General features: G+C 71.4%; 51 protein-coding genes and 1 pseudogene (1 of these 52 running past the window's edge). 29 read left to right on the forward strand and 23 right to left on the reverse strand.

Annotated features, from left to right (window positions below; genetic code table 11):
• Together B7P34_RS10500 and B7P34_RS10505 are read left to right on the forward strand one after the other, a co-directional pair.
• Nucleotides 1-501, forward strand: a pseudogene (locus B7P34_RS10500) (hypothetical protein); the annotation flags it as partial.
• Nucleotides 502-648: 147 nt separating this feature from the next.
• A complete protein-coding gene (locus B7P34_RS10505; RefSeq protein ID WP_106675578.1) occupies nucleotides 649-1,212 on the forward strand; it encodes a bacterial proteasome activator family protein in 564 nt (187 codons plus the stop codon).
• A gap of 102 nt (nucleotides 1,213-1,314) precedes the next feature.
• Here the strand turns inward: B7P34_RS10505 and B7P34_RS10510 are convergent, their stop codons facing one another.
• Nucleotides 1,315-3,057 carry a protein kinase domain-containing protein gene (locus B7P34_RS10510; protein WP_106675579.1) on the reverse strand — a complete coding sequence of 581 codons (1,743 nt, stop codon included), beginning with the start codon at nucleotides 3,055-3,057 and terminating at the stop codon, nucleotides 1,315-1,317.
• 317 nt (nucleotides 3,058-3,374) lie between these two features.
• Between B7P34_RS10510 and B7P34_RS10515 the strand changes: the two genes are divergently transcribed.
• A complete protein-coding gene (locus B7P34_RS10515) occupies nucleotides 3,375-5,048 on the forward strand; it encodes a protein kinase domain-containing protein (protein WP_106675580.1) in 1,674 nt (557 codons plus the stop codon).
• Nucleotides 5,049-5,147: 99 nt separating this feature from the next.
• On the opposite strand, the gene B7P34_RS10520 is transcribed toward B7P34_RS10515, so the two are convergent.
• From B7P34_RS10520 to B7P34_RS10530, 3 genes are all read right to left on the reverse strand, one after another.
• Entirely contained in the window at nucleotides 5,148-6,272 is a 1,125-nt protein-coding gene (locus B7P34_RS10520; RefSeq protein WP_223267715.1) for a phosphotransferase, read from the reverse strand.
• Nucleotides 6,273-6,287: 15 nt separating this feature from the next.
• A complete protein-coding gene (locus B7P34_RS10525; protein WP_106675581.1) occupies nucleotides 6,288-6,722 on the reverse strand; it encodes a pyridoxamine 5'-phosphate oxidase family protein in 435 nt (144 codons plus the stop codon).
• 102 nt (nucleotides 6,723-6,824) lie between these two features.
• Entirely contained in the window at nucleotides 6,825-7,484 is a 660-nt protein-coding gene (locus B7P34_RS10530; protein ID WP_106675582.1) for a response regulator, read from the reverse strand.
• A gap of 465 nt (nucleotides 7,485-7,949) precedes the next feature.
• On the opposite strand from B7P34_RS10530, the gene pdhA reads away from it, so the two are divergent.
• The 6 genes from pdhA to B7P34_RS10560 all read left to right on the forward strand — a co-directional run bounded on the left by pdhA (nucleotide 7,950) and on the right by B7P34_RS10560 (nucleotide 14,733).
• Nucleotides 7,950-8,999, forward strand: a complete 1,050-nt coding sequence (gene pdhA, locus B7P34_RS10535) for a pyruvate dehydrogenase (acetyl-transferring) E1 component subunit alpha (protein WP_223267727.1) — start codon at nucleotides 7,950-7,952, stop codon at nucleotides 8,997-8,999.
• A complete protein-coding gene (locus B7P34_RS10540; RefSeq protein WP_106675584.1) occupies nucleotides 8,999-9,979 on the forward strand; it encodes an alpha-ketoacid dehydrogenase subunit beta in 981 nt (326 codons plus the stop codon). Before pdhA ends, B7P34_RS10540 begins: the two co-directional genes overlap by 1 nt.
• Before the next feature lie 23 nt (nucleotides 9,980-10,002).
• Entirely contained in the window at nucleotides 10,003-11,439 is a 1,437-nt protein-coding gene (locus B7P34_RS10545) for a dihydrolipoamide acetyltransferase family protein (RefSeq protein ID WP_106675638.1), read from the forward strand.
• 234 nt (nucleotides 11,440-11,673) lie between these two features.
• Nucleotides 11,674-12,507: a helix-turn-helix transcriptional regulator gene (locus B7P34_RS10550; protein WP_189382666.1), complete on the forward strand. Its 834-nt coding sequence runs from the start codon at nucleotides 11,674-11,676 to the stop codon at nucleotides 12,505-12,507.
• 139 nt (nucleotides 12,508-12,646) lie between these two features.
• Complete coding sequence (locus B7P34_RS10555) at nucleotides 12,647-13,318, forward strand: GntR family transcriptional regulator (protein WP_106675586.1); 672 nt, start codon at nucleotides 12,647-12,649, stop codon at nucleotides 13,316-13,318.
• A gap of 77 nt (nucleotides 13,319-13,395) precedes the next feature.
• Complete coding sequence (locus B7P34_RS10560) at nucleotides 13,396-14,733, forward strand: MFS transporter (RefSeq protein WP_106675587.1); 1,338 nt, start codon at nucleotides 13,396-13,398, stop codon at nucleotides 14,731-14,733.
• Nucleotides 14,734-14,785: 52 nt separating this feature from the next.
• Here the strand turns inward: B7P34_RS10560 and B7P34_RS10565 are convergent, their stop codons facing one another.
• A complete protein-coding gene (locus tag B7P34_RS10565) occupies nucleotides 14,786-15,616 on the reverse strand; it encodes a maleylpyruvate isomerase family mycothiol-dependent enzyme (RefSeq protein ID WP_106675588.1) in 831 nt (276 codons plus the stop codon).
• A gap of 184 nt (nucleotides 15,617-15,800) precedes the next feature.
• Between B7P34_RS10565 and B7P34_RS10570 the strand changes: the two genes are divergently transcribed.
• Both B7P34_RS10570 and B7P34_RS10575 read left to right on the forward strand, forming a co-directional pair.
• A complete protein-coding gene (locus B7P34_RS10570) occupies nucleotides 15,801-16,589 on the forward strand; it encodes a carbon-nitrogen family hydrolase (RefSeq protein ID WP_106675589.1) in 789 nt (262 codons plus the stop codon).
• Between the two features lie 72 nt (nucleotides 16,590-16,661).
• Nucleotides 16,662-18,494 (forward strand): NHL domain-containing thioredoxin family protein, encoded by a 1,833-nt coding sequence (locus B7P34_RS10575; RefSeq protein ID WP_106675590.1) that lies wholly within the window; start codon nucleotides 16,662-16,664, stop codon nucleotides 18,492-18,494.
• 201 nt (nucleotides 18,495-18,695) lie between these two features.
• Here B7P34_RS10575 and B7P34_RS10580 read toward each other — a convergent pair whose 3' ends face one another.
• The 4 genes from B7P34_RS10580 to B7P34_RS10595 all read right to left on the reverse strand — a co-directional run bounded on the left by B7P34_RS10580 (nucleotide 18,696) and on the right by B7P34_RS10595 (nucleotide 22,874).
• A complete protein-coding gene (locus tag B7P34_RS10580; RefSeq protein ID WP_106675591.1) occupies nucleotides 18,696-18,920 on the reverse strand; it encodes a hypothetical protein in 225 nt (74 codons plus the stop codon).
• Nucleotides 18,921-19,006: 86 nt separating this feature from the next.
• The gene (locus tag B7P34_RS10585) at nucleotides 19,007-19,603 is read right to left on the reverse strand and encodes a DUF4232 domain-containing protein (protein WP_223267728.1); all 597 of its coding nucleotides are present in this window, start codon (nucleotides 19,601-19,603) and stop codon (nucleotides 19,007-19,009) included.
• Nucleotides 19,604-19,617: 14 nt separating this feature from the next.
• Nucleotides 19,618-20,910, reverse strand: a complete 1,293-nt coding sequence (locus tag B7P34_RS10590) for a M18 family aminopeptidase (RefSeq protein ID WP_106675593.1) — start codon at nucleotides 20,908-20,910, stop codon at nucleotides 19,618-19,620.
• Between the two features lie 137 nt (nucleotides 20,911-21,047).
• Nucleotides 21,048-22,874, reverse strand: coding sequence for an acyl-CoA dehydrogenase (locus tag B7P34_RS10595; protein ID WP_106675594.1), 1,827 nt, complete (start codon nucleotides 22,872-22,874; stop codon nucleotides 21,048-21,050).
• A gap of 130 nt (nucleotides 22,875-23,004) precedes the next feature.
• On the opposite strand from B7P34_RS10595, the gene B7P34_RS10600 reads away from it, so the two are divergent.
• Nucleotides 23,005-23,478: an SseB family protein gene (locus tag B7P34_RS10600; RefSeq protein WP_106675595.1), complete on the forward strand. Its 474-nt coding sequence runs from the start codon at nucleotides 23,005-23,007 to the stop codon at nucleotides 23,476-23,478.
• 23 nt (nucleotides 23,479-23,501) lie between these two features.
• Here B7P34_RS10600 and B7P34_RS10605 read toward each other — a convergent pair whose 3' ends face one another.
• Nucleotides 23,502-24,440 carry a trypsin-like serine peptidase gene (locus B7P34_RS10605; protein WP_106675596.1) on the reverse strand — a complete coding sequence of 313 codons (939 nt, stop codon included), beginning with the start codon at nucleotides 24,438-24,440 and terminating at the stop codon, nucleotides 23,502-23,504.
• A gap of 112 nt (nucleotides 24,441-24,552) precedes the next feature.
• On the opposite strand from B7P34_RS10605, the gene B7P34_RS10610 reads away from it, so the two are divergent.
• A complete protein-coding gene (locus tag B7P34_RS10610) occupies nucleotides 24,553-25,497 on the forward strand; it encodes a pirin family protein (RefSeq protein WP_106675597.1) in 945 nt (314 codons plus the stop codon).
• 217 nt (nucleotides 25,498-25,714) lie between these two features.
• Here the strand turns inward: B7P34_RS10610 and B7P34_RS10615 are convergent, their stop codons facing one another.
• Nucleotides 25,715-27,874 carry an ATP-binding SpoIIE family protein phosphatase gene (locus B7P34_RS10615; protein ID WP_106675598.1) on the reverse strand — a complete coding sequence of 720 codons (2,160 nt, stop codon included), beginning with the start codon at nucleotides 27,872-27,874 and terminating at the stop codon, nucleotides 25,715-25,717.
• A gap of 177 nt (nucleotides 27,875-28,051) precedes the next feature.
• Here B7P34_RS10615 and aspS point away from each other — a divergent pair, with 177 nt between their 5' ends.
• Nucleotides 28,052-29,827, forward strand: coding sequence for an aspartate--tRNA ligase (gene aspS, locus B7P34_RS10620; RefSeq protein ID WP_106675599.1), 1,776 nt, complete (start codon nucleotides 28,052-28,054; stop codon nucleotides 29,825-29,827).
• A 97-nt stretch (nucleotides 29,828-29,924) separates the two neighbouring features.
• Here the strand turns inward: aspS and B7P34_RS10625 are convergent, their stop codons facing one another.
• The 5 genes from B7P34_RS10625 to B7P34_RS10645 form a co-directional block, all read right to left on the reverse strand.
• Nucleotides 29,925-30,452 carry a MarR family winged helix-turn-helix transcriptional regulator gene (locus B7P34_RS10625; RefSeq protein ID WP_223267716.1) on the reverse strand — a complete coding sequence of 176 codons (528 nt, stop codon included), beginning with the start codon at nucleotides 30,450-30,452 and terminating at the stop codon, nucleotides 29,925-29,927.
• Nucleotides 30,453-30,511: 59 nt separating this feature from the next.
• Nucleotides 30,512-31,048: a DinB family protein gene (locus B7P34_RS10630; RefSeq protein WP_106675600.1), complete on the reverse strand. Its 537-nt coding sequence runs from the start codon at nucleotides 31,046-31,048 to the stop codon at nucleotides 30,512-30,514.
• Nucleotides 31,049-31,058: 10 nt separating this feature from the next.
• Entirely contained in the window at nucleotides 31,059-31,436 is a 378-nt protein-coding gene (locus B7P34_RS10635; RefSeq protein ID WP_106675601.1) for a response regulator, read from the reverse strand.
• A gap of 150 nt (nucleotides 31,437-31,586) precedes the next feature.
• Nucleotides 31,587-33,308, reverse strand: coding sequence for a methionine--tRNA ligase (gene metG, locus B7P34_RS10640; protein ID WP_106675602.1), 1,722 nt, complete (start codon nucleotides 33,306-33,308; stop codon nucleotides 31,587-31,589).
• 168 nt (nucleotides 33,309-33,476) lie between these two features.
• Nucleotides 33,477-33,737, reverse strand: a complete 261-nt coding sequence (locus tag B7P34_RS10645; protein ID WP_106675603.1) for a hypothetical protein — start codon at nucleotides 33,735-33,737, stop codon at nucleotides 33,477-33,479.
• Between the two features lie 350 nt (nucleotides 33,738-34,087).
• Here B7P34_RS10645 and B7P34_RS10655 point away from each other — a divergent pair, with 350 nt between their 5' ends.
• The 6 genes from B7P34_RS10655 (at nucleotide 34,088) to B7P34_RS10680 (ending at nucleotide 40,026) form a co-directional block, all read left to right on the forward strand.
• Nucleotides 34,088-34,897, forward strand: a complete 810-nt coding sequence (locus tag B7P34_RS10655; protein WP_106675605.1) for a helix-turn-helix domain-containing protein — start codon at nucleotides 34,088-34,090, stop codon at nucleotides 34,895-34,897.
• Entirely contained in the window at nucleotides 34,894-35,076 is a 183-nt protein-coding gene (locus B7P34_RS10660) for a DUF397 domain-containing protein (protein WP_223267717.1), read from the forward strand. Before B7P34_RS10655 ends, B7P34_RS10660 begins: the two co-directional genes overlap by 4 nt.
• 1,659 nt (nucleotides 35,077-36,735) lie before the next feature.
• Complete coding sequence (locus tag B7P34_RS10665) at nucleotides 36,736-37,620, forward strand: MarR family transcriptional regulator (protein WP_106675606.1); 885 nt, start codon at nucleotides 36,736-36,738, stop codon at nucleotides 37,618-37,620.
• Between the two features lie 100 nt (nucleotides 37,621-37,720).
• On the forward strand, nucleotides 37,721-38,464 hold the full coding sequence (locus B7P34_RS10670; RefSeq protein WP_106675607.1) for an ArsR/SmtB family transcription factor: 744 nt from the start codon (nucleotides 37,721-37,723) through the stop codon (nucleotides 38,462-38,464).
• Nucleotides 38,465-38,599: 135 nt separating this feature from the next.
• Entirely contained in the window at nucleotides 38,600-39,019 is a 420-nt protein-coding gene (locus tag B7P34_RS10675) for a peptidase inhibitor family I36 protein (protein ID WP_106675608.1), read from the forward strand.
• 74 nt (nucleotides 39,020-39,093) lie between these two features.
• Nucleotides 39,094-40,026 carry a hypothetical protein gene (locus B7P34_RS10680; protein ID WP_146166789.1) on the forward strand — a complete coding sequence of 311 codons (933 nt, stop codon included), beginning with the start codon at nucleotides 39,094-39,096 and terminating at the stop codon, nucleotides 40,024-40,026.
• 208 nt (nucleotides 40,027-40,234) lie between these two features.
• On the opposite strand, the gene B7P34_RS10685 is transcribed toward B7P34_RS10680, so the two are convergent.
• Nucleotides 40,235-40,417, reverse strand: coding sequence for a hypothetical protein (locus B7P34_RS10685; protein WP_106675610.1), 183 nt, complete (start codon nucleotides 40,415-40,417; stop codon nucleotides 40,235-40,237).
• Nucleotides 40,418-40,652: 235 nt separating this feature from the next.
• On the opposite strand from B7P34_RS10685, the gene B7P34_RS10690 reads away from it, so the two are divergent.
• A complete protein-coding gene (locus B7P34_RS10690) occupies nucleotides 40,653-41,306 on the forward strand; it encodes a response regulator transcription factor (protein ID WP_106675611.1) in 654 nt (217 codons plus the stop codon).
• Entirely contained in the window at nucleotides 41,303-42,316 is a 1,014-nt protein-coding gene (locus B7P34_RS10695) for a sensor histidine kinase (RefSeq protein ID WP_106675612.1), read from the forward strand. Before B7P34_RS10690 ends, B7P34_RS10695 begins: the two co-directional genes overlap by 4 nt.
• A gap of 76 nt (nucleotides 42,317-42,392) precedes the next feature.
• Here B7P34_RS10695 and B7P34_RS38420 read toward each other — a convergent pair whose 3' ends face one another.
• Nucleotides 42,393-43,289: a vWA domain-containing protein gene (locus B7P34_RS38420; RefSeq protein ID WP_286157467.1), complete on the reverse strand. Its 897-nt coding sequence runs from the start codon at nucleotides 43,287-43,289 to the stop codon at nucleotides 42,393-42,395.
• Nucleotides 43,290-44,123: 834 nt separating this feature from the next.
• Entirely contained in the window at nucleotides 44,124-44,864 is a 741-nt protein-coding gene (locus tag B7P34_RS10705) for a GNAT family N-acetyltransferase (RefSeq protein ID WP_106675614.1), read from the reverse strand.
• A 215-nt stretch (nucleotides 44,865-45,079) separates the two neighbouring features.
• Here B7P34_RS10705 and B7P34_RS10710 point away from each other — a divergent pair, with 215 nt between their 5' ends.
• Nucleotides 45,080-46,261: an alpha/beta hydrolase gene (locus B7P34_RS10710; protein WP_106675615.1), complete on the forward strand. Its 1,182-nt coding sequence runs from the start codon at nucleotides 45,080-45,082 to the stop codon at nucleotides 46,259-46,261.
• 50 nt (nucleotides 46,262-46,311) lie between these two features.
• On the opposite strand, the gene B7P34_RS10715 is transcribed toward B7P34_RS10710, so the two are convergent.
• Nucleotides 46,312-47,520 carry an alpha/beta hydrolase gene (locus B7P34_RS10715; RefSeq protein ID WP_106675641.1) on the reverse strand — a complete coding sequence of 403 codons (1,209 nt, stop codon included), beginning with the start codon at nucleotides 47,518-47,520 and terminating at the stop codon, nucleotides 46,312-46,314.
• A 176-nt stretch (nucleotides 47,521-47,696) separates the two neighbouring features.
• On the opposite strand from B7P34_RS10715, the gene B7P34_RS39335 reads away from it, so the two are divergent.
• On the forward strand, nucleotides 47,697-48,359 hold the full coding sequence (locus B7P34_RS39335) for a ScbR family autoregulator-binding transcription factor (protein ID WP_106675616.1): 663 nt from the start codon (nucleotides 47,697-47,699) through the stop codon (nucleotides 48,357-48,359).
• A gap of 298 nt (nucleotides 48,360-48,657) precedes the next feature.
• Here B7P34_RS39335 and B7P34_RS39340 read toward each other — a convergent pair whose 3' ends face one another.
• Nucleotides 48,658-49,254, reverse strand: a complete 597-nt coding sequence (locus tag B7P34_RS39340) for a TetR/AcrR family transcriptional regulator (protein ID WP_106675617.1) — start codon at nucleotides 49,252-49,254, stop codon at nucleotides 48,658-48,660.
• Between the two features lie 451 nt (nucleotides 49,255-49,705).
• Between B7P34_RS39340 and B7P34_RS10730 the strand changes: the two genes are divergently transcribed.
• From B7P34_RS10730 to B7P34_RS10740, 3 genes are all read left to right on the forward strand, one after another.
• Nucleotides 49,706-50,359, forward strand: coding sequence for a DsbA family oxidoreductase (locus tag B7P34_RS10730; protein WP_106675618.1), 654 nt, complete (start codon nucleotides 49,706-49,708; stop codon nucleotides 50,357-50,359).
• A gap of 247 nt (nucleotides 50,360-50,606) precedes the next feature.
• Nucleotides 50,607-51,059 carry a rodlin gene (locus B7P34_RS10735; protein WP_223267719.1) on the forward strand — a complete coding sequence of 151 codons (453 nt, stop codon included), beginning with the start codon at nucleotides 50,607-50,609 and terminating at the stop codon, nucleotides 51,057-51,059.
• Nucleotides 51,060-51,262: 203 nt separating this feature from the next.
• Nucleotides 51,263-51,796, forward strand: coding sequence for a rodlin (locus tag B7P34_RS10740; protein WP_223267720.1), 534 nt, complete (start codon nucleotides 51,263-51,265; stop codon nucleotides 51,794-51,796).
• Nucleotides 51,797-51,889: 93 nt separating this feature from the next.
• Here the strand turns inward: B7P34_RS10740 and B7P34_RS10745 are convergent, their stop codons facing one another.
• On the reverse strand, nucleotides 51,890-53,089 hold the full coding sequence (locus tag B7P34_RS10745) for a 3-hydroxybenzoate 6-monooxygenase (RefSeq protein WP_106675619.1): 1,200 nt from the start codon (nucleotides 53,087-53,089) through the stop codon (nucleotides 51,890-51,892).
• Between the two features lie 99 nt (nucleotides 53,090-53,188).
• A complete protein-coding gene (locus B7P34_RS10750) occupies nucleotides 53,189-53,893 on the reverse strand; it encodes an SDR family NAD(P)-dependent oxidoreductase (protein WP_106675620.1) in 705 nt (234 codons plus the stop codon).
• Between the two features lie 259 nt (nucleotides 53,894-54,152).
• Here B7P34_RS10750 and B7P34_RS10755 point away from each other — a divergent pair, with 259 nt between their 5' ends.
• Together B7P34_RS10755 and B7P34_RS10760 are read left to right on the forward strand one after the other, a co-directional pair.
• A complete protein-coding gene (locus tag B7P34_RS10755) occupies nucleotides 54,153-54,641 on the forward strand; it encodes an AtaL-like protein (protein ID WP_189382668.1) in 489 nt (162 codons plus the stop codon).
• Nucleotides 54,625-55,982 carry the 5' portion of an FAD-binding oxidoreductase gene (locus B7P34_RS10760; protein WP_106675643.1) on the forward strand. 328 nt of this gene lie beyond the right edge of the window, so only the first 1,358 of its 1,686 coding nucleotides appear in the window; it begins with the start codon at nucleotides 54,625-54,627; the stop codon falls past the right edge of the window. The genes B7P34_RS10755 and B7P34_RS10760 overlap by 17 nt, the downstream gene beginning before the upstream one ends.

A 55,982-nucleotide genomic window follows, 5' to 3' on the forward strand; every position in this document is an offset into this window, starting at 1 on the left:
CCGACGCCCGGCCCCACTCGCCGCCCCTCGGCCCCGCCGGCCCCCGGCGAGGGCAGGCTCGCCGGGACGTCCGCCGGCGAGGGGCGCCTCCACCCGGGCCGCGATCCCGGCCGGACGACCCGGCCGGGCCCGCCCTCGATATCCGGTTCACTCTCCTCCGACGACCCTTCCGGACCGCCCTCCGCGGACCCCTCGGACGACACCGGTACGGAGGCGGGTGAGGACGCTGACGACACGGTCGAGGACGTACCGGGGGAGGACGCCCCCGACACCGCGCCGCCGGCCGCCGTGGACGAGGCGGGCGGTGTCCCCGAACAGCCGCAGGGGCCCGCAGGGCCGGTGACCCCCGACCCCGTGTCGACCCGCTCCTCCGCCCCCCACGCCGCCAGGACCGCCGCCTACGGTGACCGCGTGCTGCGCGTCCTGCCCCTGGGCACCGGTCTCGCCCTCACCGGCCTCGGGCTCGGGTTCTTCGCCCTGCGGCTGCGCAGGGCGAAGTGAGCAATGAAGTGAGCAATACGGCGCAGGTGGTGAAAAACGGGGCGCGCGGAGCGGGAAAGGGGCGCGCGGCAGGGCGCGTGGCACGGTGGATCAGGCGTGTACGGGGGCATCAACAGGGGGAAATCACATGTGCGAGAGAATGGCGGCATGGATATGCCGAGGAATGAACGGTCGCAGGAGGAGAGCCCCAAAGTCCTGGTCGTAGGCCCGGACGGCATGGCTCTCGGCAGCGCCAGCCCCGGCGGCGGGGAGGGCGACGACGAGTCGCGCGAGGTCCCGGTGACGGAAATGGTCGAACAGCCTGCGAAGGTCATGCGCATCGGCAGCATGATCAAGCAACTGCTGGAGGAAGTGCGGGCCGCACCTCTCGACGAGGCGAGCAGGGTCCGGCTCAAGGAGATCCACCACAGCTCCGTCAAGGAGCTGGAGGACGGCCTGGCCCCCGAGCTGGTCGAGGAGCTGGAGCGCCTGTCGCTTCCCTTCATGGACGACAGCGTGCCCAGCGAGGCGGAACTGCGCATCGCGCAGGCCCAGTTGGTCGGCTGGCTGGAGGGCCTGTTCCACGGCATCCAGACGACGCTGTTCGCCCAGCAGATGGCCGCCCGGGCCCAGCTGGAGCAGATGCGCAGGGCGCTGCCCGCCGGTGTCCTGGCGGACGACGAGGGCGACGGCCACCAGCACGGCGGCGCGCGCTCCGGCCCGTATCTCTGAGGCCTCTGAGCGAGCGTCAGCCCGCTTGTGCGTGTGCCCGGTACGTCCTGAGGGGACGTACCGGGCACACGCACAACGACAGCCTTACGAGGCCGGGCGGCCTTACGAAGCCGGGTCGCCCGTCGACACCGTCAGCACGAACTGGTCAGACGGCGACTTCGGGTCGAACGGGTCACCCGCGGCCGGCACCTGGTTGAGCACCGTGCCCTTGCCCCACGTGTTCTCCGACGACACGTCGATCCGGTACTTCCAGCCGGCCGCCTGGAGGCACGACTTCACGGAGTCGATGTACATGTAGCGGAAGTCGGGGGCCGACTTCTTCGACTTGTCGCTGTAGTACTCGTAGGCCTTGGTGCACTTCGCCGGGTCGATGGTCTTCGACTTGTCGCCCTCTTTGTGCTTGCTCTGCGTGCCGCCGGTGCTGCCGCCCGCCGTCGCACCGCCGCTCGTGGACGTGGTGCCGCCGCCGGTCGAGCCGCCGCCCGGGTTCGGGGCGACCGGCGCCTGGCTCTGGCCGCCGGTGGTGCCGCCGCTGCCGGCCTCGTCGTCCTTCTTGCCGCCGCCCAGCGTGATGGCGGCGATCACGCCGATGACCGCGAGGACCGCGACGACCGCCGAGCCGACGATGACGGCCTTGTTGCTCTTGCCGCCGCCGCCCGAGGGCGAGCCGACCGCGGTGGACGGGCCGGTCGAGTACGGCGGGGGCGTGCTGGGGCCGCCCGGGCCGGCCTGGAAGGGCTGCACCGGCGTCGGATAGCCCCCAGCGGCCTGCTGAGCGCCCGAGGAGGGTCCGTAGCCGCCGTTGTAGGGCCCGGGGGCCGCCGGGGGCTGGTAGGGCGTCTGGACGCCTCCAGGGCCCGGCGCGGGGGCCTGCTGGTCGACGGGCGGGAAGACCGCGGAGCTGACGCCCGCGCCGCTGCGCGCCGGCGGACCGCCCGCGATGATGATCGGGGAGGGCGCGGCCTGCGCCGTGCCCGCGACCCGCGCGCACTCGTCGCGCATGGCCTCGGCGCTCGGGAAGCGCTCGTTCGGGTTCTTCTTCAGGGCCCGGGCGACGAGCGCGTCGACCGCCGGCGGGATCGAGCGGTTGATCGAGGAGGGAGCGACCGGCTCCTCCTGGACGTGCGCGTAGGCGATGGCCAGCGGCGAGTCCGCGTCGAACGGCAGCCGCCCGGTCAGCAGCTCGAAGAGCATGATGCCGACCGAGTACAGGTCGGAGCGGGCGTCCACGCCCCGTCCGAGGGCCTGCTCGGGGGAGAGGTACTGCGGCGTGCCGACGACCATGCCGGTCTGCGTCATCGACGTGACGCCGGACTGCATGGCGCGGGCGATGCCGAAGTCCATCACCTTGACCACGCCGCGCTTGGTCATCATCACGTTGCCGGGCTTGATGTCACGGTGGACCAGGCCCATCTCGTGGCTGACCTCGAGCGCCGCCAGCACGTCGGCGGTGATCTTCAGCGCCTTGTCGGCCGGCATCGCGCCGAACTGCGCCACGTCCGCGTCGAGGACGGAGCGCAGCGGCCGGCCCTCGACGTACTCCATGACGATGTACGGCATGGTCGACCCGTCCAGGTCGTCCTCGCCGGTGTCGAACACCGAGACGATGTTGGTGTGTGTGAGCTTGGCGACGGCCTGGGCCTCGCGGCGGAACCGCTCGCGGAAGGACGCTTCCCGGCCGAGCTCCGTGTGAAGTGTCTTGATTGCGACCTGACGGTCCAGGACGGAGTCGTAGGCCAGGTGGACGGAGGCCATCCCGCCCTCGCCCAGCAGGTCCCGGAGCTGGTAGCGGCCGCCACCGACAGAGCGGCCCGCGTAGCGGCCCTGTGCGCCGTCCTGGCTCATCGTTCTACTTCCCCCTTGGGCGCACTGCCTGGCTACGAGGTGCCACCGCGCCGGCAGTGGCATACGTTTCGACTCTGTCGATATATCTCGGCCAAGTCTGCCCCAGGCCGCGGGCACGTCAAGCCGCGTGCCCGTTCCGTGACGGGATGCGCGACAAGACGTCACGAGATTTGCCTTGCCCAGGGCCGTGCGGGTTTGATAGCGCGTCCATCCCGGACCGGCGCGCGCCGCGGAACCTGTAGCGTGCCTTAGCGGAAGACCGTTTTCCCACCGCAGCGCCTTCCGCGCGACGCGGCCAGACACGACGGCGAGGACTGATGGCACAGACGCAGAGCGCCCAGGGTCCGTCCGACCCTGACGCCAACGAGGGCGGAATGCCCGATGTGCCGGAAATGTGGGGTAATGGCGGACTGGTGGGTGACGGCCGCTACCGGCTGACGCACAGGCTGGGCCGCGGCGGCATGGCCGAGGTCTTCGCCGCCGAGGACGTGCGCCTCGGCCGTACGGTCGCGGTGAAGCTGCTCCGTGCCGACCTCGCCGAGGACCCCGTCTCCAAGGCCCGCTTCACCCGCGAGGCACAGTCGGTCGCCGGCCTCAACCACCACGCGGTCGTCGCCGTTTACGACTCCGGCGAGGACACCGTCGGCCGCAACGTCGTTCCGTACATCGTCATGGAACTGGTTGAAGGCCGCACCATTCGCGACCTGTTGCTCAACGCCGAGGCCCCGCCGCCCGAGCAGGCGCTCATCATCGTCTCGGGCGTGCTGGAAGCGCTGGCCTACAGCCACCAGCACGGCATCGTCCACCGTGACATCAAGCCCGCCAACGTGATCATCACCAACAGCGGCGCGGTGAAGGTCATGGACTTCGGCATCGCCCGCGCCCTGCACGGCGCGGCCTCCACCATGACCCAGACCGGCATGGTCATGGGCACCCCGCAGTACCTCTCCCCGGAGCAGGCCCTCGGCAAGACCGTCGACGCCCGCTCGGACCTCTACGCCACCGGCTGTCTCCTCTACGAACTGCTCGCGCTGCGTCCGCCGTTCACCGGCGAGACCCCGCTCTCGGTCGTCTACCAGCACGTCCAGGACATGCCGGTGGCGCCGTCGCAGGTCCTCGGCAGCGTGCCGCCGGAGCTCGACGGGCTCGTCATGCGCTCCCTCGCGAAGGACCCGGACGACCGGTTCCAGAGCGCCGAGGAGATGCGCGGGCTGGTGCAGTACGCGCTGCAGATGCTGCACGACGCGGGCGCCCACACCGGCTCCTGGGACACCGGCCCCATCGACCACCTCGCCGGTGGCGCCACGCAGGTGATGGGCGCCGTCGGCGGCCAGCACACCACGGCCATGCCGCACGCGCCGCACGGCAACACCTCGCAGCAGCCGATCCTGCCGCCGCGCCACGGCGACGACGGCGGGTTCGACGGCTACGGCGGCAACGGCGGCCGCGGCCAGGGCGGCGGCAAGGGCAAGATGCTGCTCATCGCCGCCGTGGTGGCGATCGTGCTGGTGGCGGGCGCCGTCTACGCGGTGAAGGCGTTCCAGACGAGCGGCGGCCAGGGAGGGAAGCCGGCGAAGGACAAGACGTCCGTCGGCCCGTCCTCCCCCGGCCCCTCCGGCTCCGAGAGCCCCGACGCCCAGAAGTCCCCCTCCACGGGCCGCAACGGCACCACGGGCGACACGGGCCGTCAGCGCGGCTCGGACAGCGAGGACGACACCACGGACACGGGCGAGGACACCGGCCGCCGTCAGCCGTCGCACAAGCAGTCCCTGCCGCCGACCGGCGACCCGTCGACCAAGCCCGACCCGTCGACGAAGCCCGACCCGTCGACGAAGCCGTCCACCGGCGGAACCGGCGGCGACGACAAGCCCGGTACCACCGCCGGTCAGTCGGGCAGCACCGGCACCACCGCGGGCACCACGACCGGTCAGACCGGTGCTACCGGCACCACCACCGGTCAGAGCGGTCCCGGCCCGGTCACGGGCGGCTGATCCGGCTCACGGGCCGGAAGCAACCGGCAGCACGCACGTACTTGAGGGCACCCGATTCCGCATCGGGTGCCCTCAAGCCATTCGGGGAGCGTTCCGGGATCAGTCCGTGAATGCGTCCCGCACCGCCTCATAAGACCGCGTCCACCACACCGTCAGCGCGGCCGACGCCGGGAAGCCGGGGTCCGCGCGGTGGTCGCCCCGCTGGTAGCGCCAGCGCAGCATCCAGAAGTCGTTCAGCCGTTCCCACCACACGCGGTGGACGGCAGCGCCCAGTTCGGCGGGCCCGGCACCGCTCGCACGCCGGTACGCGCGCGCGTAGGGGCGTATCTTCGCGAGGTCGAGCGTGCCGTCGGGCCGGAGGAAGAAGATGACGGCGGCGCGGACGGCCTCCTCGGCGCGGGGCCGCACGCCGAGCCGGTCCCAGTCGACGATCGCGGCGGGTTCGCCGCCGCGGTAGAGCAGGTTGAGCGGGTGGAAGTCGCCGTGCACCCAGCCGGGCGCGGTGCCGTCGGCGGGCCGGCGGTGGGCGTGGCGCTCCAGCAGGGCGCGGCGTTCGATCAGCCGGTGCTCGGCGAGTTCGTCGAAGGAGTCGCGCGGGCGGCTGCCCCGGCCCCGGCGGACGAGCCCGAGGAGCTCCTCGATGAGGGCGTACGTGTCCTGCGGGTCGGCCGAGGCGTCTTCGGGCCTCCCGGGGCCTCCCGGGCCCGCAGGCGCCCGTCCAGGGCCTTCTGCGGGCGCGAGGGGCGCGAGCGGCCCGTCGGGGGTCTCCTCCCGGCAGACCTTCGCCAGGCACGTGTGGACGTGGCCGAGCAGCGCGCCGAGCTTGCGGGACTGGGCGAGGGTCAGCTCTCCGCCGTCGCGGTGGCGGCCTTCGACCCAGGGGTGCAGGGCGTAGCAGCGGCCGCCCAGGACGGTGACGGTGGTGCCGTCGGTGCGGGCCACGGGCGGGGCGACGGGCAGGCCGAGGGCGGCCAGGCGCAGGGTGACGCTGTGCTGGCGGGCGATGGCGGCCTGGTCGCCGTCGAGGTGGTGCTTGAGGAAGAAGTGGCCGCGGGTGGTGGTGAGGCGGTAGCCGCGGTTGAGCAGGCCCTGGGTCAGGGGGATGCACGAGACGGGCTCGCCCGCTCGGTCGTAGCGGCGCAGCAGCGTGTGCAGGGTGCCGGTGTCGGGGCCGATGTCGGGTCCGGTGTCGGGCGGGGCATCGGTGACAAGTGAGCGTGGCACGTCCCAAATGTTAAATCACGCTGAGTGCGCGGCCTGTCGCGCGGGGACCCCTTCGAGGTGATGCACGGTGGTGAACTGCGGTTCGATGCACAGGTATTCGGGACGGAAGGGGGTCGCGTCCGCCGTGCGGGGCGGCCGTCCGAAGCGTTCCAGGTCCTCCCCGGAGGGGAGGAAGAGGCGTGCGGTGCCGACGAATTGGACGGTCCACACGTCCTCGTCGCCCTCGCGGCGGTCGCCGAGGTTGTCCGCGCCGTACGCGACGACGTTGCCGTCGCAGGCCTGTGCGTATCCGAAGTCGCCGTGGAGGCGGAGTAGGACGCTCCCGCCGGAGACGATGTGGCGGGCGACGGTGACGAAGGGGAGCGCGCGCATGCTGACCGAGAGGCGGCCGTAAGGAGTGCGGCCGAGCAGTTCGAGGGCTCGGTGTCGGTCGGGATGCGCGGAGAGCATGGCACCACTGTGCACGCCCGCCCCGCCCGCCCATAGGGGCACCCGCCCCTATGGCGCAGGACATTGGTCCTGAATCACCGGTTTACCGTAAATCCGGCAGATTCACCGCTTCTCCGCCTGCAGCCGCGCCACGTACGCCGCCGCCTGGGAGCGCCGCTCCATGCCCAGCTTGGAGAGCAGGCTGGAGACGTAGTTCTTGATCGTCTTCTCGGCCAGGTGCAGCCGCTCGCCGATCACGCGGTTGGTCAGCCCTTCGCCGATCAGGTCCAGGATCCGGCGCTCCTGGTCGGTCAGGCTCGCCAGCCGGTCGTCGCCCTTGGGCGCCCTGCCGTCGCGCAGCCGCTCCAGCACCCGCGCCGTCGCCACGGGGTCGAGCAGGGATTTCCCGGCCGCCACGTCCCGTACGGCGGCGAGCAACTCATTGCCACGAATTGCCTTCAGTACGTAGCCGGAGGCGCCCGCCATGATCGCGTCGAAGAGCGCCTCGTCATCGGCGAAGGAGGTGAGCATCAGGCATTTGATCTGCTCGTCCTGCGAACGGATTTCCCGGCAGACTTCCACGCCGCTGCCATCCGGAAGGCGAACGTCCAGAACAGCCACGTCAGGGCGCGTGGCGGGAATGCGCACCAAGGCGTCCGCGGCCGTCCCGGCCTCCCCGACGACCTCGATGTCGGCCTCCCCGGCCAGCATCTCGTGCACCCCGCGCCGGACGACCTCGTGGTCGTCGAGCAGAAATACCGTGATTTTTCCTTGTTCGGGCACAGTGCCAGTCTCACACACCGAGTCTTCCCCTGCTCTTGTCCTCCGGGATAACGTGCCGTCGTTCCGGCAGCCCGCACGGGCTGTGCTCACAAGGTCGTGACCAGGAGCGTCGCCCCGCTTTCTCGATTTACTTGGAAATCCAAGCAAAATTGCAGGTCAGGCGGGGTTTCGCAGGAATGCGGCCTTCTGGGTAACGTGCTTATTGCAGGCCTTTCGCCGGGGCGCCTGTCACGCCCGGTTCCGGCCTCGGCACACCCACCCCGTGTGCCGTCGGGGATCGAGCGAGCATTCTCCTGCCTCACGGCGGGGGAACCCCCTCTGGCCGCCGGCGACCCCGGGGGCCGGACTGACGGAGGAGCACACGTGACTGTGGACAGCACTGCCGCGCGCAAGCCGCGCCGCGGCGGCAGCAAGCGCGCCGGCGCCAAGACCGCCAAGGCGGCGGGCGAGCCCGAGCTCGTACAGCTGCTGACGCCGGAGGGCGAGCGGGTCGAGCACCCCGACTACTCCATCGACCTGTCCGCCGAGGAACTGCGCGGCCTGTACCGGGACATGGTGCTGACCCGCCGCTTCGACGCGGAGGCCACCACCCTGCAGCGCCAGGGCGAACTCGGCCTGTGGGCCTCCCTGCTGGGCCAGGAGGCCGCCCAGATCGGCTCCGGCCGGGCCACCCGCCCGGACGACTACGTCTTCCCGACCTACCGCGAGCACGGCGTGGCCTGGTGCCGCGGGGTCGACCCCACCAACCTGCTGGGCATGTTCCGGGGTGTGAACCACGGCGGCTGGGACCCCAACGAGAACAACTTCCACCTCTACACCATCGTCATCGGCTCGCAGGCGCTGCACGCGACCGGCTACGCCATGGGGATCACCAAGGACGGCGCCGACTCCGCCGTCATCGCCTACTTCGGCGACGGCGCCTCCAGCCAGGGCGACGTGGCCGAGGCCTTCACCTTCGCGGCCGTCTACAACGCCCCGGTCGTGTTCTTCTGCCAGAACAACCAGTGGGCCATCTCCGAGCCCACCGAGAAGCAGACCCGCGTCCCGCTCTACCAGCGCGCGCAGGGCTACGGCTTCCCCGGCGTCCGCGTCGACGGCAACGACGTCCTCGCCTGCCTCGCGGTCACCAAGGCCGCCCTCGACCGGGCCCGCACCGGCGAGGGCCCGATGCTGATCGAGGCCTTCACGTACCGCATGGGCGCCCACACCACCTCCGACGACCCGACGCGCTACCGCCGCGACGAGGAGCGCGAGCTGTGGGAGGCCAAGGACCCGATCAAGCGGCTGCGCGCCCTCCTGGAGCGCGAGGGCCTCGCCGACGAGGCGTTCTTCGCGGGCTTGGAGACCGAGGCCGACGAGCTCGCCAAGCACGTGCGCGACCGCGTCCGCACCATGCCGGACCCCGAGGACATGGCGATCTTCGACAACATCTACGCCGACGGCCACGCCCTCGTCGACGAGGAGCGCGCCCAGTTCGCCGCCTACCAGGCTTCGTTCGCCGAGGAGAGCCACTGATGACCGCCCAGAAGCTCTCCATCGCCAAGGCGATCAACGCCTCGCTGCGCACCGCGCTGGAGAACGACCCCAAGGTCCTCGTCATGGGCGAGGACGTCGGCAAGCTCGGCGGCGTCTTCCGCGTCACCGACGGCCTCCAGAAGGACTTCGGCGAGGAGCGGGTCATCGACACCCCGCTCGCCGAGTCCGGCATCGTCGGCACCGCGATCGGCCTGGCCCTGCGCGGCTACCGCCCCGTCGTCGAGATCCAGTTCGACGGCTTCGTCTTCCCCGCGTACGACCAGATCGTCACCCAGCTCGCCAAGATGCACGCCCGCGCGCTCGGCAAGATCAAGCTGCCGGTCGTCATCCGCATCCCCTACGGCGGTGCCATCGGCGCCGTCGAGCACCACAGCGAGTCGCCCGAGACGCTGTTCGCGCACGTCGCGGGCCTGAAGGTGGTCTCCCCGTCGAACGCCTCGGACGCCTACTGGATGCTCCAGCAGGCGATCCAGAGCGACGACCCGGTCATCTACTTCGAGCCCAAGCGCCGCTACCACGACAAGTCCGAGCTCGACACGGAGGCCATCCCCGGCCCCCTGCACGCCGCGCGCGTCGCCCGCCCGGGCACGGACCTCACCCTCGCCGCCTACGGGCCGATGGTGAAGACCTGTCTGGAGGCCGCCGCGGCGGCCGAGGAGGAGGGCAAGTCCCTGGAGGTCCTCGACCTCCGCTCGATGTCGCCCATCGACTTCGACGGCATCCAGGCGTCCGTCGAGCGCACCCGCCGGCTGGTCGTCGTCCACGAGGCCCCGGTCTTCCTGGGCACCGGTGCGGAGATCGCCGCCCGGATCACCGAGCGCTGCTTCTACCACCTGGAGGCCCCGGTCCTGCGGGTCGGCGGATATCACGCGCCCTACCCGCCGTCCCGGCTGGAGGACGAGTACCTTCCGGGACTGGACCGGGTGCTCGACGCCGTCGACCGCGCGCTGGCGTACTGAGGGGTTTGAGGAGAGTCGTGACCATGACTGCAAGGACCGCGAACGACCAGCGCTTCCGCGAGTTCAAGATGCCCGACGTGGGCGAGGGGCTCACCGAGGCCGAGATCCTCAAGTGGTACGTGGCCGCCGGCGACACCGTCACCGACGGGCAGGTCGTGTGCGAGGTCGAGACGGCCAAGGCGGCGGTGGAGCTGCCGATCCCGTTCGACGGGGTCGTGCACGAGCTGCGGTTCCCCGAGGGGACGACGGTCGACGTCGGCCAGGTGATCATCTCGGTGGACACCCAGCCCGGTGCGGGCCCGGCCGCGCCGGAGCAGGCCGCGGCCCCGGCCGCGCCCGCCGAGGAGCCGGAGGAGCCGCAGGGGCGGCAGGCCGTGCTCGTCGGGTACGGGGCGGCGCCTTCGTCCACGAAGCGCCGCGCGCGCAAGCAGCAGCCCGTACCGGCTCAGCCGGTCGCCGCCGCCATACAGGCGGAGCTCAACGGGAGCGCGCCCGCTGCCCCGGCCGAGCAGGCCGCGCCGGCAGCGCCGGCCGCTCAGGCCCAGGCGGCCTCCGTTGGTGCTCGTCCGCTCGCCAAACCTCCCGTCCGCAAGCTCGCCAAGGACCTCGGGGTCGATCTCGCCTCCGTCGTCCCGTCCGGTGCCGACGGCATCGTGACGCGCGAGGACGTCCACGCCGCCGCCTCGGCCGCGACTGCCCCGGTCGCGGAGGAGCCGGTGGCCGTCGCGGGCGCTCCCGCGGCCGGTGCGGACCTCGCCGCGCGCGAGACCCGGATCCCGGTCAAGGGGGTCCGCAAAGCCACCGCCCAGGCGATGGTCGCGAGCGCCTTCACCGCGCCGCACGTCACGGAGTTCGTCACCGTCGACGTGACCCGCACCATGAAGCTCGTCCAGAAGCTCAAGGACGACCCCGACATGGCCGGCCTGCGCGTCAACCCGCTCCTGCTCGTCGCGAAGGCGTTCCTCGTCGCGATCAAGCGGAACCCGGACGTCAACGCGTCGTGGGACGAGGAGAACCAGGAGATCGTCCGCAAGGGCTACGTGAACCTGGGCATCGCGGCGGCCACGCCGCGCGGGCTGATCGTGCCGAACATCAAGGACGCCGGGGTCAAGACGCTTCCCGAGCTGTCCACGGCGCTGTCCGAGCTGGTGGCGACCGCCCGCGAGGGGAAGACCAGCCCGGCGGACATGTCCGGCGGCACGGTGACCATCACCAACGTGGGCGTCTTCGGCGTCGACACCGGCACGCCCATCCTCAACCCGGGCGAGTCCGCGATCCTGGCCGTGGGCGCGATCAAGCTGCAGCCGTGGGTCCACAAGGGCAAGGTCAAGCCGCGGCACGTGACGACGCTGGCGCTGTCCTTCGACCACCGCCTGGTCGACGGCGAGCTGGGTTCGAAGGTGCTCGCCGACACGGCGGCGGTGCTGGAGAATCCCCAGCGGCTGATCACCTGGGGATGATCCCGGCCCGGGGCCCCTGGATTGATTGGTTGAATTAGGTACGACATAAACGACGAAAGGCCCGGACGCTCCTCTCCTCACCCCCCTCCAGCGAGGAGAGAGCGCGGCGTCCGGGCCCCCGTCGTGATGCGGAGCGGCCTGGGGAATCCCAGCCGGGTCAGCTGCTGGAATAGCCCGTGCGGGGCAATTTACTTAGGATTGACCGACACTTGCACTGTCGGAATTGGAGGACGCGTGGACGCCGCCGACCACGTGGACGGTGAATCCATCAGCCGCCTTCTCCGCGCCTGGCGGGCCCGCGTCGACGCGCGCACCGTCCGCGAGCTGCGCGGCGTCTTCCCCCGCCCCGGGCGCCGCCTCTCCCAGGCCCACGTGGCCCGGATGACCGGGGTCAGCGAGGGCTGGTACCGCGCGCTGGAAGCCGGCCGCCGGCAGGACTTCTCCGAGCAATTCCTCCTCCGCGTCGCCCGCGCGCTGCGGCTCAGCGACGCAGAGACGCTCACGCTCTTTCTCGCGGTGAGCGGCCGCCGCCCGCCCGGTGAACTCTCCCGGGAAGCCGGTGCCGGACGGGGCGATCTCCCGCACGGCGTCAAAACCCTGCTGGAACAGCAGACGTCCTATCCCGCCTATCTCTCCGACGTGGCCTGGAATATCGTCGCGGCGAATTCCCTCATGGGCGAGTGGTTTCCCTGGGTGCGGCGGCCCGGCGCCAATCTGATGCGCTGGGCGCTGCTCGACCCCGAGGCCCGCGAGCAGATGCTCGACTGGGAGGACGCCTGCGCCCGCACGTACCTCGCCATGCTGCGCGTCGCCGCCAACAGCGACCCCGCCAACACCGAACTGCGCACGCTCGTACGCGACATCCTCGACGCGGACGCCGACTGCCGGCGCATCTGGGCCGAGGAGCACGACGTGGTCGAGCACCGCGACGGGGACGTGTTCCGGCTGCAACTGCCGTTCCACGGTGGGCGGGAGGTGCGGGTGACGAGTCATGTGCTGCTGCCCATACAGCGTCCTGACCTGCGATTCGTCTTCATCACGCCCGCGGACGGCTGGACGGCGCCCTAAGCCCTGCCGGGCGGGCGGCTGGACAGTGCCCTAGGCCCTGCCGGGCGGGCGGTTGGACAGGACCGTAAGCCGGGACGCCCCTTGTCCGGATCGCGGACCCCCTCTTTCTGCGTATATATCTTGTATCTATGCTGCGTGCATGCCAATCGCCCCGGCCGTGCCGTTCCAGCGGACCAAGCAGCCTCCCGCCGCCGAGCGCGTCTACACGCACATCAAGGAAGCCGTCCTGCAGCGCCGCTACGAAGGCGGCACGCTGCTCACCGAGGGGGATCTGGCAGAGGCCGTCGGGGTGTCCCGCACCCCCGTGCGCGAAGCCCTGCTCCGGCTGGAGGCCGAAGGGCTGATCAAGCTCTACCCGAAGAAGGGCGCCCTCGTCCTGCCCGTCTCCGCACAGGAGATCGCCGACGTCGTCGAGACCCGGCTGCTCGTCGAGAAGTACGCGGCGGCCAAGGCCGTACCCGCCTCCCCGCTGCTCATCGGCCGCCTGGAAGAGCTGCTCGACGACATGGCACGCCAGGCCGCCGCCGGTGACCTGGCCGCGGTCTCCGTCAGCGACCGCGCCTTCCACGCGGAGATCGTGCGCAGCGCCGGCAACGAGATCCTCTCCCGGCTCTACGACCAGCTGCGCGACCGCCAGCTGCGGATGGGAGTGGCCGTGATGCACGCCCACCCCGACCGCATCGCCAAGAACCACAGCGAGCACACCGAGATCCTCGAAGCGCTGCGCGCCGGCGACGCCGAGGCCGCCGTCGCCGTCATCGACCAGCACGTGAGCTGGGTGCGCAACCTCGCCCAGGGCGAGATCCGATGAACGAGCGGGGCGGGATCCGATGACCGCCCGGAGCGGGATCCGATGAACGAGCGGGATCAACGAGTGGGGGAGCACCGATGAGTCAGGGGGCCGCAGCGCTGCCCGGCGACCCACCCGGCGGACGGCGCGCGGTCGCCGTCTGGGGTCTGGGCGTCGGGGTCTACTTCGTCGCCATCATCTTCCGTACGAGCCTCGGCGTCGCGGGCATCGACGCCGCCGAGCGCTTCCACATCAACGCGTCCGCGCTGTCGACGTTCTCCATACTCCAGCTGCTCGTCTACGCGGGCATGCAGATACCCGTCGGCCTGATGGTCGACCGGCTGGGCACGAAGAAGGTGCTGGCGCTCGGCGCCGTCCTGTTCACCGCCGGGCAGCTCGCCTTCGCCCTCTCCCACGCGTACGGCACGGCCCTCGCCAGCCGCGCCCTGCTCGGCTGCGGCGACGCGATGACGTTCATCAGCGTCCTCCGGCTCGGCGCGCGCTGGTTCCCCGCCCGCCGCGGACCGATGATCGCGCAGGTGGCGGCGCTCTTCGGGATGGCGGGCAACCTCGTCTCCACCGTGGTCCTCGCCCGGCTGCTGCACGACGCCGGCTGGACCGCCACGTTCGGCGGCAGCGCGGCGGCGGGCGTCCTCGTCCTCCTCCTGACGCTGCTGTTCCTGAAGGACCACCCGGAGGGCCACGAGCCGCCGCCGGCCGCGCACGGAGACGGAGCCGGTGGCGGCAAGGGCTTCGCCGGGCGCCAGATCGTCCTGGCGTGGCGCGAACCCGGCACCCGGCTCGGCATGTGGGTGCACTTCACGACCCAGTTCCCCGCCATGGTCTTCCTGCTGCTGTGGGGCATGCCGTTCCTGGTCGAGGCGCAGGGCCTCGCGCGGGGGACCGCGGGCGTCCTGCTGACCGTCGTCGTGCTCTCCAACATGGCCGTCGGGCTCGTCTACGGGCAGATCATCGCCCGCCACCACGCGGCCCGGCTGCCCCTCGCGCTCGGCACGGTCGGCGCGACCGCGCTGCTGTGGGCCGCCGTGGCCGGCTGGCCCGGCGCCCACGCGCCCATGTGGCTGCTCGTGACCGAATGCGTCGTGCTCGGCGCGTGCGGCCCCGCGTCCATGATCGGCTTCGACTTCGCCCGCCCCGCGAACCCGCCCGGGCGCCAGGGCACCGCCTCCGGCATCGTCAACATGGGCGGCTTCGTCGCCTCCATCACCACGCTGCTGGCCGTGGGCGTCCTGCTCGACGCCACCGGGGACGACTACCGGCTCGCCTTCTGCTCCGTCTTCGTCCTGGAAGCGCTCGGCCTGTCCCAGATCCTGCGGCTGCGGACGCGCGCGCAGCGGCGGGAGCAGGAGCGGGTGGTGGCCTCGCGGGTGGAGACGGTGCACGTGCCGGCGGTTTCGCCGGGGTCCACGGCGTAGGCGCCGGCCCTGCGGGCTGCTCCGGTGGCGAACGCCGGTGCTACGGCCGGTGCTACGGCGTGATCGCGAACTCCCTCAGGATCGCCTCCGCCAGCCCCGGCTCCCCCTCCACCTTGATCCGCCCCAGCGCCGCCTCCGGCTGCACCCGCCCGCACGCCAGCCGCGCGTACGTCTCCCAGTCCATCGCGAGCGTCACCGTCGGGCCCAGCGACACGCTGCTGTCGATCGTCCCCCGCCCCTGCTGGTCGACGCGCACGGTCCGCAGGAACTCCAGCGGGCCGTGCACGTCGAAGACGACCGCCGATCCCGGCGGCGCGCCCGCGTCCCTGGCCACGACTTTCGGCAGGGCGCCCAGCAGGAAGTCCCGGCAGATGACCGCGGCGGGCGAGTCCAGGTTGCCGGGCATGCCGAGCGCGCGGCGCAGGTCCTGCTCGTGCGTCCACACGTCGAAGGCCCGTACCACCAGGGCGCGTTCGAGCGGCTGCTCGTTGCCGGAGCCGAGCGGCCAGCGGATCGGCGTCTGCGGGCCGCGCGTCTCGTTGCGGAGCTGGCGGGCGCGGCGGATGACGATGAGCTCCAGCTCCGACGTCATCTCCAGTGCGGTGTGACAGCGCCGCACGTCCACCTGCACCTCGTTGTAGCGGGAGAACTCGTCGGTGACGTGGAAGAGGTCGCGCGGCAGCGTGTGGATCGGCCGCGGCTCACCCATCATTTCGGTCTCCACGCCGATGACGTGCGAGACGACGTCGCGCACCGACCACCCGGGGCACTCGGTGGCCCGGTTCCAGTCGCTCTCGGCGAGCGGTTTCACCAAGTCGTTGATCGCTTCGATGGAGTGGGTCCAGGCGTCGATGGCCGGCTGAAGATTCGGGTGGACGGTCACGTGATCCCTCGGGCGGTGCGGCGGGTGCGTGGGCGTTCCTGACACGGGCTACGGGCTACGAGTTACGGGCTACTGGCTACGGGTGCGGCAGTGCGTCGGCGTTCCTGATGCGGGTGCGTTAGTTAAGTTACGCTGCGCGCGGGCGACCCGGCAGAGGTTTCGTGTGCTGAGAGTGGTGGGTACTGTGCGTGCTTCCCTGATTCAGATAAACGTCGATCCGGCCGAGCCGGTCGCCGAACGGCGCGACCGCGCGGCGGCGCTGGTGCGGGAACAGGCGGGCAGCGATCTCGTCGTCCTGCCCGAGCTGTGGCACGTGGGCGCCTTCTCCTTCGAGTCGTTCGCGGCCGGCGCGGAACCGCTGGACGGTCCCACGGCGCGGGCGATGTCCGCCGCCGCGCGCGACGCGGCCGTCCACCTGCACGCCGGATCGATCGTCGAGCGCGACGCCGACGGGGCCCTGTACAACACCTCCCTGGTCTTCTCCCCGGGCGGCGAACTCGTGCGCACGTACCGGAAGATCCACCGCTTCGGCTTCGACAAGGGCGAGGCCGTGACCATGGCCGCGGGCACGGAGCCGGTCACCGTTTCCCTGCCCGGCGCCGTGGCGGGCCTCGCCACCTGCTACGACCTGAGGTTCCCCGAGCTCTTCCGCGCCCTCGTCGACCGCGGCGCCCGCATGTTCGTCGTACCGGCCGGATGGCCCGAGCGGCGCCGCGCCCACTGGTCCCTGCTCGCCCGCGCGCGGGCCGTCGAGAACCAGGCGTACGTGCTGGCCTGCGGCACGGCCGGCACGCACGCGGGGGTGGAGCAGGCCGGGCACAGCGTGGTGGTCGATCCCTGGGGAGAGGTGGTCGCCGAGGCCGGGGGCGGGGAGGAGGTCCTCGCCGTCGACCTCGACCTCGCGCGCGTCGACCGGATCCGCGAGGACTTTCCCGCGCTCAAGGACCGGGTCCTCGGCGTCCGCGGAGATTAACGCCGTGTGTCGCCGTGTGTCATTCCCCGGACGGGGGAATGCCCGCTGTGGCGGATGTTGTTTGATGGCTGTATGGCCCCACGAGTACGCGTCCGCGCCCCCGAACTGATCGGCAAGGGCGGCTGGCTGAACACCGGAAATGTCGACCTTTCCCTCGCTGACCTGCGAGGACGCATCGTCATCCTCGACTTCTGGACGTTCTGCTGTGTGAACTGCCTGCACGTCCTCGACGAGCTGCGCGAGCTGGAGGAGAAGCACCGCGACACCGTGGTGATCATCGGTGTGCACTCGCCGAAGTTCGTCCACGAAGCCGAGCACCAGGCCGTCGTCGACGCCGTCGAGCGGTACGGGGTCGAGCACCCCGTCCTCGACGACCCCGAGCTCGCCACGTGGAAGCAGTACGCCGTGCGGGCCTGGCCCACGCTCGTGGTGATCGACCCCGAGGGGTACGTCGTCGCCCAGCACTCCGGCGAGGGCCACGCCCACGCCCTGGAGGCGCTCGTCGCCGAGCTGGAGGCCGAGCACGGCGCGAAGGGGACGCTGCGGCGGGGGGACGGGCCGTACGTGGCGCCCGAGCCCGTGGCCACGGACCTCCGGTTCCCGGGGAAGGCGGTCGTGCTGCCCGGTGGCGGGTTCCTCGTCTCCGACTCCACGCGGCACCAGCTGGTGGAGATGGCGGCCGACGGTGAGACGGTCGTGCGGCGGATCGGCAGCGGCGAGCGGGGCTTCGGCTCCGGGGCGTCCGACGGCGGCGCCCCGTCCGGCGGCGTCCCCTCGTTCAACGAGCCCCAGGGGCTCGCCCTGCTGCCCGGCGGCAAGGTCGTCGTCGCCGACACCGTCAACCACGCACTGCGTTCCTACGACCCGGAGACCGGTGCCGTGACCACCATCGCCGGCACCGGGCGGCAGTGGATGCAGGGGCAGCCCACGTCCGGGCCCGCCCTTGAGGTCTCACTCTCCTCCCCCTGGGACGTCGCCTGGTTCGACGGGAAGCTGTGGATCGCCATGGCCGGCGTGCACCAGCTGTGGACGTACGACCCCGGGAGCGGGACGGTCGAGGCCGCCGCCGGCACGACGAACGAGGGCATCGTCGACGGGCCGCTGCGCGAGGCCTGGTTCGCCCAGCCGTCCGGGCTCGCGGCGTCGGCCGACGGCGAGCGGCTGTGGGTCGCCGACTCCGAGGGGTCCGCCGTGCGGTGGGTCGACCGTGACGGGTTCGTGCACACCGCCGTCGGCAAAGGCCTGTTCGACTTCGGGCACCGCGACGGGGACGCGTCGCAGGCCCTGCTGCAGCACCCGCTCGGCGTCACCGCCCTCCCCGACGGGTCCGTCGCCATCGCCGACACGTACAACCACGCGCTGCGGCGCTACGACCCGGCGAGCGGCGAGGTGACCACCCTGGCCACGGACCTGCGGGAGCCGTCCGACGCGGTGCTCGCCGGGGACGACGTCGTCGTGGTCGAGTCCGCCCGGCACCGGCTCACGCGGCTGCGGCTGCCCGAGTCCGCGGTACGGGTGGAGGCCGTCGCCCATCAGACGCAGCGGGCCGCGACGGACGTGGCGCCCGGGCGGCTGCGGGTCGACGTCGTCTTCTCCGCGCCGGCGGGGCAGAAGCTCGACACGCGGTACGGGCCGTCGACGCGGCTGATCGTCAGCTCCACACCGCCGGGGCTCCTGGCGGAGGGCGCGGGGACGGGTACGGACCTCGGGCGCGATCTGGTGCTGGCGGAGGGCGTGACCGAGGGCATCCTGCACGTCTCGGCGATGGCGGCGTCGTGTGACGACGATCCGGCCAACGAGTACCCGGCCTGTCACATGCATCAGAACGACTGGGGTGTGCCGGTGCGGGTCGTCCCTGGCGGGGCCGAGCGGCTGCCGTTGGTTCTTGCGGGGCTGGACGGCTGACGGCTGCGGCTGACGCGTCGTTGCGGGGCCGGGCCGGCGGCTCCGGGGCAGGGGTCCGGGACCGTATATTTACGGGCCCGTGCCCCGCGCCGCTGCGGCGCCCTCGTCGTCGACGGGCCCGCAAATACACGTCAGCGTCCCGGACCCCTGCCCCTGCGCCCCCGGCCCTCCTGCCCTTCGGCGGCCGCGGCCCGTGAGGGCTCAGCGGATGAAGCGGTGGTCCTCCTCCACCACCGGCGCTGCCGGCGGCGGGGCCTGCACCCTGCGGCGTTTGTAGATGCTGACGTACGCGGCGGTGCCGATGAAGCCGACCGCCATCAGGATCAGTCCCACCAGCGGGACGTTCATGCCGTCGACGTGCCAGTCGACCGCGAAGGTGAGGATCGCCCCGATCCCGATCAGACCGATGCACCATCCCATGCCCATGGTGAAGCCTCCGTATCCGATTGGCTGTTCCGGTGCCGGCACGCATCGCGTACCCCGGACCGGAACGGCCAATCGGAGGGAAGGCGTCAGCCCTTGAGCGCGGCGGCCTCGTCCGGCAGCCAGTACGTGGCCTTCGCCTGGTCGTCCACGTGGAGCGTGCCGGTGGGGAGGGCCGGCGTCGACGGGTCGCCCTGCAAGGGGTCGCCGTTCGGGCTCTGGAAGGTCAGGGACAGCTTGTGCGCGTCGCGGCCCGGGCCGCCCGAACCGTCGGGCGCGGTCGGTGTGACGGCCGCATAGGCGGACTTGCCCGGCGCCACCTTGACCGGCGCCTTCGGCTTGGTCTCCTCGCCCGCGGCCGCCGTCGCCTGGTCCTGGTCGAAGCGGACGTACGGGAAGCCGTAGGCCGTGCACGGCTTCTTGCCGGTGTTCGTCGCCACGAGCAGGACCTTGCCGGACCGCGAACCGGCCTCGACCTTCATGTCCGACGGCGCGCAGGCGTCGCCCTTGTCCTGAGGCTTGTCGTCCGCCTCCTCCTCACCCGGTTCCCCCTCGTCGGCCGAGGGGGCCACGGCCGACGGCTCGTCCTTCGCGCCGGCCTTGTCGTCGTTCTTGCTTCCGCACGCGGTCAGCGTGAGGGCCGCCGTGACGGCCAGGGCCGCCGCGGCCCAGATGCGGTGCTTCACCGTGCTCAACGCGCTCAGCCTTCCAGGAACGCCGTCAGCGCCGCCGCCAGCAGGTACGGGTCGTCCGCCCCGCACAGCTCGCGCGCCGAGTGCATCGACAGGCAGGCCACGCCGATGTCCACCGTGGCGATGCCGTGCCGCGCCGCCGTGATCGGGCCGATCGTCGTGCCGCAGGGCATGGCGTTGTTGGACACGAAGTGCTGCCACGGCACGCCCGCCCGCTCGCACGCCGCGGCGAACACCGCCCGGCCGCTGCCGTCCGTGGCGTAGCGCTGGTTGACGTTGACCTTGAGGATCGGGCCGCCGTTGGGGACGGGGTGGTGGCCCGGCTCGTGGCGCTCCGTGTAGTTGGGGTGGACCGCGTGGCCCGTGTCGGAGGAGAGGCAGATCGTGCCGGCGAAGGCGCGGGCCTTGTCCTCGTACGTGCCGCCGCGGGCGAAGACGGATCGTTCCAGCACGTTGCCCAGGAGGGGGCCCTCCGCGCCCGTGTCGGACTGGCTGCCGTTCTCCTCGTGGTCGAACGCGGCCAGGACCGGGATGTACGGGAGGCCCTCGGAAGCGGTGGCGGCGATCAGCGCCGCCGTGCCGGCGTGCACGGAGAGGAGGTTGTCCATGCGCGGGCCGGCCAGAAGCTCCTGGTCGCGGCCCAGGTAGGCGGGCGCCTCCACGCTGTGGACCATCAGGTCCCAGCCGGCGATGTCGTCCGCGGCGATGCCGGTCTCTTCGGCCACGAAGCGGATCAGGTCGCCCTCGTTCGGCTTGCCCAGGCCCCAGATCGGGGTCATGTGCTTCTGCTTGTCGAGCTTGAGGCCGTCCTGGTTGACGCCTCTGTCGAGGTGGATCGCGAGCTGGGGGACGCGCAGCAGCGGGCGGTCGACGTTGACGAGGCGGTGGCTGCCGTCCCGGAGGGTGACCCGGCCGGAGAGGCCGAGGTCGCGGTCCAGCCAGGTGTTGAGGAGCGTGCCGCCGTAGAGTTCCACGGCGACCTGGCGCCAGCCCGCGGAGCCGGTGTCCGGCAGCGGCTTGACGCGCAGGTTGGGCGAGTCGGTGTGCGCACCGACGATCCGGAAGGGGCTGGCGGGCGTCGCGCCCTCCGGCACGTACCAGGCGATGATCGCGCCGCCGCGCGTCACGTACTTGCCGCCGGTCGTGGCGTCCCACGCGTCGGTCTCCGCGACCTGGCGGAATCCCGCCTTCTCCAGCCGCTCGGCGGTGTTGGCCACCGCGTGGTAGGGGGAGGGACTGGCGGCGAGGAACGTCATCAGGTCGTCGGTGTGGCCGCGGTCGAAGCGGTGCGCAGAGCTCATGGCCTCAGGATAAGGATCAGGGCAAGAGCCGGGCGGGGGTTTGCGCCCGGGCTCTTGCCCCTTTGTTCACGTGGGCCTCAACAGCCCTGTTCTGTCCGGCGAACCGGTCGGAGACCGATCAGAACGCGGCCTGGTCTTTAGAACGCGGCCTCGTCCAGCTCCATGAGGGAGTTGTCGACGGCCTCGGCGAGCGCGCGCTCGACGGAGACGCGCGGCAGGATGTCGGAGGTGAAGAACTTCGCCGCCGCGATCTTGCCGGTGTAGAACGCCTTGTCCTTGGCGGAGGCGCCGTCCAGCTTCTCGGCGGCCACGGCCGCGCCCTTGAGGAGCAGGTACGAGATGACGACGTCGCCGGAGGCGAGCAGCAGGCGGGTGGTGTTCAGGCCGACCTTGTAGATGTTCTTGACGTCCTCGCCCGTCGCGGTGAGGTCGGTGATCATCTTGCCGACGATCGCCTCCAGGTCGACCGCGGCCTTGGCGAGCGCGCCGCGGGCGCCGGCCAGCTCCTCGCCGCCGGCCTCGGAGGCCAGGAACTTCTTGATCTCCTCGGAGAGGGTGTTCAGGGCCTGGCCCTGGTCACGGACGATCTTCCGGAAGAAGAAGTCCTGGCCCTGGATGGCCGTGGTGCCCTCGTAGAGCGTGTCGATCTTCGAGTCCCGGATGTACTGCTCGATCGGGTACTCCTGCAGGTAGCCGGAGCCGCCGAAGGTCTGCAGGGACTGGGCGAGCTGCTCGTAGGACTTCTCGGAGCCGTAGCCCTTGACGATCGGCAGGAGCAGGTCGTTGAGGCCGTGCAGCGCCTTGGCGTCCTCGCCCGCGGCCTCCTTGACCATGATCTCGTCCTGGACCGAGGCGGTGTAGAGGACGAGGGCGCGCATGCCCTCCGCGTACGCCTTCTGCGTCATCAGCGAGCGGCGCACGTCGGGGTGGTGGGTGATGGTGACCTTGGGCGCGGTCTTGTCCATGAAGTTGGCCAGGTCCGGGCCCTGCACGCGCTCCTTGGCGTACTCCAGCGCGTTGAGGTAGCCGGTGGAGAGGGTGGCGATGGCCTTCGTGCCGACCATCATCCGGGCGAACTCGATGATCATGAACATCTGGCGGATGCCGTCGTGCTTCTCGCCGATGAGCCAGCCCTTGGCGGGGTGCTTGTCGCCGAAGGTCATCTCGCACGTGTTGGAGGCCTTGAGGCCCATCTTGTGCTCGACGTTGGTCGCGTAGACGCCGTTGCGCTCGCCCAGCTCGCCGGTCTCGAAGTCGAACTCGTACTTCGGCACGAGGAAGAGGGAGAGGCCCTTGGTGCCGGGGCCGGCGCCCTCGGGGCGGGCGAGGACGTAGTGGAGGATGTTCTCCGCCATGTCGTGCTCACCCGAGGTGATGAAGCGCTTCACGCCCTCGATGTGCCAGGAGCCGTCCTCCTGCTGGACGGCCTTGGTGCGGCCGGCGCCCACGTCCGAGCCGGCGTCCGGCTCGGTCAGCACCATGGTGGAGCCCCACTGCTTCTCCACCGCGATCTTCGCGATGTGCTTCTGCTGCTCGGTGCCCTCCTCGAAGAGGATGCCGGCGAACGCCGGGCCCGAGGAGTACATCCAGATGGCCGGGTTGGAGCCCAGGATCGACTCGGCGTAGGCCCAGATCAGGGAGCGGGGCGCGGTGGTGCCGCCGATCTCCTCCGGGATGCCGAGGCGCCACCACTCGGCGTCCATGTAGGCCTGGTAGCTCTTCTTGAAGGTGTCCGGAACCGGGGCGGTGTTGGTGTCCGGGTCGAAGACCGGCGGGTTGCGGTCCGCGTCGGCGAAGGAGTCGGCCAGCTCGTTCTCCGAGAGGCGCGTGATCTCCGACAGGATGTCCTTGGCGGTCTCGACGTCCATCTCCGCGAACGGGCCGGTGCCGTACAGCTTGTCGCGGCCGAGGACCTCGAAGAGGTTGAACTCGATGTCGCGGAGATTCGACTTGTAGTGGCCCATGACAACGGCTCCGTAGGACTGGGAGGATGAACCCTCAAATACGTACCGGGCAGTAATCTGCATGATGCTACCCACCGGTAATAAGACGCAACCCCTGTTCGACCGACTGTGACCCTTTACGCTTTGCGGCATGTACGGCTACGACCAGAACGCGGGCACGCAGGGTTACGCGCCGCCGCCACCGCCGCCTCAGCAGCACGGCGGTCCCGGTGTCTACGGCGAACAGCCGCTCTATCCGGAGCCGTCTCCTCCGTCGCTTGCGGACGCGGTGCGGGCCTTCACCACGGGCTCGATGTCCGCGGAGGACTTCCAGACGGTCTTCTCCACGTCGAAGGTCTACTGCCCCCGCGGCGACAACCCCGGCTTCCTCGCGCTGCACAACACGCAGCAGCCGGTGATCCCCATGTTCACGTCGCTGAAGGAGCTGCGGCGGTACGCGGGCAAGGAGTCCAAGTACTTCGTCATCACGGGCGCGGAGGTGATCGACCTCCTGCCGACGGGCTACGGCTTCGTGCTCGACATCGAGGGCGACCACCGCATGGTCTTCGACGCCAAGGCCGTCGAGCAGATGGTCGACTTCACGATGCGCAGGCTCTACGGCTGACCCCGGCCGGCGCGTGCGGGCTCTCAGCCCGCCGTCGTCGCCCTCCGGTAGAGGGCTTCGACCCCGTCGCCGAAGTACGAGCTGTACGACGTCTCCTCGTCGCCGCCCTCGTCATGGCCGCCCACGACCCCGTTGACCGTGCCCAGCCCGGTCGCGGGGTCGACGTCGGTGAGGAAGGGCCCGCCGCTCGTGCCGTTGGGCAGGTCCGCGCAGTCGAACCGCAGCTGGGTGGGGCTGAAGGACTTCGTGGCGTTCTGGCAGGAGACCGGGCGCTCCTCGGTCACCGGGTAGCCCGTCACCCGCGCCTGCTGCCCGACCGGCGGCCGGAAGCGGATCCGCTCCGCGCCGGTGACCTGCTCGATCGCCCGCGTGTCCGCGCCCGGCCGGCGCACCCGCAGGAACGCCACGTCGTGGTCCGGGTCGCGGTCTGCCGCCCACTCCGGGTCGAGGTCCACGGACGCCGGCACCCACACCCCGTACGGCGCGACGCCGTCGCGGTAGCCCGGCACGAAGGCGATGTCCGTGCGGAAGCCGTCCTGGTAGACGCAGTGCGCCGCGGTGACGATCAGATCGCCCTTCGGGCTGTGCACGACGCTCGCGCTGCAGCCGTGCCCCGGTGCGCCCTGGCCCGTGTAGAACAGCGGCCCGACGGCCGGGGACGGTGCGGATTCGGTGGCGCGCAGGGGGTCCGAGGTGGGGAGCGGGTCGGTTCCGCCGCTGCTCGCGGGCTTGATGGGTGCCGTGCCGTTCTCGCTGCGGACGGCCGAGCGCATCGCCTCCGCCGTCTCGTCCCCCTGCGCCTTCGGCTGTGCGTAGTGCCCCGAGGCGTCGCCGTCGGCCACGGGGGAGTCCGTGGCCAGGCCCTGGTTCGCCACGATCAGCCCGGCGGCGGCCAGCCCCAGGACCGCCGCGACGAGGGCGGTGAGGGCGGCCGGGCGGGGCCCGCTGGCGTTCTGGCGCATTGATCCAGTGTCCATGATCCGGGGCGCGGTTCCGGTGGTGGGGAATGCGGGGTCCTTGCGGGTTGTTCATCCTTCAACTAAATTGAAACGTGAACGAACCGAGGAGGTCGTCATGCCAGCAGTGACCGTCGAGAACCCGTTGACCCTGCCGCGCGTCACCGCCGCGGCGGGCGCCCCGCAGCGGCCGGTGCTGTACGTCGGCACGGCTCCGTCGGGGTTCGAGGGCGAGGGATTCCCCGTGCGCAGGGCCTTCGCGGGGATCAATTACAAGTACCTGGACCCGTTCATCATGATGGACCAGATGGGCGAGGTGGACTACGCGGCCGGCGAGCCGAAGGGGACCCCCTGGCACCCGCACCGCGGGTTCGAGACGGTGACCTACATCATCGACGGCACGTTCGTGCACCGCGACTCGCACGGTGGCGGCGGCGTCATCACGGACGGCGACACGCAGTGGATGACGGCCGGCTCCGGCCTGCTGCACATCGAGACCCCGCCGGAGGAGCTCGTCATGAGCGGCGGCCTCTTCCACGGCCTGCAGCTATGGGTGAACCTGCCGGCCGAGGACAAGATGATCGCGCCGAAGTACCAGGACATCCGCGGCGGCAGCGTGAAGCTGCTGGCGTCGGAGGACGGCGGCGCGCTGCTGCGGCTCATCGCGGGCGACGTGGCCGGGCACACCGGGCCCGGCGCGACGCACACCCCGATCACGATGATCCACGCTTCCGTGAGCCCGGGGGCGGAGGTCACGCTGCCGTGGCGGTCCGACTTCAACGCGCTCGCGTACGGGCTCGCCGGCCACGGCGCGGCCGGTGCGGAGGGGCGTCCGTTCGGAGAGGGGCGGACCGTCGTCTTCGGCGACGGAGACTCCCTGACGATCCGGGCCGCGGAGAAGCAGGACTCGCGCAGCGAGCGGTTCGAGGTCGTGCTGCTGGGCGGGCGGCCGATCCGCGAGCCCATGCAGCACTACGGCCCGTTCGTCATGAACACCCACGCCGAACTGGCCCAGGCCTTCGACGACTACCAGGCGGGACGGCTGGGGGTCATCCCGGCGTAGCGGAGCCCCTGCGGGGGGCGGGCCGGGGTTCATGGGTGCCTGTACCCATGAACCCGCCGCGGCTGGGGGCACCTCCCAGCGGTAGCTGGGGGAGCTCAGCCCCCGCGGCGGATTGCGGCGGTGCCGTACGGCCTCAGGCCGCCTCGGCGCCGCCGGTCACGTTGCCGGTGGTTGCTCGCCGTCGCGGCGGAAGTGGGTTGCCGGGCCCCGAGTGGGCCTAGCCGACCGCAGGTCCCCCGTCCTTCTCGTAGAGCTCGAACCAGATGTTCTTGCCCTCGCCGCGCGGGTCCACCCCCCACGCCGCGGCGAGGAGCTCCATCAGGACGAGGCCCCGGCCCGAGGACGCCATCTCGCCGGGGTGCCGGCGGTGCGGCAGTTCGTCGCTGCTGTCCGAGACGTCGACGCGGACGCACCGCTCCCCCGGCTCGCCGCTGATCCGGGCGATGAGCACCGCGTCCCCGTCCGTGTGGACGAGGACGTTGGTGACCATCTCGGAGACCATCAGGACGGCGGAGTCGGTCTGGTCGGGATCGGGCCAGTCGTGCATCAGGTCGCGGATCTGCTGCCGCGCCTCGGCGATCCGTTCCGGTTCGGCCTGGGCGATGCTCAGGACCGTCCGCCGCACCGGGTGCGGCACGGCCGCCGGGCCCGCGCCCACGGCGCCGCCCTCGCGGGCGAGCAGCAGGACAGCGATGTCGTCCTCGCGCCGGTCCAGGAGCGGCCCGGTCGTGTAGTACGAGGAGGGCCCGTGGACGGCCTTGACGAGGGCGTCCGCGAGCGCCTCCAGGTCGCTGCCGTCGGGCCCGCCGCCGCCTCCGCCGAGGTCGAGCGGCTGTCCCTCGATCACTTCGCGCAGCCGGTTCCAGCCGCTGTCCAGGTCGTGCCCGCCCGTCTCGATCAGCCCGTCCGTGCAGACGAGCATCGTCTCGCCGGGTTCGAGGACGAGCCGCGTGGTGGGGTAGTCGGTGTCGGGGTCGATGCCGAGCGGCAGCCCGCCGGCCGTGTTGCGGACGAGCATGGTGCCGTCGCTCAGCCGGATCGCCGGGTTCGGGTGGCCGGCCCGGGCGATGACGAGCCGCCCGCTCTCCGGGTCGACCTCGATGTACAGGCACGTCGCGAAGCGCGGTTCGCCCTCCTCGCCCTCGGTCTCGGAGGCGTTGATGCCGGCGAGGAAGTGGGAGGCGCGGGAGAGGACGGCGTCGGGGTGGTGGCCTTCCGAGGCGTACGCGCGCAGGGCGATCCGCAGCTGGCCCATGAGCCCGGCGGCCCGCACGTCGTGGCCCTGCACGTCGCCGATGACGAGGGCGATCCGGCCGAGGGGGAGCGGGATCATGTCGTACCAGTCGCCGCCGACCTCCAGCCCGCCGCCGGTCGGCACGTACCGCGCGGCGACGGCCATGCCGGGGATGTCCTGCTGCAGCGTCGGCATCATGGAGCGCTGCAGGCCGACGGTGAGCTCCCGCTCGGACTCGTGCACGCTCGCCCGGCCCAGGGCCTGCGCCAGCATGCGGGCCACCGTCGTGAGCACGGCCCGCTCGTCGGGTGTGAAGGACACCGGCACGCTGAACCCGGCCATCCACGCCCCGATGACCTGCCCGGCGTTGATCAGCGGCAGGAACGCCCACGACTGCCGTCCGAAGCGCGCGATGTCCTTCCAGGCGGTGGGGAAGCGGCGCTGGTAGTCCTCGGGAGTCGGCAGGTAGATGCCCCGGCCGGTGCGGATGACCTCGGCCGCCGGGTAGGCGGCGTCCATGGGCAGGTCGAGGAACGTGTCCGCGCTGCCGGGGGTGTACCCGTGGTGCCCGATCACCCGCACCCGGCCGCCCTCGGAGCTGAAGACCGCGAGCCCTGACGGTTCGAAGCCGGGCATCGACAGCCCGGCCGCCACCCGCAGCACCTCGGCCGTGGAGCGGGCTTCCGCGAGCGCCCGCCCCGCATCCAGCAGAAACGCTTCTCTATTGCGCCGCCAGTCGCCCGTGACCATCGGCGTGCGGCTCGCGGACGTGCCCGGCTGCGGCTCCGGCACCTCCTGCACCGTGCCGACCATCACGAAGTCCACCCGGCCCTTGGCCGCCGCCCGCAGCTGCGGCCGCATCCGGGCCCGCACCGTCCGCAGCACCCGGCCCTTGTCGTCGACCACCCGCAGCCGCGCCTCGGTGAGCGTGCCCTCGGCCACGGCCAGGCTGATCACGCCCTGGACCTCCACCCAGTCCACGGCGTGGAAGCGCGCCCTCGTCCCGGATTCGGTCAGCTCCGTACGGGTGGCGGGGAGGCCCAGCAGCCGGGAGGCTTCGGCGTCGAAGGTGGCGATGCGCGTGGCGTTGTCCCAGTGCCACAGGCCGGTCGCGGTGGCGGCCAGTACGTCCTCGGTGCGCATTGCCCTACTTTATGCAGGTCTGCGCAAGGGAGACCACCGAAGGTACGGTGGGCGGATCTTCACAAGCGCGCAGTACGCTTGCTCCCGTGTTGTATGCACGCTAGCCCCGTGCCGCAAGCACGAGCCCCGTGCTGCAGGCACGCTAGCCCACGCCCTCGATCACGACTTGGATGAACGATGCATCGGTACCGGTCCCACACCTGCGGCGAGCTCCGTGCGGCTGACGTCGACACCGACGTGCGACTGAGCGGCTGGCTGCACAATCGGCGTGACCTGGGCGGCATCCTCTTCATCGACCTCCGCGACCACCACGGCCTGGTGCAGCTCGTGGCCCGTCCCGGCACCCCCGCCAACGAGGCCCTGAGCCACCTCACCAAGGAGACCGTCGTCCGCATCGACGGCAAGGTCGTCAGCCGCGGCGCCGACAACATCAACCCCGAGCTCCCCACCGGTGAGATCGAGGTCGAGGTCTCCGCCGTCGAGGTCCTGGGCGCCGCCGAGCCGCTGCCCTTCACCATCAACACCGAGGACGGGGTGAACGAGGAGCGCCGCCTGGAGTACCGCTTCCTCGACCTGCGCCGCGAGCGCATGCACAGCAACATCATGCTGCGCTCCGCCGTCATCGCCTCCATCCGCGAGAAGATGACCAACCTCGGCTTCAACGAGCTGGCCACCCCGATCCTGTCCGCCACCTCCCCCGAGGGCGCGCGCGACTTCCTGGTGCCGTCCCGTCTGCACGCCGGCAAGTTCTACGCCCTGCCGCAGGCCCCGCAGCAGTTCAAGCAGCTGCTGATGATCGCCGGCTTCGACCGCTACTTCCAGATTGCGCCCTGCTTCCGCGACGAGGACGCCCGCGCCGACCGCTCGCCGGGCGAGTTCTACCAGCTCGACATGGAGATGTCCTTCGTCGAGCAGGAGGACGTCTTCCAGGTCATCGAGAAGGTCATGACCGACCTCTTCGAGGAGTTCGGCAACGGCCGCCACGTCACCTCCCCCTTCCCGCGGATCCCCTTCCGCGAGGCCATGCTCAAGTACGGCTCCGACAAGCCGGACCTGCGCGCCAAGCTGGAGCTCGTCGACGTCTCCGACGTCTTCGAGGGCTCGGAGTTCAAGGCCTTCGCCGGCAAGCACGTCCGCGCGCTGGCCGTCCCGGCCACCGGTGACCAGCCCCGCAAGTTCTTCGACGGCCTCGGCGAGTACGCGGTCGAGCAGGGCGCGAAGGGCCTTGCCTGGGTCCGTGTGGGCGAAGGACTCCCCGACAAGGCTGCGCTGACCGGCCCGATCGCCAAGTTCCTCACCGAGGAGAACGTCAAGGCCCTCGCCGAGCGCCTCGGCCTGGAGCCCGGCCACGCGATCTTCTTCGGCGCGGGCGAGTTCGACGAGGTCTCCAAGATCATGGGCGCCGTGCGCGTCGAGGCCGCCAAGCGCGCCGGCCAGTTCGAGGAGAACGTCTTCCGGTTCTGCTGGATCGTCGACTTCCCGATGTTCGAGAAGAACGAGGACACCGGCCAGATCGAGTTCTCGCACAACCCGTTCTCCATGCCGCAGGGCGGCCTGGAGGCGCTGAACACGATGGACCCGCTGGACATCCTGGCCTGGCAGTACGACATCGTCTGCAACGGCACCGAGCTGTCCTCCGGCGCCATCCGCAACCACGAGCCCGAGGTCATGTACCGCGCCTTCGAGATCGCGGGCTACTCCAACGAGGACGTGGAGCGCGAGTTCGGCGGCATGCTGCGCGCCTTCAAGTTCGGCGCCCCGCCGCACGGCGGCATCGCCCCGGGCGTCGACCGCATCGTGATGCTCCTGGCCGACGAGCCGAACATCCGCGAGACCATCGCGTTCCCGCTCAACGGCAACGCGCAGGACCTGCTGATGGGCGCCCCGAGCGAGGTCGACGAGTCCCGCCTGAAGGAGCTCCACCTGTCGATCCGCAAGCCGGTCGTCAAGTAGTACGCGCCCTTACGTGCTGAGCACGTGCTGAGCCCCCGCGCCGTTCTCGGCGCGGGGGCTCTTGCGTGTACGCGTCCTGCCCGGGGGCGCACCGTCTTCAACGCGGCGTGGCCGTGCCGCCCACGTTGCTGATCATCCGCTGGAGGACGGTGAGCGCGGCCGCGTACTCCTCGTCCGTGATGCCCTCGTGGATCTCCGCGCGCAGCCGCGAGACGACGGTCTTGATCCGGGCCTTGGCGTCCCGCCCGGTGCCGGTGAGGGTCAGGCGGCCGGCGTCGCCGGCGACGAGCCAGCCGCGGCGGAGGAGGCTGTCGACGGCGTGGCCCATCGCCCCGGGCGTCACGCCGTTGAGGTAGGGCTCCAGCCGCTCACAGACCTCGGCGCGGGTGAGGCCGTTCTCCGCGCCGTCGACGTGGTTGAGCGTCCACCACTGCTGCTGGGTGACGTCCTCGTGGGCCATCGCGCCGCGGATGTGGTCGAGCAGTGCCTCGGTGGCGGCCCAGGTCCAGTAGGCGACGGGCTGGGCCGCCAGAGCGGGAACGTCGAGCGGGGCGTCGGTGGCGGTGCCGGTGCCGGTGGTGGCGGTGCCGGGGGCGGTGTCGAGGGTTTCGCGTTCCGTCGTCATGACGAAAACGCTAAGAGCTCAACCTGACTTGAGGTCAAGATCAGGTCCGGCGAAGGGCTTCAATAGCCCGTCGCGCCGTCCGTCCGCTCCCGCAGCAGGTCCGCGTGCCCGTTGTGCCGCGCGTACTCCTCGATCATGTGCAGGAAGATCCACCGCAGGGACACGTCCCGCCCCTTCACGCTCCCCACCGCGTCCAGCGACAGGGGCGCGCACGTGGCGCGGGCCCGTGCGATCTCCTCCTGCCACACGGCCACGGCCTCCGCGAGACTCGCGTCCGGCGCCACGGCCAGGCCCGCGTCGGCATCGCCCAGATCCTCCGCGGATCTCGCCTCGCCGCCCGCGCCCGGCCCGTACAGCGGCGGCGCGGTCTCGCTCCGGAGCACTCTGCGGAACCACTGCCGCTCCACCTCGCCCATGTGCTGCACGAGGCCCAGCAGGCTCAGCGTGGACGGGGGTGCCGCCGCGTCCCGCGCTTGTTCGTCGGTCAGGCCGGCGACCTTGCGCGCGAGGGTGGCGCGCTGGAAGTCCAGCCAACTCTCCAGTGTGGTGCGCTCATCGGCCGTCAGGGGTGGGATGGCACGCTCTGTCGTCACCATGCCGGAAGTGTCACACGAGCGCGGTCAGCATGGGCAGCTTTGGGCAGCATCCGGCGGCGTTGTGCACGGCGCGCGACAGCTGCCGGCGCGTGATCGCGGGGCGCCACAGCACGGACCGCACGCCGTACTCCGCCACGGCCATGAGCTCGCCGTCCCCGAGCTCGTCCGCGACCAGCACCACCGCCGTCCCGCCCTCGCGCGTCAGCCGCCGCATCGTGGCCGCCGCGGCCGGGTCGTCGGCCCCCATGAGGACGAAACCGACGTCCCCCTCTTCGTCGCGCCGGACCACCCGCACCTCAGGCAGCATCGCCCGCACCTCGCGGGCGAACCGGGCCCCTGCCAGCTCGTCGGTGGCGTGCACGCTGATGGTGATCGGCTTCTTGAACACTGCTCTTCCTCGTCTCCTGCTACCCCCGTACAAGTGCGGCCCTCAGCTTGCTCGGCCGGCCTCAACGGACGATTACCGATCCATCAACGCGTACGGGCGAGGGCCCGGAACCGTACGGTTCCGGGCCCTCGGGGCTGGTGCGCGGGGAGGCTAGGCCGCCGGCTCCTCGCCGCCGCCGAAGCGCTCGCGGTAGGCCGCCAGGTCGTCCTCGGTGATCTTCGCGAAGAGCACCGGCGGGACCTCGAACGACGTACCGGCCGGGACGAAGGACAGCGAGCGGGCCTCGTCGGCCGTGACCCACGTCTTCGTGTCGTCCGCCAGCGCGAACGCCGCGCGCATGGCCGCCGACGACGCCGGGATGAACGGCTCCGACACGACGGAGTAGAGGTGGATGAGGTTCATGGCCGTACGGAGCGTCAGCGCGGCCGCCTCCGGGTCGGTCTTGATCTCCAGCCAGGGGGCCTTGGTCTCCAGGTACGCGTTGCCCGCGCTCCACAGCGCCCGCAGGGCCTGCGCGGCCTTGCGGAACTGCATGGCCTCCATGTGCTCCTCGTACTCCTGGAGCAGCTGGGCGATCTCGCGGCCCAGGGCGGCCTCGGCCTCGCCCGCCTCGGCGCCGGCCGGGACGGTGTCGCCGAACCGCTTCTTCGAGAACGACAGCACGCGGTTCACGAAGTTGCCCAGGACGTCGGCGAGGTCCTTGTTCACGGTGGCCGAGAACAGCTCCCACGTGAACGACGTGTCGTCCGACTCGGGGGCGTTCGCCATCATGAAGTAGCGCCAGTAGTCGGCGGGCAGCAGCTCCAGGGCGTCGTGCGTGAACACGCCGCGCTTCTGCGAAGTGGAGAACTTGCCGCCGTAGTAGTTGAGCCAGTTGAAGGCCTTGACGTAGTCGACCTTCTTCCACGGCTCGCGGACGCCGAGCTGCGTGGCCGGGAACATCACCGTGTGGAACGGGACGTTGTCCTTGCCCATGAACTGGGTGTAGCGGACGTCCGTCGCCTCGTACCACCAGGACTTCCAGTCCCGGTTCTCCGGGTCCTGGGCCGCCCACTCCTTCGTCGCGCCGATGTACTCGATCGGGGCGTCGAACCAGACGTAGAAGACCTTGCCCTCCGCCGCCAGCTCCGGCCACGTGTCCGCCGGGACCGGCACGCCCCAGTCCAGGTCACGGGTGATCGCCCGGTCGTTCAGCCCCTCGGTCAGCCACTTGCGGGCGATCGAGGACGCCAGGACCGGCCAGTCCTTGCCGTGCTCGTCGATCCACGCCTCGACCTCGCCCTGCAGCTTCGACTGGAGCAGGAACAGGTGCTTGGTCTCGCGGACCTCCAGCTCGCTGCTGCCGCTGATCGCCGAGCGGGCGTCGATCAGGTCCGTCGGGTCCAGGACACGGGTGCAGTTCTCGCACTGGTCGCCGCGGGCCTTGTCGTAGCCGCAGTGCGGGCACGTGCCGACGATGTAGCGGTCGGGCAGGAAGCGGCCGTCCGCCAGGGAGTAGACCTGGCGGATCGAGCGCTCCTCGATGAACCCGTTCTTCTGGAGCTGCCGCGCGAAGTGCTGGGTGATCTCCCGGTTCTCCGGGGAAGAGCTGCGGCCGAAGTAGTCGAAGGACAGACCGAAGCCGTCGTAGATCGCCTTCTGCGCGTCGTGCTGCTTCGTGCAGAACTCGTCCACGGGCAGCCCGAGCTCCTTGGCACCCAGCTCGGCCGGGGTCCCGTGCTCGTCGGTGGCGCAGATGTAGAGCGTCTCGCGGCCGGTCTGGCGGAGGTACCTCGCGTACACGTCCGCCGGGAGCATGGACCCCACCATGTTGCCCAGGTGCTTGATCCCGTTGATATACGGAAGGGCGCTGGTGATGAGGTGTCGAGCCATTGCGGCTGCTCCCTGGTCGCGGGTGTATATGGAGACCTTTAGCGTATCCGAGCGACCAGGGATGACCGCGCGCCGTTTCTTCAGGCCGTCCGGGCCCGCTCCTCAGGCCGTCCAGGCCCGCTCCTCAGGCCGTCCAGGCCCGCTCCTCAGGCCGTCCAGGCCCGACCCTCAGGCCATCCAGGCCCGCCAGGGCCGGGTGATCACCTCCCGGTAGGTGTGGTGGGAGGGGTGCCGCCCGGCGTGCCGGAAGGTCCACGTCTGGGCGGCGGCGAGGTCCTCCTGGGGGTCGGACTTCTCCTCGCACACGGCGCACTGCATCGCGTACGTGACGGGCTCGGCGTCCGGCTCCCGGTCGGGGGCGAGGGTCCAGGTGCCGTAGCGGTAGACGGCGCGGGGCGTTCGGGGCGTCCGGGGCGGTGGCGCGGTCACAGCACCCCCCACCTGCTGAGTGCGTTGAGCCGCGCCACGCGGGCGCGGAGCGCTTCCGCTTCAGATGCGGGGCGGGTGTGTTCGGGAGGGCAGTCCCACTCCACGCCGCCTTGAGGTGGGCGCAGGTGCACGCGGCCGGCGTGGGGGTCCTGGTCCACGACCTGGCCGAGGCGGTTGGTACGGGTGTCTACTGCGTAGCTGAGAGGGATGGGCGGGGGATTTTCTCTGCTCACGCCATATTCATGCCCCGGGATGGCTAGCCTGAGCGGTCACGAGATGGATACGGCCAGTGATGTGCGGAATCTTTGGCCAGAGGGTATGCCATCGGTAACAGGGGAGGGCGTACGGGCATGGGTGAGGTCTTTCTGCCGGGCAACCATCGGTACTTCGGCAAGCAGTTCATGATGTGGAGGCAGGAAGCGGAGATGTCGAGGGAGGAGGTTGCTGAGGCGGTGGGATATTCCGCGGAAATGGTGCGGTCTGTGGAACAGGGGAGGCGGGCGTGTCCGCCGCGGATGGCGGAGATTGCGGATGAGCTTTTCGGGGCGAGGGGAAAGCTGAAAGACGGGCTTTCGTATCTCACGCGGGAAAAGTATCCGGCGAGGTCTCGGGATTTCATGCAGCGTGAGGCCGAGGCTGTCGCGCACAGCTCGTACGAGTCGACGCTCATCCCGGGGCTGCTGCAGACCGAGGCCTACGCGCGTGCCCTCCTGGGCGGGACGTGGCCCCCCGCGGACGATGAGGTAGTTGAGCGCAGGCTTGAAGTGCGGATGGCTCGCCAAGAGCGGCTGCATCGAAAGCCGATGCTGTCGTTCAACTTCATCATTTATGAGGCGGCTTTGCGTTGCCCGATGGGTGGCCCTGAAGCTCACAAGGGGCAGCTTCTGCACCTTATTGATGCCGCGAAGTTGCCGAATGTCATCTTGCAGGTGCTGCCCTTTGAGAATGCTGTTTCCAGTGCGCTTGGTGGCGCCATGGTTCTTTTGGAGATGCCGGAATACAAGCGCGTCGCCTACGTAATGGGTCAGTCCATGAGTGAGTTGGCCGACGACCCCGCAGAGGTCAATCGGCTGGAACAGAGGTTTAGGCGCCTCAGTGCCCAGGCGCTCAGTCCCAACGACACCGTGCGCTCTATCGAACGGATGGTGGAAACGCTATGACCAGCACGTTGATGTGGTCCAAGTCCAGCTACAGCGATGAAGAGGGAGACGCGTGCGTTGAGATAGCCATCGAGCATCCCGCCGTGCACATACGCGACTCCAAAAGAAGGTCCGGCTGCCACCTCGCCGTGGGCGCCCCCGCCTGGGCCGGGTTCCTTACCTACATCGCCGCGGCATAAAAGGCCCCGCTGGGCGGAGATCCGTGGTTCGGGTGCGGGTCAGAACAGGCTGGCAGCAGGGGGAGGGGTGGGGGGCGCGGCTCCGTCGGGTGTCCGTCGCTGAGTGGGCGGTTGGCCGCCGTACTCCTGCCGTCACGGATGCGGGCGCGTGAGGAGACCTCCCCATCGGCCTGGGCTGATGGGGAGCTGGCTGCTGCCGCGATGTGGTGGGGGCCGTCGTGGGCGCTTCGCTCGGCTCGCCGCCGTCGTGGCTGGGCGGGCGAGTGCGGGTGGTGGTGGGCTGGTGCCTTCTCGGCGCGGGAATCCACCGGCCGGGGCGGGGCTGGGCGGCGTAGAAGTGCGCGGAAGGTGTTGGGCGCATGCCTCGGCAGTCCCATGTGGCGGCGCCCGCCTCACGGGCCCCACCACCCGGCTGTGGACGCCGGAAGTCACCCGGCCCGGCGGCAGTGCCCGGCGGCCGAGTGCCATGGGGGAAGCGGCCCGGGAATCCACCGGCCAGACCGGACCTACGCGGCGTAGAAGTGCGCGCAAAGTGTCGGCCGCATGCCTCGACCGCCCCACGCGGCAGGCACCGCCTCACGAGCCCCAGCGTCCGGCTGCGGGGGCGGAAGTTGCCAGGCTCGGCGGTAGTGCGCGGCGGTCGAGTGCTCTGGGGGTGTCCGCGCGGGAATCCACCGGCCGGGGCGGGGCTGGGTGGCGTAGAAGTGCGCGGAAGGTGTGGGCCGTATGCCTCGGCCGTCCCATGCGGCGGCCCCCGCCTCACTGGCCCCAGCGCCTGGCTGCAGGCGCCGGAAGTCGCCCGGTCCGGCGGTCACACGGCGTACAAGTGCGCCAAGGACGCCAACCGCATGCCTCAACCGCCCCACCGGGCGGCCTCCGCCTCATGGGCCCCGCCACCCGGCTGCGGGGGCCGGAAGTCGCCCGGTCCGGCGGCCGCACGGCGTACAAGCGCGCCGAGGACGGCAGCCGTACGCCTCAACTGCCCCACCTGGTGGCCCCCATCGCAGAAACCACCCTCCACGGGGCAGTCGGCCGCCCGGCCACAACGCTAGGCGCGCCTAGCGAAGCGCCCACGACGGGAGAAACCACATCGCGGCAGCAGCCAGCTCCCCCTCAGCCACAACGCATGCGCAAGGTCTCCTCACGCGCCCGCATCCGTGACGGCAGGAGTACGGCGGCCAACCACCCACCGGGCGACGGACACCCGACGGAGCCGCGCCCCCCACCCCTCCCCCTGCTGCCAGCCTGTTCTGACCCGCACCCGAACCACGGATCCGCACCACACACCACACCCCCCGACGCTCGGGGTTCGGCACCAGAGAGGGGCAGTTCGGCGCCGCTCAACCCGCCCTACGTCCGCCGCGCCGAGCTTCGGGATCCGGGGGTCGGGATCCGAGCGATCCCTACACGGAATGGGAGGGAGGATTACTCCCCACCCTCCCACCCAAGCCTCGCGCGGACGCGCACAAGCGCGCACAAGCGCGCGCGTAAGCACACCCATATGACTTTCCGCAACCGAGTCGCCACGCCGCGCGCTCGCCGTGTAGCGTGCGCCACAACAAAGCGACCCCGGCCGGTGCTACCAACACCAAGCCGGGGTCTGACCACCAAGATCAAGGGCCTGATCTCATGGCTGTTGCCAACCTTACCCCTGCCCCCATGGCCTCTCCCGGCTTCGGCAAGCGTTCCGCTCCCGATCAAGCCCCCCGCGGCCGGGACGACTTCGCGCATCTGCCCACCCGCGAGGCGTACATCGCGGCCCACATCGACCGGCTGCCCGACGGCGCGGCCGTCGACATCAAGACCCTGGCCAAGGAGCTGCCCGCCTACGGACAGCAGGCCGTCTCATCAGCGCTCAAAGCCCTCAACGACGCCGGTCACCTGCGCCGCATCAGGCGCGTCGTCGGCGAGGGCCGTACGCAGTGGGTGTCGCGCTGGTTCTTCTCCCGGACTGCCCGCGACAACGCCTGGTGGGACGCGTTCCTGGCGCGCACCGAGGGCCCGCCCGCGGCCCCCGCCGCCTCCGCGCCCCTCACCGAGGAACCGCCCCAGCAACCACCCCGGCCCCAGCCGCAATCCACCTGCTCCCAGGCCTACATCGCCCTGGCCACCCTCGGCTGCTCCGACCCCCGCCTGACCCTGTCGGCAGCGGAGTGCGCCGCCCTCGAAGCCCTCGCCGCCGAGTGGTTCGCGCGGGGGATCACGCCCTTGGCCTTCGCGCGGATCCTCACGCACGACCTCCCGGACGTCGTCCAATGCCCGGGTGCTTTCACCCGCAAGAGGCTCATCGACAGGGTGCCTCCCCTGCTTCCGCCCGCCGCGCAGGCGGAACCCGTACCGCCGGCGCGGCCCTCCCAGCCTCGCTGGATGATGGAGTGCACCGTCTGCGGCATCCCCGGCCCGCCCGAGGCCCTGCCCGACGGCCTCTGCCGCGCCTGCCGCGGCGTCGAGCCGCCCCCGGACCGGCCCGACCCCGCCGACGTCCGCACGCGCGTCACCCGCCTCCGGGCCATCGCCCGTGGCGGCGGATCGCCCGGGACCTGAGCGGAGCGCGGACGGCGTGCGGACGGCGCGAAGTCGGCCAAAGTGCACCCGAGCCGCATTTCGCCTGGCGTCCCCGTACCGTCCTTGACACTCTGCCGCGGTGCTGCGTATTCACTTCACCGACACGGATCTCCTCAACACCCGGGTGGCGACCGCGCCCGACCCCGGGTGGGAACTCGTACTGAGCCTGCGGCACTTACGAAGACGCGTCGTGCCGCCGCGCTACGCCGACTGGCACCGCGATGTCCTTGCGCGGTTGCCGCACCCCCGGCCGGCCGAGGCCTACCGCGAGATCGCCGTCGATCCCTACTGGGAGGACATCCGGTCCAGTGTCGACGGCGACCGCGCCCTGAGGATCCGGGCGCTGCTGGACGGCGGGGTCAACGGCCTGCTCCGCAGCTACGTGCCGACGATGCGGTGGGTGCCGCCGACGCTGCACGTCCGCAGCGCCCTGGACCGGGACTACGACCTCCGCGGCAGGGGGCTGGTGCTCCAGCCGTCGTACTTCTGCCACGGCGTGGGGCATCTGCCCGAGGACCCGGACGCGCCGCCCGTCCTCGTGCACCCGGCCGCCCAGCCGCAGTCCGAGCCGCCGCCCGGCGACAAGGCGCTCGCGCGCCTCATGGGCGCCACCCGCGCCGGGATCCTCATCGCGGCCGGAACCGCCTGCACGGCCGGTGAACTGGCCCGCCGCGTGGGCGTCTCCGCGCCGACGGTGAGCCATCACCTGTCCGCCCTGCGGGACGCGGGTCTGCTCAGGACCGTCCCGCTCGGCACCACGGCGTTGCATGTGCGCACCCGGACCGGGTCCGCCCTCGTGAATTCGAGCTGCGCGTTTCGATGAGGTTCGAAGGCGCTGTCCTTCGCACCGTGCGCCCGACAGGATGGCGCCCGAAAACGGAACGCTTCCTGCACACAGCCGAAGTACAGCCGAAGCACAGCCGAACGGCTGAACAGCCGAAAACAGGAGGGCTTTCGTATGCGATTCAAGCGTCTGGCCGTGGCCGGGGCGATCGCGATAGCGACCGCGGGTTCGGGCCTTCTGGCCACCACGCCGGCTTCCGCGTCGGCGGAACAGTTCGCGGAGAGCTGCTCGACCGGCTATGCGTGCCTGTTCTACCACCCGGACTACACGGGCGCGATCTACAAGCAGTGGGACGACGACCCGAACTACGGGAACAACCACTTCGTGACGAGCAGTTCGACGCGCGGCAGCTCCGGCTCGGGCCTGGTCGTGCGGAACAACGCGGCGTCGGTCGACAACTGGGACTTCAACAACGCCATCACGATCTACTACAGCCCGAACTACCAGGGCGTGCACCAGCGCATCGCGGCCGGCGGCGCGGCGAACCTGAATTCGTCGCTGCGGAACGACAACGCGTCCGGCAAGTTCGGGTGACCGAGCCCCTCTCGCGCACCGGTGGCCCCGCCCGTCCCCCCGGGCGGGGCGCCTTCGCTGCCCTAGCCGTGGCCGTGGCGGGCGTTCTGCTGGCGGGCGCGGGCTGTTCGGGGGCGTCGTCGTCCGGTTCCCAGGCTGCCGGTGACGACCTCCCGCAGCCCTCCGCGTTTCCCGCGATGGAATCCGCCGCCTCCCGCTCCCTCCCCATCGACCCCTACCTCCTCACCAATGACCAAGCCGACCGGCTCGACGCCGCCCGGCGCACCCTCGTCGAACGCTGCATGAACCGCTTCGGCATCACCTACCGGCCGCCCGACCCCGTCACCCCCTTCCGGCCCAGGACCCGTACGCAGTACCGCTACGGCGTCACCGATCCCGCCGACGCCGCCCGCTACGGCTTCGCGCCGCCCGGCAGCCCGCGGACGCCGCCCCGCCCGCCCTCGCCGCCGGCGTCCCCCTCCGGCGAGGCGGGCGTCGTGCTGACCGGGACGGACGACCCGAAGGCCAAGCCGGGCAGCGGCGCCGCGAAGGGCGGTCAGCGTGTCAACGGGCGCACCGTCCCCGCCGGCGGCTGTCTGGGCGAGGCGCGGGCCGCGCTCCGTACGGACGGGGCCGAGGCCGGCGGCGACGCGCCGGTCGCCGACCGGATCAACGCCGAGAGCTTTGAGAAGGCGAGGCGCGATCCGCGCGTGGCCGCCGTCCTCGCCCGGTGGGCGGACTGCATGAAGCGGCGCGGCTTCCCTTCGTACGGGGATCCGCTGCAGGCCGGCGCCGACCCCGCCTGGCGCACGCCCGAGCCGTCCGCGAAGGAGCGGGAGGCGGCGGCCGCCGATGCGCGGTGCAAGAAGGAGCACAACGTGGTGGGCGTGTGGTTCACGGTCGACGCGGCCTACCAGCGGCAGGAGATCGAGCGGAACGCGAAGGAGCTCGCCGCGGTCAAGGCCGAGCTCGCCGCCCGCCAGGAGCGGGCCGGGGGCGCGCTGGGCGAGCTTCCGCCCGCGCCGTAGCCGGGTGGGAGCCGGGCCGTAGCCGGGTGGGAGCCGGTCGCGGCGGTCGTTGTGACCGGGTGGCGGGGGCTGCCCCTCCCGCCACCCGGTTCCCCCTCCCTCTCAAAGGAGCCCCGGAGGAAGCCTCGGCGGATGCTCCGGAGGAAGCCTGAACCGTCAGTGTGCACCCGTCAGCGTGCACCCGCCGGCCTCGGTGGACGTACCGGCCTCAGTGGAAGTACACGACGTCGACCTGGCCGTCCGCCCGGTAGGAGAAGCCGGCCTCGCCGCTGCCCTCGCCCGGAGGGAGGGTGACGAAGTCGACGGCGTCCTGCAGTGAGGCGAACGTGCCCGCGTGGGACGTCCGCACCTCGCCCTCCTCGCTGGGGACGGCCTCGCCGGGAACGGCCATGAGAAGGCTCCTGTGTCCGTATGCATCCGTATCCGCAGAGTGACTCTGCGATTACCAACAGTAGTTGTTCGATCGGCGGAACGTAACCGCGTGCACGGGGCGCGCGGAGGCTCCCCGGGGGCGCGGGCAGCGCGTTGGAGAGGTTTGCGAAACATGTCCTGCTGTACACCGCATTCTGGGAGGGAGAGGCACAGCAGCCGGAGGCAACGGCCTCCGGAGGAAGACAGGGGAAGCCATGCGGGTACTGGTCGCCGAGGACGAAGAGATACTGGCCGAGCTGGTGGCGACGGGCCTGCGCAGGGCCGGGTTCGCCGTGGACACCGTCTACAGCGGCGACGCGGCCATCGCCTACCTCTCCCTCCACGACTACGACGTCATCGTCCTCGACCGCGACCTGCCGCGCGTGCACGGCGACGACGTCGCCCGGCACCTGGTCGCGGGCGGCTCCCGCACCCGCATCCTGATGCTGACCGCCGCCGGGTCGATGGAGGACCGGGTGGCCGGGCTGGACCTGGGCGCCGACGACTACCTGCCGAAGCCGTTCGAGTTCCCCGAGCTGATCTCGCGGGTGCGCGCCCTGCGGCGGCGCAGCGCGCGGCCGGCCCCGCCGCTGCTGGAGAAGGCGGGCCTGCGGCTCGACACGGTGCGCCGGACCGCCGACCGGAACGGGCGGGACCTCGACCTCTCGCCCAAGGAGTTCGCCATCCTGCAGCTGCTGCTGGAGGCGGACGGGGCGGTCGTCAGCGCGGAGGAGCTCCTGGAGCGCGCCTGGGACGCGCACGCCGACCCGTTCACCGGAGCGGTGCGCGTGGCGATGAGCAAGCTGCGCGGCAAGCTCGGGGAGCCGGCGCTGATCCGTACGGTGCAGGGCGTGGGGTACGCCCTGTGAAACCCGTGAGGCGGCCGTTCCTCACGGCCCGTACCCGCATCGCCGTGGCCTTCGGCGGGATCTTCCTGGTGCTCGGCGCGGCCCTCCTGCTCACCGTGAACCTGCTCTCGCGCGCCGGCACGGAGGAGCGGGCGACGACGATCGCGCGCAACGCCGTGCCCATCGAGCTCGTCCGGCCCGGGGAGAAGGTGAGCGCGTGGACGGCGTACCGGATTTCCGGCGACGTCAGCGCCGCCGCCTCCCAGCAGCTGATCATGTGGTCGTTCGCGGCGCTGCTCGTGACGGCGCTGCTGGCGCTCGGGGTGGGCTGGTGGACCGCGGGCCGCTGCCTGCGCCCCGTGCAGGGCGCCTTCGAGAGCCAGCGCCGCTTCATCTCCAACGCCTCGCACGAGCTGCGGACGCCGCTCGCCGTGCAGCGCACGGCCATCCAGGTCGGGCTGGACGGGGACCCGAGCCCGGACGAGCTCGCGCACGTACGGACCACGCTCCTGGAAGCCAACCGCCGCTCCGAACGCCTCATCGACGGCCTCCTGCTGCTCGCCCGCAGCGACCGCGGCCTGGAGCGCCTCGACCCGATCGACCTCGCCGACGTCGTCTCCGAGGAGACCGAGGCGGTCGCGGAGCGCGCGGAGCGGGCGGGGGTGCGGCTGTCCGTGCGCAGCGAACGGGCGCCGCTGCGGGGCAACCGCGTCCTGCTCGGGCAGCTCGCCGGGAACCTGCTGCGGAACGCGGTCGAGTACAACCACCCGGGCGGCGACGTCGACGTGATCGTCGAACCGGGCCGGCTGGTGGTCCGCAACTCCGGCCCGGTGGTGGCGGCGGCCGACATCCCCGCCCTGTTCGAGCCGTTCCGGCGCGGCCGGGGCAAGGAACGCCTCAGCGGCGGCACGGGCCTGGGCCTGTCCATCGTCCAGTCGATCGCCCGGGCCCACGGCGGCCGCGCGAGCGCCGTGCCGAACCGGGGCGGGGGGCTGCGGGTGACGGTGGAGATTCCGGCGCCGGGGCGGTAGTGATGCCCGCCCCGGCACGGGCCTCCGGGGCGGGTCTCCGGGGCGGGTGCGGGCCCGCCCCGGAGGGCTTCGGGGCTCAGCCCTCGACGATGCCCGCCGCCCTGGCTTCCTTCAGCCAGTCCGGGAACTCCACCATCAGCTCGGCGTAGAGCTGGGCGTCCGTGAGGGACTTCGGGTCGCGGCCCGCGTGGAAGAAGCCCGCGTTGTCCACGACGCGCTTCTCCGGGACCGGCAGGTCGTCCAGCTTCCGGAGGAAGTCGAAGCCCTTGCCCTCCGGGTCGCCGAAGGCGACGAACTGCCAGAAGATCGGCAGGTTCGAGCTCTCGCAGAGGGCCCGTTCCGCGGCCGGCTTGCTGTACGGGCCGCCGTCCGTCTGGAAGATGACGAACGCCGGGGCGGTCGAGCCGGACTTCTTGTAGTGCTCGATCACCGCCTGCATCGCCCAGTGGTAGTTGGTGCGGCCCATGTGGCCCATGGAGGAGTGGAGCTCCTCGATGCGGCCCTCGTAGTTGCCGAGGTCGACCTCGGCCACGCCGTCGACGTCCGTGGAGAAGAAGACGACCGGAACCGTGCCGTCGTCGTCCAGGTGGGCGGACAGGCCGAGGGCCTGCTCCGCGAGGTGCTGGACCGTGCCGTTCTTGTAGAACTCGCGCATCGAGCCGGAGCGGTCGAGGACGAGGTAGACCGCCGCGCGCTGCCCGGTCAGGCCCTGCTTCTCCAGGGAGGCGCCGGCCTCCTTGTAGAGGCTGATCAGGCCGGGGGCGCGGGTCTCCATTTTCCGGAGGCTGATGGCGGGGGACTGCGACGCCTGCGTTTCGTCCTGCGGCGGCATCGCCGGGGCCGGTTCCGGTGTCGGGCCCGGCGCGGGCTCCGGCTTGCGGATCGGCTCCGGGCCGGGGGCGGGCTCGGGCACCGGCTCGGGCTCGACCGGCGGGACGGGATGCGGCTGCGGGATCGGCTTGGGCTTCGGCATGGGCGTCGGCTCGGGCTCGGGCTCCGGGCTCGGCTCCGGCGGAACGGGCCCCGGGCCGGGGCGCGGGCCGGGCGTCGGCCCCGGCTGCGGCGTCGGATCCAGCGGGCCCGGGTCGGGGACGCGGTCGTCGTCCGGATCGCCGGCAACCGGCCCGCCGGCGACCGGATCACCGGCAACAGGCCCGCCGGCCACCGGCGTCCCGGCCGACGTCTCAACCGGCGCCTCAACCGGCTCCGCCACGCGCGCGGAGCCCCCGCCCCCCTGCTGCGGCGGCACCGGGGCGCGGACGGGCTCGGCAACGGTCTCCTCCGCGGAAATGCGGGGCCGGGCCACGACCGGCTCGGCGCGCTGCTCAATGCGCTGGTCAGCGCGCGGCTCGGTACGAGGCTCAGTACGAGACTCCGTACGCGGCTCGGTACCGGATTCGCTCCGCGGTTCGGCGCCCGGGTCCGGCTCCTGGGCGGGCGCGGGCACGGACGGCGGCGCGCTCTGCACGCGCTGACTCGCTTCGTCTCGCTCGGCCGTCGCTGTCCTGGACCGGCCGAACGCGTTCCGCAGCAGACTCCGAATGCCCATGTGGAGTAGTCCTTCACGTGTCTCGGGAGCTATGAAATGTCCGTGTTGCGGGTATACATCCCCCTGGGGGACGGTGACGTAAGGCTAGCCGCCCCCCTATTCCCCGCATGCTCAGACCCTCGCGAGGCACTCCCGGCCGCCCCACGCACGAGGGACGGGCCCTACGCCCACTTGGGGCCACGGAACTTCACGCTCCGTCAGACGGAGGCGCCGGCCGGCGGTGAATTCCGGCCATCCGCCCACGGTGGCGTGGCGGGCTCAGCGCCGCAGCGGCCGGACGAACACCTCCAGGGCGTCCCCGACGTCCCCCGCTGCGGGCAGCCGCACCCGGCCGGCCGGCTGCCAGCCCCAGGACCGGCGGGCCGCCTCCGCCGCCGTGGCGTGCGCGTCCGCGGGGGAGAGGAGCAGCACCGCGAGCGCCGCGCCGCTGCCCGACAGCAGCCGGTCGTGCAGCCGCCGCCCGATGCCCCGGCGGCGCTCGCGGGGCGTGACCACCAGCTCGGCGACGGCGAAGACCCGGCCCGCCGCGGTCAGCTCCGCCAGCTGCCCGGGGACGGGCCCGGCGAAGCCGTGCCACCGGTCGCTGTCGCGCGGCAGGGGATAGCCGTACGCGCAGCCGACCGGCCGTCCGCCGGAGTCCGCGATCACCAGGTCGAAGCCCGGCCGCGCGGAGTGCTCGGCGAGTCGTTCCCGGAAACGGCTGCGGCTGTGGAAGGGCTCGACGTACGGTTCCCTGTGCCCGGGACCGTGCCCGGGGCCGTGCCCGGGGCCGTGCCCGGGGCCGGGCACGGGGGCGCCGCGGCCGTGCGGCTCCGCGGACGGCGCGCCGTCGCGCACGGGCGTGGCGTCGTGCACCGCGGCGTCGCGCACGGGAGCGGCGTCGCGCGCCGTAACGCCGTGCGCCGCGCCGTCGTACGCCGCGACGTGCAGGTCCGCGAGCTGGTCGCGGTACTGGTCGGCCTGCCAGCGGCTCAGCCGGCGAAGGAAGACGTCACCCATGCGCCCTTCTTGCCCAGCGGAACCCTCACCCACCCGCCGCGGGGACCGGTTTCCGGCGCGATAACGGCGAGGGACCGGCAGGACACGCGCAGGCCAAGAGCAGGGTAAGAAATCGGTCCAGGGCAACCCTGTCCGCCCATTCCGGCCTCTTCATCGGTGAGTATCGCTTTACCGAACATGAGTACCCACCACGGGGGCAGGGAGTTGAGGGGCGCATGGGCCTGACCAGCAGGTCGCTCTTGTACACGGTGATCTTCGTCGCCGTGGTGTGTGTCGGTCTCACCCTCTGGCTCTGGCCGCGGCTTTCCGGGCGCGGCGTGCTGCCCCTGCTCGGCCGGCTCGGCGCGATCGTCGTCACCCAGCTGACGATCATGTCCTCGGTGCTGCTCGCGGTGAATTCCGCGAACAGTTTCTACGGCTCGTGGGGCGAGCTGATCGGCAAGTACGACCGGTCGCCGGGCGAGGTCACCCAGGTCACCGAGAACGGCGGGGCGAGCACCACGCCGGTCGACGCGGGCAAGGGCGGGCTCGTACGGAACACGGGCACGGAAGGCCTCGACAAGTCCGACATCCCGCAGGGGCCGAAGGACAAGGTCGGCACTCTTGAGTCGGTGCGGCTGGTCGCCCGCCGGGCCGGGGTGATGGAGCCGGCGTTCGTCTACCTTCCGCCGCAGTACTACCAGGAGCAGTACAAGCGCCAGCGCTTCCCGGTCGTCATCGCCATCAGCGGCTACCCCGGCGGGATCACCAACCTCTCCCACTTCCTGAAGGTGCCGAAGACGGCGAGCGACCTCATCGTCGAGCGCAAGATGCAGCCGACCGTGATCGTGATGGTGCGGCCGACGATAGCCCCGCCGCGCGACACCGAGTGCGTGGACGTCCCCGGGGGGCCGCAGTCGGAGACGTACTTCACCAAGGACCTGCCCGAGGCGCTCAAGAGCGCCTACCGCGTCGGCCACGAGGCCAGCGCCTGGGGCGTCATGGGGTACTCCTCGGGCGGCACGTGCGCGCTCGAACTCGCGATGCGGCAGCCGGGCACGTTTCCCGTGGCGGGCGCCCTCTCCGCCGACTACAAGATCAAGAATGATCTGACCACGGGAAACCTCTTCGGTGACGGCGAGGAGGGCGAGAAGAACAAGCGCGAGCACGATCTGATCTGGCGGCTGCAGAATCTGCCCGCGCCGCGCGTCTCGGTCCTCGTCACCAGCAGCAAGGAAGGCGAGAAGAACTTCAAGGAGACGGAGAAATTCCTCAAGGCCGTCAAGGAGCCGATGACGGCGGCGAAGATCATTCTTCCGTCGGGGAGCCACAACTTCACGACGTGGCGGCGGGAGATCGCGCCGACGCTGGAGTGGATGGGCAAGCAGATGACATTCCCGCAGGACGTCAACAATTAGGACGGGCGGTCGCCTGCTCCATCCATTGCTGTTGGTCTCTACGGGGGTCGCTATTCGTCGGGCTGCCGGGGAGGGGCTTCGGCCGGGGCGTCGGCGCCCTCGCCTTCGCCGCGGGGAGCCTCGGCGTCCGCGGGCTGGTCGCCCGGGGACCGGCCGCCCGGCGGCGGCACGGCCGGAGGCCGGCCACCCGGGCCCGTCAGCTCCTCGCTCAGCCACGCGAACGCGGCCGGATACATCGAGATCCACGTGTGGTAGTTGTGGCCGCCCGCCGGCGCGAGCATCGTCCGCAGCCGGACGCCGCTGCCGGACGCGGCCTGCTCGAACTGTTCGATGAGGGACGGCGGGCTGGAGCGGTCCTGCCGCGACGTGGCCAGGAACAGCCCGACGCCGCCCGCCCCGTCCGCCGCCGGCTTCGCGTGGGCCACCAGCCACGTCGGGCTGTTGTGCTCCCGCAGGACCGGATCGGTGAGGGCGCCCTGCTCGCCGTTGAGCGGGTCCGGGTCGAGGGCCGCGCCCGCGCCGAACACCCGCGGGTACTGCAGGGGCAGCTTCGCCGCGCAGTAGCCGCCGGTCGAGATGCCCAGCAGCCCCCACGAGCGGGGGCCCTTCCCCGTACGGAAGTGCTGCCGGATCACCTCCGGGACGTCCGTGGAGAGCCAGGTGGCGATCTTGTGGCCGGGGATGTCGGCGCAGTCCGTGTCCAGCCCGCCGGGGTTGATCACCGGCACGGCCAGGATGAACGGGTGCGTCGTCCCCGCGCGCAGCAGCTTCGCGAAGTCCGCCGGCATGTGGCCCTGGTCCAGCCACGACTGGGGCGAACCGGGGATGCCGTGCAGCAGGATCACCACGGGGAACGGCGTGCGGCGGAAGCGCGGCTCGTCGTACTGCGGCGGCGTCCACACCATCACCTGACCGGACAGGGCCGAACGGGGGCCCCGTACGTACGTCTGCTGCATCCCCGCGTCCCCGCGCAGGAAGCGGGCGCGGTCGGGCGGCGGCCCCGGCATCGCCACCGGCCCGCTGCCGCCGGCCCGGCCCAGCAGGTCGTCCCACGAGGCGTACAGCCCGTAACTCGTGTTGATCCACGCCGCGACCACACAGATGGCGGTCACCTGGCACAGCCCGATCAGCAGCACGCGCGCGAGCCAGCGGGCGGGGGCCGGGCCCGGAACCCTCGACCAGAGGAGGAGGGTGGCCAGGACGGCGCCCGCCGTCGCCGCGGCCAGCGCGGCGAAGAACGCGGTTCCGGTGAGACTCATCGCTCCCATAGATATCCCATAGATACACGTTGGCTGGTTCGCTCTCCTCCCTTGACGCGGTTGTGCTGCATACGCTCGACGCCGCGGGCGCGCCCGGTACCGGCTGCGGCCGCTGGATGCCCAGCCCTCCACCGCGCGGAGGCGGTGAGCGGGGCCCATCGATTCGGAGGCGTGCCGTGGCCAAGCAGGACCGTGCGATCAGGACTCGACAGACCATCCTGGAGGCGGCCGCGGTGGTGTTCGACGAACGGGGCTACGACGCCGCCACGATCAACGAGATCCTCGCCCGGGCCGAGGTCACCAAGGGCGCGCTCTACTTCCACTTCCCCTCGAAAGAGGACCTCGCACTCGCCGTCATCGACGCCCAGGCCGAAGCGACGTCCGCGCTCCTGGACCTGCCCGGCGGGTGCCGGATGCAGCGGCTCGTCGACCTCGGCATGGTCTTCGCCCACCAGTTGCTCGTCGACCCCGTGCTGCGGGGAAGCGTGCGGCTGACCATGGAGCACGGCTCCGCGGCGCTCCTCCACCGGAGCGGGCCGTTCACCGGGTGGATCGAGCTCCACACGCGGCTGCTGGCGGAGGGCAAGGAGCGCGGGGAAGTCTTACCGGACGTCGTCCCCGCGGAGGTCGCCGAGCTGATCGTGGGGGCGTTCGGGGGGATCAACGCGCTGTCGCAGTCGGTCTCCGACCGCGCCGACCTCGAACGCCGCGCGATCGTCCTCTACGAGCACCTCATGCCGTCCATCGCCGTCCCCGCCGTCCTCGCCCGCCTGGACATGGCCCCGGGCCGCGGCGCGCGGGCGCTGGCGCTGGCCACGCTGGAGCCGGTGAGCGCGTAGCGCCTCCGGCGGGGGTTGGGGGTTGGGGGGCGGCGGGTGGCCCGGGCGGGCGGCCTGTGACGCCGTACGACCTGGGGCCGGTTCGGCACCGCCGGTGGTGTGGGTGGGGGTTGCTCGCCGTGGCGGCGGGGGTGTTCGGCCGGGCCGGTGGGGGATGGTGCCGTTCCGGCGGCGCCGGTCGCCGTTCCCCCGCCGCAGCGGTGATCCGCCGCGACGCCGGCATCCGGCGGTGCCGTGCGGCCCGGTGCCCGGGCGTGAAGCCATGCCCGGCAAGGGCCCGGCACCGCCGGAGTGAGTCTCAGGCGGGGTCCGGGGACATCGTCGGGGCCGGGGCGCCGGAGAGCGTGGCCAGGGCCACGTCCAGGAGGGCCGCGCGCCGCTGCTCCACCGTGCCGACCGCCGCCCCGCACGGCGCGAACGCCCCGAAGTGCACGGTGAGCACCGCGCTGGCGACCCGCATGCGACAGTCGAACTCCAGGTCACCCGCGTGCATGAGCCGCGAGATCGCGGTCACCCGGTCGCTGAGTTCCCGGCCGACGGCCAGGTCCCGCAGGGTCGCCTGGTTCTCCTGCAGGATGTGGTAGATCGGCATGGCCGAGGCGAGCGCGGCGCTGTACCGCCGCAGCAGTTCCCGCTTCGTCTCCATCGTGGGCGGTTGTTCCTCCGCCCAGGCGATGAGTTCGTCGACCGGCCTCCCCAGGTCCCTGGAGATCGCGCTGAGGATGTCCTCCTTCGTCTTGAAGTGGTAGTACAGCGCCGCCTTCGTGACGCCGAGCTCCTCGGCGATCTCCCGTAGCGACGTCTTCTCGTAACCACGTGAGACGAAGAGGTCCAGGGCCGTTTTCTGGATGCGCTCCCGCGTGTCGCTCCTGCGCGCCTGAGGGGTGCTGCCCATGGGTCTCTCCTGCCGTTGTCGTGAACCTGTTGCCCCCCGGGCAACCTGCCTGACGCCCGGTCAGCTGGCAGTCCGCCTTCCCGTCTGTCCCAACTGGCCGTGCCTGCAAGCAAGTGGACGTGCCGGGCCGCCGCCGCACATGCCAGGGAGAGTGGAGATCATGCCGCAGAAAGGGCCTCCGGCGGGCTCACAGCGGCCGACCGCGACATCACCGACACGCAATACATACATTGTCGTGGTCAGAATGGTCGCGTGGTGGCCAAGTGGCCATAGTGGCAGCCGACATGGGGCGCGGAACGGCCGTAAACCCGTCACCTCACGAGGCGTGCATCGCCACTCATTCCTTGACATACCTCCTTGACGCCCCCCAAGCCATGTCCTACCTTCCGTCCTGGCCGACCAGCCGACCGGCAAGTATGTCGGTGGCCGGCGCTACGGAGGGGGGATCCGGATGGTCAGGGCGGACATGGTGCTGGACGTCATCTGCGTCCACTCCTACATCGGGTACACCCGCCTCGTCCGCGCCGCGAACCGCCTCCGCGCCCGCGGCACCGCGGTCACGATCACCTTCCGCCCGTACGAGATCGCCCCCGCCGCCTCCGACAGCCCCCAGCTCCTGATGCCCGTCCTGGAACGGGCGCTCGGCCCGTACGCCGCGACGCAGACCGAGCTGTTCACCTGGCAGGCCGCTCGCGACGGACTCGAACTCCGCTACGACCTGGCCGTCGCCACCGGCACCTTCCGCCCCCACCTGCTCGTCGCCCTCGCCGCCGGACAGGGCCGCGCCGAGGCCGTCGTCGAGCGGCTGTTCCGGGCGCACTTCACCGAGGGCGAGCACATCGCCGCCGAGGACGTGCTGCGGGACGTGGCGGAGGAGTGCGGGGTGGACCTCACGCCGTACGGACCGGGCGTGCTGGCGCGTACATCACCCGAAGCGGAGGAGCTCCGCGGCGAGTTGCACCGGCTGCGGCACCACGGCGTCACGGGCGCCCCCGTCTTCCGGATCGCCGACGGCCCCGTCCTGCTGGGGGTGCAGGCCGAGGGCGTCCTGTACGAGGCGATGGCGCAGGCGGCCGCCCGGTCCGCCGGCGCGACGACGCCCTGATGTCTTGACGCCCTGACGCCCTGACGCCCTGACGGACGCGCCCCGCGGAAACCTCTTTAACTTCTTTAACCTCTTCCGGTCGCTGATATTCATATCGCCGCCCCTCCCCATTTATGTTTGTCGGCCTGTCCTACGTGCTGCCGCTCCACTGGCTCGAATGAGTGAAAGCCCGGAACCTCCGAATAGGGGCGGAGTTATTCAGAACGCTTTCCCAGTGGGGGCGCCACACGATCGAAAGGCTTAGGACGTGCTCAACAAGGTAATTGCCACTACCGCCCTCGCGGCGTCTGCGGTCGGCACCATGGCCGGCCCGGCGATGGCCATCGGAAACGATCAGGACGTCGCGAACGGCAACGCCGCGCACACCGGTTACGGCAACACGCACACCGGCGGCAAGGAAAGCCCGCAGATGAGCCTGATCCAGGGCACGCTGAACAAGCCGTGTCTGGGCATCGGCAAGCTCGGCCTGCAGTCCGTGCTGGCGCTCCTCATCAACATCGGCATCCAGGACGTGCCGATCCTCACGTCCCAGCAGCAGCAGCAGTGCACCGACAACTCCACGATCAGCGACGGGGACGACCCGCTGTCGCACATCCTCTCGGAGATCCCGATCATCTCGGGCAACGGGTCCGGCAACAAGACCGAGGGCGGCCACGGCCACCACGGCTTCGGCGGCCACCCGGGCTTCGGCGGGCACTGAGTCTCGCGGTAGTCGGACGGAATTCCCCCTGCGGCGGGTGTGCGGGCCCCGCGGCAGGGGGTTTTCCCATTCTTCCGGGCGTCTTCCGGCGCCTGGGCCGAATGAGTGAAGGGCCGTAGCCGGTAATAACCTCCGGCAAATTCCCGAGTTAGGCAGTGAGCTCAGAGATCCCGTAATCGTCGAGCCAGAACGAGGAACCAAGCGTGATCAAGAAAGTAGTGGCCACGACCGCACTCGTGGCTTCCGCGGCCGGCGTGTCGGCGACCCCCGCGATGGCCGTGGGGGACGGCCAGGACGTTGCGAACGCCAACGGTGCGGGCCAGATGTACGGAAACACCTGGACGGGCGGCTACATGAGCCCGCAGATGGGTCTGATCAACGGCTCGCTGAACAAGCCGTGCATCGGCATCGGAAAGCTCGGCGCCCAGTCCCTGATCAGCGCGCTCAACGTGGGCCTCCAGGACATCCCGATCCTCTCCTCGCAGCAGCAGCAGTCCTGCACGGAGAACTCCACGATCAGCGACGGCGACGACCCGCTGTCGCACATCCTGGACGAGATCCCGATCATCTCGGGCAACGGGTCCTGGAACGACCGCGACGAGCACCACGGCCACCACCATCACCACCACGGCGGCTTCGGTCACCACGACCGTGACCACGATCGTGATGACGACCACCGCGGCGGCCACGGCGACCACGACGACCACGACGACTGGCACCACGGGCACGGCCACTGACGGCGGTTCCCCGCGGATCCCACGCACGGACGCCCCCGGTTTCCCCCGGGGGCGTCCGTGCGGGTGCCGGCGGTGCCGTGCAGGTGCCGGCGGTCAGCTCGCCCCCGCGTGGAGCCACGCCACCTTGTCGTACAGCTCGTCCGCCGTCAGGGAACACAGCATCCGGTTGCGGGCCCGGGCCGCCTCCCCCACCGGGTGGTACAGCTGCCTGCCCATCTCCCGCGCCACCAGCTGCGTCCGCGCCGTGCGCTCGCCGCGCGCCGCGTTGTACTTCTCCAGCCGCCGCTCCAGGGCCGGCTCGCCCGGCTCCGCGCCCCGCAGCAGCTCGCCCAGCAGCACCGCGTCCTCCAGCGCCATGCAGGCGCCCTGCGCCGCGTACTGCAGCATCGGGTGCGCGGCGTCGCCCAGGAGCGTCACCCGGCCGTCCGTCCAGCCCGCCACCGGGTCGCGGTCGCACAGCACCCACGCCCGCCAGCCCTTGCCGAGCTCCAGCAGCCGCCGCGCGGCGTGCCCCAGCTCCGGGAACTCGGCGACGACCGCCTCGGCGGGCACCGGCAGCCCCGCCACCGCCTCGGCGGCCGCGTCGTCGCGGGTCGCCGCCAGGTTCAGGCACTTGCCGCCCGCTATGGGGTAGTGCACGAAGTGCCATTTGGGGCCCGCCCACAGCGTCACGCTGTTCCAGCGCAGCTCCTCCGGCACCTGGTCCATGGGGATCACCGAGCGGTAGATGGTGTGCCCGGACACGCGCGGGTCGCCGTCGCCGACGAGCTGGCGGCGCACGGCCGAGCGGATGCCGTCCGCGCCGACCAGGACGTCGCCGCGGAAGGCGCGGCCGGTGCACGTGACGGCGGTGACCCCGCCGGGGCCGCCGTCCGCACGCGCGGCCTGCTGCTCGTAGCGCACCACGTAGTGACCGCCGAGGAGGGTGACGGCGGGGTGGTCGCGGCAGGCGTCGAGCAGCGACTGGTAGAGGTCACCGCGGTGCACGACGGCGTACGGATTGCCGAAGCGCTCCCGGTAGGCGCCGGTCAGCGGCATGCGGGCGATCCGCTCGCCCGTCGTGCCGTCCATGAACTGCAGTTCGTCGATCAGCACGGCCCGCGCGCGGACCGCGGCACCCACGCCGAGGCTGTCGAGGGCATGGAAGGCGTTCGGACCGAGCTGGATGCCGGCCCCGACCTCGCCGAAGACGTCGCTGCGCTCCAGCACGGTCGCCCGGTGACCCTGCCGGGCGACGGACAGGGCGGCCGCGAGGCCGCCGATCCCGCCGCCGGCAATAAGGATGTTGGCCATGTCGTCTCTCGCAGTCCTCTCGGTGACGCGGGGGCTTCGTGACGCAGGGGGCTTTCGGAGGGGGGGTGGAGGGGGCCTTCGGAGGGGCTTTCGGCGGGGTCAGACCGCGGTCTTGCGGTCCAGGACAAGGTCGTGGCCGACGACGTAGGACGCCTCGTCGGAGGCCAGCCACAGCACGGTGTCGGCGATCTCCTCGACCTTCGCGCCGCGGCCCAGCGGGCACGGGCTGATGGCGTTGATGCGGATGCCCTTGCCGATGTACTCGCGCGCGGCGGTCTGGGTGAGCGTGCTCACCGCCGCCTTCGACGCGGCGTACGCACCGAGCCCCGGCAGCATGCCCTGGCTGCCGATGTTGCTGGCGGTGTTCACGATCACGCCGCCGCCATTGCGTTCCATGTGGGCGATCTCGTGCTTCATGGACAGCCAGACCCCGGTCAGGTTCGCGGCCAGGGTCTCGCCCCACACGCTTTCGCAGATCTCCGCCACGGGCTGGTTGGGGCCGAGTTCGGTGACATTGTTGAAAGCGACGTCGATGCGGCCGTGCCGCTCGACGACGGCGGCCACGATGGCCTCGGCGTCGGACGCCCCGCCGTCCTCGCCGTGCCGGGTCACGTCGGCAATTCCGCAACTGGCGTTGCCGCCCAGCGCCTTGATCTCCTCAACGGTGTCGTGCAGCATTTCCGGGTGCCGGCCGGCGACCACGACCTCGGCCCCCTCGCGTGCGAAGGCGAAGGCGGCGGCGCGGCCGATCCCTTCTCCGCCCCCGGTGACCAGGACAACCTTGCCTGCGAATCGCTTGGACATCGCGTCTCCCCTGTTTCCGTCGCGGCACCGCGGCCGAGTCAACTTCCCTCAGCATCAGGGGAATCGGGGCGGGGTGGGCGCATATGCCTTTGACTTCGTCAGGTGCCTCCATAGGCGCTGCCATCTGACGAAGTAGCGGGAAGAGCTTCGACCGGGGCGGGAAATGCGGCGAAGACTTCGACTGCAAGTGCATGTGCAAGTGCTGACCGGTTTCCGGCTCCCGGTTCCTGCCATTCCGCCGCTGCCCGCAGGAGAACGCATGATCACGCTTTCGTGGACCCGTAAGGTCGATGACGCCGCCGACGCGCCGTGCACGACGCGCGAACGGCTGTGGCGCGTCCTGCTGCACAAGGCGGAGAATCCCGTCGGATACGTGCCGGCGATCACCGAGTGCCGGATCCTGGAGCGCTACGAGGACGGGTTCCTGCGCGAGGCCCGGCGCGGTTCGCTGCTGCTCGTCCAGCGCGTCACGCCGGACGAGGCGGCCGGGCGCATCACCTTCCGGCACGCGGACTCCTCCGACATCGCCGTGATCACCAACCAGATGGGCGAGGACGAACAGGGCAACCTCACGCTCACCCTCAGCATCAGCCTCACCGAGGCGCCCTCGTCGGCCGTGCTCCGCGAGAACGCGTACCTCCACGAGCTGGACGCCGACTTCGCCGCGACCCTCGACGCCATGACGACGGTGCTGCGGCAGCACGCGCTGCAGGGGCTCGGAGATGCCGGAGATGCCGGAGATGAGTGACGGCGGGGCGCGGCGGCGGTACTCGCGGCGGCAGGTCGTCGCGGGGGCGGCGGCCGTGGGCGCGGGGACGGCGCTGGCGGGCCCGGTGGGGCGCGCGGCCGCCGACGGGGGCACGGGTACGGGTACAGGTACGGGTACTGGTGCGGGCGAGGGTGCACCGGGCGCCTTCGGGCCGCTCACCGTCCGCCCCTCCGACCGGCGCTACGCCGACCTCTCCCGGGGCGCCAACCGCCGCTGGACCGGCACGCCCGACGCCGTACGCCTGGTGGGTTCGGCCGACCAGGTCGTCGCGGCCGTCCAGGAGGCGGTCGACACCGGCCGCAAGCCGGCCGTGCGCAGCGGAGGCCACTGCTACGAGGACTTCGTGACCTCGGACGACGTACGCCTCGTCATCGACACCAGCTTCTTGGACAGGGTCGGCTACGACCCCGCCCGGCGCGCCTTCTTCATCGAGCCCGGCGCCCGGCTGGGGGACGCCTACCGCGCCCTGTACAAGGGCTGGGGCGTCACCGTGCCCGGCGGCACGTGCCCCACGGTGGGCGCAGGCGGGCACATCGTGGGCGGCGGCTACGGCGCGCTGTCACGGCTGCACGGGCTCGTCGTGGACCACCTGTACGGGGTCGAGGCCGTCGTCGTCGACGCGAACGGCACCGCGAGGAAGGTGGTCGCCACGCGGGAGGAGAACGACCCGCTGCGCGAGCTGCTGTGGGCGCACACGGGCGCGGGCGGCGGATCGCTCGGGGTCGTGACGCGGTACTGGATGCGCGCGCCGGGCGCGGGCGGGACCGATCCGGCGGGGCTGCTGCCGCAGCCGCCCTCCGAACTGCTGGTCTCCACGGTCTCGTGGCCGTGGGAGGGCATGACCGAGGCGGCGTTCTGCACGATCCTGCGGAACTACGGGCGGTGGTGCGAGCGCAACAGCGCGCCCGGATCCCCGTACGCGAGCCTGTTCAGCCAGCTGAAGCCGGCGCACCGGTCGGCCGGGTCGTTCTCCATGACGACGCAGATCGACGCGTCGGTGCCGGACGCGGCCGGGCTGATGGACGCCTTCCTGGCCGAGGTCGGCCGGGGCGCGGGGATCGCCCACCGCGTGGACGACCGGCGCACCATCCCCTGGCTGCACGCGACCACGTCCTGGCCGGGCTTCACCGCGCCCGACACCACGATGCGGTTCAAGGCCAAGTCCGCGTACATGCGGAAGGGCTTTCCGGAGGACCAGCTCAAGGCCTTCCACCGGCACCTGACCCGGGACGACTTCGCCGGGCCGATGTCGCTGGTGATGATCAGCGCGTACGGGGGGCGGATCAACGCGGTGTCCGCGGGGGACACCGCCGTGCCGCA

It is taken from the genome of Streptosporangium nondiastaticum (assembly GCF_003011965.1).
GTDB lineage: Bacteria > Actinomycetota > Actinomycetes > Streptomycetales > Streptomycetaceae > Streptomyces > Streptomyces nondiastaticus.

Excerpts from the sequence above, each read along its gene's own strand:
- B7P34_RS10505 (WP_106675578.1), top strand. The coding sequence starts at position 649 with ATGGATATGCCGAGGAATGAACGGTCGCAGGAGGAGAGCCCCAAAGTC.
- B7P34_RS10510 (WP_106675579.1), bottom strand. The coding sequence starts at position 3,057 with ATGAGCCAGGACGGCGCACAGGGCCGCTACGCGGGCCGCTCTGTCGGT.
- B7P34_RS10515 (WP_106675580.1), top strand. The coding sequence starts at position 3,375 with ATGGCACAGACGCAGAGCGCCCAGGGTCCGTCCGACCCTGACGCCAAC.
- B7P34_RS10525 (WP_106675581.1), bottom strand. The coding sequence starts at position 6,722 with ATGCTCTCCGCGCATCCCGACCGACACCGAGCCCTCGAACTGCTCGGC.
- B7P34_RS10540 (WP_106675584.1), top strand. The coding sequence starts at position 8,999 with ATGACCGCCCAGAAGCTCTCCATCGCCAAGGCGATCAACGCCTCGCTG.
- B7P34_RS10545 (WP_106675638.1), top strand. The coding sequence starts at position 10,003 with ATGACTGCAAGGACCGCGAACGACCAGCGCTTCCGCGAGTTCAAGATG.
- B7P34_RS10555 (WP_106675586.1), top strand. The coding sequence starts at position 12,647 with ATGCCAATCGCCCCGGCCGTGCCGTTCCAGCGGACCAAGCAGCCTCCC.
- B7P34_RS10560 (WP_106675587.1), top strand. The coding sequence starts at position 13,396 with ATGAGTCAGGGGGCCGCAGCGCTGCCCGGCGACCCACCCGGCGGACGG.
- B7P34_RS10575 (WP_106675590.1), top strand. The coding sequence starts at position 16,662 with ATGGCCCCACGAGTACGCGTCCGCGCCCCCGAACTGATCGGCAAGGGC.
- B7P34_RS10580 (WP_106675591.1), bottom strand. The coding sequence starts at position 18,920 with ATGGGCATGGGATGGTGCATCGGTCTGATCGGGATCGGGGCGATCCTC.
- B7P34_RS10590 (WP_106675593.1), bottom strand. The coding sequence starts at position 20,910 with ATGAGCTCTGCGCACCGCTTCGACCGCGGCCACACCGACGACCTGATG.
- B7P34_RS10595 (WP_106675594.1), bottom strand. The coding sequence starts at position 22,874 with ATGGGCCACTACAAGTCGAATCTCCGCGACATCGAGTTCAACCTCTTC.
- B7P34_RS10600 (WP_106675595.1), top strand. The coding sequence starts at position 23,005 with ATGTACGGCTACGACCAGAACGCGGGCACGCAGGGTTACGCGCCGCCG.
- B7P34_RS10605 (WP_106675596.1), bottom strand. The coding sequence starts at position 24,440 with ATGCGCCAGAACGCCAGCGGGCCCCGCCCGGCCGCCCTCACCGCCCTC.
- B7P34_RS10610 (WP_106675597.1), top strand. The coding sequence starts at position 24,553 with ATGCCAGCAGTGACCGTCGAGAACCCGTTGACCCTGCCGCGCGTCACC.
- B7P34_RS10615 (WP_106675598.1), bottom strand. The coding sequence starts at position 27,874 with ATGCGCACCGAGGACGTACTGGCCGCCACCGCGACCGGCCTGTGGCAC.
- aspS (WP_106675599.1), top strand. The coding sequence starts at position 28,052 with ATGCATCGGTACCGGTCCCACACCTGCGGCGAGCTCCGTGCGGCTGAC.
- B7P34_RS10625 (WP_223267716.1), bottom strand. The coding sequence starts at position 30,452 with ATGACGACGGAACGCGAAACCCTCGACACCGCCCCCGGCACCGCCACC.
- B7P34_RS10630 (WP_106675600.1), bottom strand. The coding sequence starts at position 31,048 with ATGGTGACGACAGAGCGTGCCATCCCACCCCTGACGGCCGATGAGCGC.
- metG (WP_106675602.1), bottom strand. The coding sequence starts at position 33,308 with ATGGCTCGACACCTCATCACCAGCGCCCTTCCGTATATCAACGGGATC.
- B7P34_RS10655 (WP_106675605.1), top strand. The coding sequence starts at position 34,088 with ATGGGTGAGGTCTTTCTGCCGGGCAACCATCGGTACTTCGGCAAGCAG.
- B7P34_RS10660 (WP_223267717.1), top strand. The coding sequence starts at position 34,894 with ATGACCAGCACGTTGATGTGGTCCAAGTCCAGCTACAGCGATGAAGAG.
- B7P34_RS10665 (WP_106675606.1), top strand. The coding sequence starts at position 36,736 with ATGGCCTCTCCCGGCTTCGGCAAGCGTTCCGCTCCCGATCAAGCCCCC.
- B7P34_RS10675 (WP_106675608.1), top strand. The coding sequence starts at position 38,600 with ATGCGATTCAAGCGTCTGGCCGTGGCCGGGGCGATCGCGATAGCGACC.
- B7P34_RS10685 (WP_106675610.1), bottom strand. The coding sequence starts at position 40,417 with ATGGCCGTTCCCGGCGAGGCCGTCCCCAGCGAGGAGGGCGAGGTGCGG.
- B7P34_RS10690 (WP_106675611.1), top strand. The coding sequence starts at position 40,653 with ATGCGGGTACTGGTCGCCGAGGACGAAGAGATACTGGCCGAGCTGGTG.
- B7P34_RS38420 (WP_286157467.1), bottom strand. The coding sequence starts at position 43,289 with ATGCCGAAGCCCAAGCCGATCCCGCAGCCGCATCCCGTCCCGCCGGTC.
- B7P34_RS10705 (WP_106675614.1), bottom strand. The coding sequence starts at position 44,864 with ATGGGTGACGTCTTCCTTCGCCGGCTGAGCCGCTGGCAGGCCGACCAG.
- B7P34_RS10710 (WP_106675615.1), top strand. The coding sequence starts at position 45,080 with ATGGGCCTGACCAGCAGGTCGCTCTTGTACACGGTGATCTTCGTCGCC.
- B7P34_RS10715 (WP_106675641.1), bottom strand. The coding sequence starts at position 47,520 with ATGAGTCTCACCGGAACCGCGTTCTTCGCCGCGCTGGCCGCGGCGACG.
- B7P34_RS39340 (WP_106675617.1), bottom strand. The coding sequence starts at position 49,254 with ATGGGCAGCACCCCTCAGGCGCGCAGGAGCGACACGCGGGAGCGCATC.
- B7P34_RS10730 (WP_106675618.1), top strand. The coding sequence starts at position 49,706 with ATGGTCAGGGCGGACATGGTGCTGGACGTCATCTGCGTCCACTCCTAC.
- B7P34_RS10745 (WP_106675619.1), bottom strand. The coding sequence starts at position 53,089 with ATGGCCAACATCCTTATTGCCGGCGGCGGGATCGGCGGCCTCGCGGCC.
- B7P34_RS10750 (WP_106675620.1), bottom strand. The coding sequence starts at position 53,893 with ATGTCCAAGCGATTCGCAGGCAAGGTTGTCCTGGTCACCGGGGGCGGA.
- B7P34_RS10755 (WP_189382668.1), top strand. The coding sequence starts at position 54,153 with ATGATCACGCTTTCGTGGACCCGTAAGGTCGATGACGCCGCCGACGCG.